This is a genomic window from Cellulophaga sp. BC115SP (assembly GCF_009905545.1).
Classification (GTDB): Bacteria; Bacteroidota; Bacteroidia; order Cytophagales; family Spirosomataceae; genus Flectobacillus; species Flectobacillus rivi.
In genome coordinates, this window is record NZ_JAAALB010000047.1 from 1 (window position 1) to 44,561 (window position 44,561).

Sequence of the window (44,561 nt, forward strand, 5' to 3'; positions counted from 1 at the left end):
TAAAATAAAAAATCCACCCGTATTTGAGTGGATTTTTTGTAGGCCTTCGCAGGAAAAAGTAATTTTCAAGGGAAGCCTATTTAACCCTACTGCAAATAAAAATCCCGCCCTTGTGAGGCGGGATTTTTTGTGTGTTAAGTCGTCAAATATTCTACTATTCGAAGATATAACGAATACCGAATTGTGCTTGCCATACGTTGTTTACGTTGATACTCTTAACAAATGAGTCACGCAACAAAATAGTTTGGTTAGCTCCAGTAGCATCTTGTACTACTTGAGTACCTAATGTATAAGTTACAGAACCGTCTGTAGCAACAGTTGCTCTCAATGGGTTCAAGTTAGTAGCAACCCAACCTACACCCCATTTGTTATCAATTAAGTTACCTACGTTCAAGATATCAGCACGCAAACGGATGATGTTTTTCTTATTTTTACCAGTTTTTACATAGAAATCTTGTTCAACTGTAAAGTCAAAACGAGTCAACCAAGGAGAGTATCCACCGTTACGTTCAGCATACTGACCACGACGAGTTTTCAAGTAGTCGTTACCTTCGATGAATGCATCAAATGCAGCTGCTTGCTCAGCACCAGTATAAACACGACCACTGATTGTTTGGTTAACAAAGTTCAAATCCGAACCTTTGTTTGGAACAAAGATCAAGTCATTGATTTGACCATCGTTGTTGAAGTCGTTACCAAATGTATAAGATTGTCTAAATCCACTGTTAGATACCATACCTAAAGTAAACATTGTAGAACCACCCATTTTACCACCGTAGTTCAAACGGTAGTTTACATAACCTACAATACGGTGACGCAAATCGTTATCAGAGTAAGCAGCAGTTAAGTAGTTTTGACCAGCAACTGTAGGAATGTTAGCTTGAACAGTTGAACCAACTGATTGAAGGTCTTTTGCAACTGCATAAGTATAACCCAACATACCACCGAAACCATCTGTAGTTGGTTTTTCTAATTTAGCAGTAAATGAGTAAGACTCACCTTTGTCTGTATTAGAAAGAACAAAAACGTTAGTAGTAGCACTGTTGATAAATCTTGTACCAGTGAATCTGTCACGAGTATCAACACCTGTGAATTTGGTAGTAGGAGCATTCAAGTTAGCATCGATATAACGCAATGCGTTGATATTCTTGTTATAGATAGCTTCAACTGTACCAATCAAACCTAATGGTAATTTCTGGTCAATCGCGATGTTTGACTTCCAAATCATTGGGTTTTCCAAATCTTCTTTAGAAGCATTTACTACATAAGCAGGCAATTTAGTAATATCTGTAGTAGTCGGCTTGTAAATGCTAGGGTCCAAAGTAAATGGATATTTCAATCTGTCAGCAGCTGTTGTAGGGCTAATCAAAGCAGTGTTTACACCGTTATTACCCAATTGGTTTGAAACCAATACTTGAGGAATACGAGAAACGAAGATACCTGTACCACCACGAATTTGAGTAGTTTTATCACCTTTAACATCGTAGTTAAATCCGATACGTGGAGAAACTAACAATTTTGCAGTTGGGAATGCACCAGTGTTTACTTTCAAGTTAGCACCGTTCTCATCTTTGTAAGTCAAACCAGCAACAACAGGGTTGTAGAATGAAGCTGAAGTTGAGTTATCATAGCTGAAAATATCGAAACGCACACCACCTGTCAATTTCAAACGATCGTTAACTTGGAATTCGTCTTGTACGTATGCAGAATAAGTAGAAATCTTCAAAGTTTGAAGTGGCTCTTCTCCGTTAGGCAACAATGAATATCTGTAGTTGAAACGAGCGATAGGCACAGGAGATGTAGTCAAGTTTGGATTAGCTTTGTAAGCTAAAGCAGCAGTTTTGAAATCATCAATTGAGTTATATACCCAAACACCGTTTGAAGATGGGAAGAATACGTTATTTGATGTGAAGTATTCGTAAGCAAGACCTAATGTCAATGTGTGGTTACCCGCATAATAAGACAAGTTGTTTGTTAAATTCAAAGTAGAATAGTTCAACTTGTTATTTGGCGTAAATGGATCCATACCTAAAGAAGTATAAGTAGAACCATCTTTCAAGATGTCAATTGTTGGAAACAAACTTTGTTGAACACGGTCTTCAGTTTGTTTGTTGTAAGTTGCAATAAAGTTGTTAGCAAACTTGCTATTGAACGTAGAGTTTAATTCAGCAACAATTGAACGAGTGTTATCTTGAATTACATAACCAGTGTTTTGCATCGATAATGCAAGAGCAGAGTTAGTTCTGTTACCATTACCAGCAGTGTTACTTGAGTTTGAGTTACTGATGATAGAACCAGATTGAGAATCATGGTGAGAGTAACGAACAGACAATTTGTGGTTGTTGTTGATGTTATAATCCAAACGAATCAATGCTTTTGCAGAAGTTACATCGTTGTTGAAGTTATCGATGGCACCTCCATCCCAACCGAAGTTGGTTTTCATAAAGCTACTCAAATCTTGCAAATCAGCAGCTGTAACACGTGATACGTTACCAGTAGCTCCAGCACGGTTTGCTGACCAGCTCAATGCAGGCGTTGAACTTTTGAAGTTTTCGTAGTTAGCGAAGAAGAACAATTTATCTTTAATGATTGGACCACCAACTCTGAAACCTGTAGTTTTCTCATCAATATTTACAGTCGGTAAATCTCTACCATCAGCTTTTTTACCTACAAGATTGCTACCTCTAAAAATATGGTATGCAGAACCAGTAAATTCGTTAGTACCTGAGCGAGTTACTGCGTTGATACCAGCACCAGCAAAACCAGATTGACGAACGTCAAATGGAGCGATGTTTACTTGTACTTGCTCGATAGCATCTAAAGATACAGCCGTTGTACCTGTACGACCACCCGCTTGTGAAGAGCTACCTAAACCAAATCCGTTGTTGAATACAGAACCGTCAATAGTAAAGTTGTTGAAGCGGCTATCTTGACCACCAAAAGAACGACCATTACTGTAAGCATTGTATTTAGTAATATCATCGATTGTACGACCAATGGTAGGCAAACTGTTAATAGCACCAGTACCAAAGGTTGCAGCTGCACCTGTACGACCAGAACTAAATACATCTGAACGAGAAGTTTTTACAACTACTTCATCCAATTGCTTTCCACCATCTTCATCCATTGTGAAGCTGGCGTTAGTTGCAGTACCGAGAGTTGTAAATAAGTTTTCTCTTACTTGTTCTTTGTAACCTACAAATGTTACTTTAATTGTAAAAGGACCGCCAACACGTACCCCTGGAAGAGTATAGCGACCTGATGCGTTTGTTGATACACCATAGCGTGTACCAGAAGGGGTGTGTACAGCAATTACACTTGCTCCAGGAAGTGCTTCACCTTTCTTATCAGTAACAATACCAGAAATTGATGAAGATGTAACCTGTGCAAAAACCTGTACACTTGAAATAGTAGCAGCAATCGCAAAAAGCAATGTCAAAACTACGTTAGTGGTAAAGATTCTTTTCAACATAGTGAATTTGGAATTTAGTTAGAAACTGAATGGATGATTTGGCTACAAAATAACAACAAAAAATTAGTAACAACAAAATTCGAAAATTAACTGAATGTAAATTTCCTTACTGTAAGATACTGATTTATAAGTTTCGGCCATCAGACCTCTTAAAATAATACTAATTTTTATACAAACAGTTTAACTAAAGGAATTCTAAAGCAAGTAGATTTTGTTAATCTATAAGATTAGTATTTTTTAAAGATTCTTTAAAATTGATGTATATACCTATATTTCATGATAAAGGTTTTAAATTTGCTACTAGTCAAGTCAATTTTAAAGATGACCTAATCTAAATTTTATTTCATTTTCTACGGCTTCCTAAATCTTTTCAACAAACCCTTTTAAAAATCTTTTGAGGAATGAATACTGCTCGAAATTTTATTTTCCTGATTACTTCCATTATACTACTATTTAGTAGCATAAAAAGTTTTACACAGAATCTCAAAATCTGTGGACATCGTGGAGGATTTTATCAAAATATTCCTGAAAATAGTCCCACACTTTTTAACCATACTTATAAAAATACCAGTTCCTCCCCTATTATTCTTGAGTTAGACATTCGAGAAAGCCTCAATGGTTCTCTATTTATCTTGCACGATACAAGTCTCGAGAGAACAACAACGGCAACAGGACTCCTCAAAACATCTAGTGACTCGTTACTTTCAAAAACTTTTTTAAAAAATAGTCAAGGTGATATTACAAAAATACCTATCCCCACCTTCGATGAGATGTTGGTTTGGCTCAAAAATCATCCAAACGCATGGCTAATGCTCGATGTAAAAGGTGGCTTATGGAAAAAAGTGTACGATGCTGTACACCAATACAAACTCGAGGCGAGAGTACTTTTTCTTACTTTCAAACCCGAAGATACCAAGGAGGTTTTTCAACTTTCACCTACTACACATATATCTGCATTAATTAGAAATGAAGATGATTGGAACAGTATCCAAGCTTTTCAGCCTAATTTCAAACAGCTAATTGCCTATGTCAATCCTCAAACTCCTATATCCCTTATTTCGGCACTAAAAGCTAAAGGTATTCGGCTTATGGCTGATTGTAGCGAAAACGCTAAGAATCACCCTAGTCCTTTTGAGCCTTCATTTTATCTAAATTTAGCTCAAACTATGCAATTAGATATAATGATTACTGATTACCCTGTCGAGGTAAGTCGTATCTTTGCAGAAAAAAACAAATAACATTCCTTCTTAGATTTTAGCAGATAAACGCTTTTTATTTGGAATGTACATTTAGTAGACAGCTCTCATATTCAAAAATGAAACTATATTATAGAAAAGCTGGCGAAACTGGCCAAGCAATTATTATTCTTCATGGTATTTTTGGTTCGTCAGACAACTGGCTTACCATCGGAAAAGTTTTGGCCGATACATATCAGGTATATATGGTCGACCAGCGTAATCATGGTCAGTCACCAAGAAGTGACGAGTTCAATTACGAAGTAATGTCTGCCGACTTAAAAGAATTTATCGACGATCACCAAATCGAGAATCCAGTAATTATCGGTCACTCAATGGGTGGAAAAACTGTTATGCAGTTTGCGCTCAATTATCCAGATTCATTTTCAAAAATGATGGTAGTTGATATTGCACCCAAATTTTATCCAGTTCATCACCACATGATTTTGCAAGGGCTTGCCGCTGTTGATCTCCCGAATCTTACAAGCCGCACCGAAGCCAACGAGATATTAAAACGCTTTGAGGAAAAAGAAGGAGTTCGTCAGTTTTTGATTAAAAACCTTTGGAGAAATCCAGAAAAAGGAAATCAATTTGATTGGCGTATTAATGTCCCTGTTATCACCAAGAATATCGATGTTGTTGGACATGAATTAAATAACGAGCACGTGGTAGACCAGCCTGCATTATTTGTTCGTGGCTCCGAATCACACTATATCCAACCAGAAGATGAACGTCGTATTTGGGAAATTTTCCCCAATTATGAGTTAGTTACGGTAGAGGGTGCTGGTCACTGGATACAGGCCGACAATCCACAAGAATTTATCAGAATCACCAGAGAATTTGTACAATAGCGAGTATATGACCTTATATCTTATTCCAACTACGCTGGCACCCAATACCGCTCAGCAGGTATTGGCACCACAAATATTGGAGGTAGTCAAACAAACAAATTATTATTTTGTAGAAAATATCAGAACAGCTCGTAGATGTATTAGCGAACTCAAACTAAGTAAAGTCATTGATGAGCTAGTATTTTTCGAATTAGATAAAGATACCACTTCTGATAAAGTTCGTTCTTATTTTAAACAAATTCCAGCCGATGCCACAATTGGCGTAATGTCCGAGGCAGGCTGTCCTGGCGTAGCCGACCCTGGCGCTGTAGCAGTACAAATAGCACACGAATTAGGAATAAAAGTATGTCCCTTAGTCGGACCATCCTCTATCCTATTGGGCTTGATGGCATCTGGTTTCTCAGGACAATCTTTTGTCTTTCATGGGTATTTGCCCATTGATAAAATTGAAAGACAAAAGGTTTTGAAAAACTTAGAAAAAAGTGCTCAGAAACTCCAAACACAGATATTTATGGAAACACCATTCCGTAATAATCAATTTTTGGAGGATATTTTACAAACTTGTCAAGGCAATATCAAGCTTTGTATTGCGAGTAATGTAAGTGCTGAGGATGAGTTTATCCAAACCAAAACTATTTCAGAATGGAAAAAACAAAAGCCCGATTTGCACAAAAAACCAACCATGTTTTTGATGAGCGCTTGATGGATAGGTAAGTATGAGTGCAAAATAAGATTTAAGTTATGTGTTTAGGCACTAGGCAACAGGCACTAGGCTAAGAGTGTTAAAATGTTTTTTAATAACCACAGTCATGCTTTTTTCCAAAGCCCACCGCCGAAAGCCGATACCTGAAAGCCTAAAGCACAAAAATTATATTCTATTTTGCGCACTAACTTAGGTGTTTATTCAAATCACTGATATACTGTTAACTAATAACTTCGTTTTACTTAATTTTTATAACTTTGTCGATATAGACTTATTCTTACAAGAAAATGATTCAGATAGAAATATTTACATTTAATCCTTTCCAAGAAAACACCTACATTTTATGGGATGAAACCAAAGAATGTGTCATCATTGATCCGGGTTGTCACGTGTATGAGGAACGTAAGGCATTGACAGATTTTATTTCAGAGAAAAAGTTAAAACCAGTCAAGCTACTCAATACACATGCTCATATTGACCATATTTTGGGTAATGCTTTCATCAAAAGAAACTATAACATTAGCTATTTTTTACACGAAAAAGATCTTCCAGTATTAAACTCAGCACCTGATAGAGCAGCTTTCTGGGGATTTCCTGCCTACGAACATTCTTCAGTAGATGAGTATTTGGAGGAAGGTAAAGACATAAGCTTTGGAAATAGTACCTTACAGGTTTTCTTTACGCCAGGACACGCGCCTGGGCATGTAGTGTTCTATGCCCAAGAGCAAAACTTTGTGATTGGGGGTGATGTATTATTTAAAGGTAGCGTAGGGCGTACTGACTTACCTTTATGTAGCTTCGCAGATTTAGAAAAAAGTATCAAAACAAAACTTTACACCCTTCCCGACCAAACCGTAGTTTACCCTGGCCATGGATCAAGTACGACAATTGGTTTTGAGAAAAAAAATAATCCATTTGTCAGACTTTAAGCACAACATAGCATGTTTTCAATCAAAAATCATATCCCTAATGCTCTCACATGTGGAAATTTACTTTGTGGAATTTTTGGGTTAAATATTGTTCTTTCCACGCCTGATTTTATTGATCAGCCCGATAAATTAATTTTGCCTTCAATCCTTATTGGTGTGGCATTAGTTTGTGACTGGCTCGATGGTTTTATCGCTCGCTTGGTCAATGCACAATCTCCTATCGGTAAAGAGTTAGACTCTTTAGCAGATATGGTAACTTTTGGTGTTTTGCCAGCCTTTATCATGCTCAAATTGATTGAAGGAAGTTGCACAACAGGTACTTGTACAGTAGGATTATTTGGTTTTTATAAACCCTATATTGCTTTTGCTCTAGCAGTGTTCTCGGCATTACGATTGGCCAAATTTAATGTAGATACCCGTCAAAGTCATTCCTTCATTGGAGTGCCTACACCAGCCAATGGTATGGTAGTGGCGTCGTTGCCATTAATTTTGGTGTATCATCCCGAATACCGTGAATATGTGCTCAATTACAATGTTTTGATTATTTATTCAATTGTAATGTCGTACTTATTGGTAGCCGAGCTACCGCTCTTTGCCTTGAAATTCAAGAACTTTGATTGGAAATCCAATCAGGTTAAATATATCTTTTTAATACTTTCTTTAGCCCTAATTTTGGTCTTCAAGTTTGTTGCAATTCCGTTGGTTATCTTTATCTATATTTTGATTTCGATTGCTGATAATTTGATGGGAGAGAAAAAGTAACTATTCCCAAAATCATGAAAAGAGCTTCTTTTAAACAAAAGTTTGAAAGAAGCTCTTTATATTTTAGGTATGATGGATTTCTAATACTTTTTGTTTAAACAAGCACTACCACTGAAAAAGATAATTTTTTCATACTTTTACACAAAATATTAATAAAAATTGAGAAGATAAGATTTTCGAAATAAGAATACGCTCTTGCTATTTTTCATTCATATCAACAACAAACTAATTCACTTGGCAAAAATATGTATTATTCAAAAATTGCTGGACTAGGACATTATGTTCCTGAAAATATCATTTCAAATCAATACCTCGAAAGCATCATGGATACCAACGATGCTTGGATTACCGAGCGAACTGGTATTAAAGAACGTCGCTATTTTACTTATGGAAAGGACACTAATGCCTCAATGGCTACCGAAGCCGCTAAAATTGCGATTGAACGAGCAGGATTGACGCCTCAAGAAATTGATTTTATTGTTTACGCTACAATTACTCCCGACTACTATTTCCCTGGACCAGGCTTTGTATTGCAACGTAATTTGGGTATGCAAAACATTGGAGTCCTAGATATTCGTGATCAATGTTCGGGATTTATATATGCGCTTTCAACTGCCGACCAATTTATTCGTTCGGGGATGTATAAAAACATTTTGGTCATTGGTGCCGAAATACAATCCACTTTTCTCAATCACTCGACAGAAGGTCGAGGCGTTGCTGTAATTTTTGGAGATGGTGCAGGTGCTGCGGTAGTACAAGCCACTACCGACTCATCGCATAGAATTCTTTCAACACACTTACACGCCGATGGAACGTATGCCGAAGATTTGTATGTAAAAGACCCTGGCAGTAGCCGTCCAAAGCGTTTTTATGATGATTTATTCGAAGATAAAAACACTGGAGAAGTGATTATGAATGGAAATATGGTGTTCAAACACGCCGTAGTTCGTTTTCCAGAAGTAATTAAAGAGGCCTTGGAAAAAAATAATTTATCTCCTGAAGATATTGACCTATTAGTACCACATCAAGCTAATCTTCGTATTTCGGAATATGTGCGCCAACAAATGAGCTTGCCAGAAGAAAAAGTGATGAATAATATCCAAAAATATGGTAATACCACCGCAGCATCCATCCCAATTGCTTTAAGTGAAGCTTGGGAAATGGGTAAAATTAAAGACGGGAACTTGGTATGTCTAGCTGCCTTTGGTAGTGGCTTTACATGGGGTTCTGCTTTAATTAGGTGGTAGTTATTTAATTTGAAGATTAGTTAATTTGAAGACTAATCAATTTGAAGATTTGAAAATGTTTCGTAGATAGAGAATAAGGTCGATAAATAGAGCTAAACAACCTCATATTTTTTATCAATCCTTTCAATTATCATTAAATTTCCCAATTAGCACATTTTCAAATCTTCAAATTTTCAAATTAGCACATTTTCAAATTAGTACTGTCCTGTTGAGAGTAATACCAAAGTACAAGCTTCTTCTACGTCTATTCCTTTACTTTGTGCCAAAGTCTCAAACTCAGGGTTTTCTGTACCAGGATTAAATACAATTCGTTTGGGATGCAAGCCCAGAATATAATCATAATATTCTGCCTGATGTTGTGGTCCGATATACATGGTAACTGTATCAATATTTTCCAATGCTGGAAAACCATTTTGGATAGGAATAGAAGCCACCTCTCCTTTTTTTATTCCTAAAAGCGCTACTTCGTGTCCGTGATTCAAAAGCATATTGGTTGCGATGTAGGCATATCTTGCAGTATTGGTCGTTGCGCCAATCACTAATGTTTTTTTTGCCATAAGTATTTATATATCATTTGCTTACTCTACTACTTAAAGTAATATCAAAGGCAAAAAATATGTAATTTTCAAGAATTTGTTTACTTTTAAAACAAATTTAAGAGAACTAATAGTTTCAGTATTGCTGACATTTGTTACGTTCCATTATCCATTTTTATATTAATCTATGAACATCCCAGATACACATGATGGTTTTTGCCAGCTTTGGGCAAACAATCAGCAGCACTTAATTGCGCCCTATCTCAATGGGCAAAGCCAATTCATACCACATCTTTTGCCCGAATTGGCGGTTAAGATTCCAACCGCCCAAATAGCTTATTTGCTAGAACGAAAGCTAGGGCAAGCAACTTTCTATCAAGCCATTAACCCCAACAATACCGTAGATAGCCCAGTTAAATCATTACCCGATGGACAATGGCTCAAAACGGTAAATATGGTCGGTATCAATGTTCGAACGATTCAGAGTTTTTGGAATGTAGTAAAGTATTCTCTCACGCTGCCTGCTTCGCAATCTTCAATTCACTTGTTGCCAATTTGGGAATGCGGCGTGGTAGCAAGTTTGTATGGTATGGCTGGGTGGAATATCAATCCAGAGTTTTATGATGCCGAGTTGGCAAGCTATTATCCTCATTTGGATACTGTCGAAAAGCAATTAAAAGTGGTAGTCAACATACTTCATGCCTTAGGAAAAACAGTGGGTATGGATGTGATTCCGCATACCGACCGTTATTCGGAAATTGCGCTTGCCAATCCTCAGTATTTTGAATGGTTGCAACGAAAAGAATTTGAGATTTTAAACCATGAAGAAAATCTACATCTAAAAGTTCAAGAGCGTATTTTTGAGTTCTTACAACATGTAGGAGCTTCGGTAGAAATGCCTTATCCAGACAATGTGGAGGCTTTTTTTGATAATTCTCAAATCAGTGAATCAGATAGAATTTTAGTATTATTTGGTCAGAAAAAAGACCTTTGGGGACGAAACGGACGCCGTAATCAGTTTATAAGCTATTTGTTTGAAGAAGGTTATGAGCCTGTGCCTGCCACTATGGCTCCACCCTATCGTGGTTTGGTAGTAGACCCACACGACGATGCAAAGACTGTTGATGAAGATGGTAGAGTATGGCGTGACTATGTGATTGCGAAACCACAAAATATGTCTCGTGTCTTTGGTCCGTTAGGTAGATTTAAACTTCATGAGGCTAAAAACAATAATGCTGACTGGGAAATTGATTTTGAAAAACCACGTATAGAAGTTTGGGAGTATGTAGCTAATCGTTACTTATCTTTTGCACTCGATTTCAATTTTGATTTTATGAGAGGCGATATGTCACACGTGCAGATGCGTCCAGAAGGTACGCCTAGTAACCCTGATTTGTATTACGATATTCATAAATATATCAAACACTTTATTCGTCAACATAAACCTTCGTTTGGATATTTTGCTGAAAGTTTCTTGGCTCCACCTAACGAAATGGCTTATGGCATCGAAGAAGAGCATTTGGAAGGCTCAGATACTGACTCTACCCTTGGCGACTTGCAGTCGATGGTCGTAGGCTCAGCACGATTTATTGCAGAATTTGCACGTTATCATGAATTGGCACAAACTCGCAGTTTTGCGCCTAATTTTACCATCATGACCGCAGACAAAGACGATCCGCGTTTTGATGAATTTTATCTTAAAGGAAACGAGTTGCGTCTTTTTCTGGCATTCTTTTTAACAGATATGCCATCGTACATGAGCTTAGGTTATGAACAGCGCGACCCGCATCCTATACCTGCTCCAAACGAAAATTATACCAAACTATATGTTTTCCAGCTCGATGAAGGACCAAAAGCGACCCATGGTCCATACATTTGGGGTAAAAATGGAGAATTATTCCATAATTTAGAGCAAATAAAAACAATCGCTGATCAACTAATGCCAGGTATTCTTCATCAAAAAATACAGTGGTTGATTAGCCCATCAGTAGAAAATCAACATAAGGTAATTGCTTGGAAAATTAAGGGAGATACCGACTACGTATTTCTTGCAAATCTAGATATTGAGCAAGATATTACAGCTATTGAGCTAAAAGGAGCATTAAACGGTACAGAACTCAAAAATATTTTTTCAACTTTTGCATCACCATTGCAAAATATTATGCAATCAAATGATGTGTTTATCGTTAATAGTCTATTGGCAGGAGAATGTAAGATTTTTAAATTATAAGTAATTTTTAATTCTCTTTTTAATATATTTACTCAAGCAGTTCGTTATATTTATGACGAATTGCTTGAAACAAAATCACTGATTTTATAGTTATCCTAAAGTGCTATATTTGATTAGACCTAACCCGATAAAATGACAAACTCTCGTAATCTTATTGTTGGATTGCTCGCTACAATAAATCAATTATCATTGACAATGCTTGATTTAAGGTTATTACATGAGGTTTACTAGTTGCACTAGATGAGTAGCATACACCCTAAGCTTCAAGACGTTACCCTATAAATCATATTAATTACGTTACTTACTTTATAAAATTTAATTGATTAGAAACAAACCAATTACACAATAGGTTTAGTCCATGTTATTTGTATAATCCTTAATCTTTACACCCATGACAGAAAAGAAAACAGCGTTGAAAATCAACAAAATCAGTAGTTTCTGGAACGAGAAATGGGTGGATATTCCGTTCACTGAAGTAGAAAATCCTCCTCGTTATCAGGTATCCAACTATGGAAGACTTAAAAGTTTCCAAAATGACCCTGTAAATGGCGAAATTATTGCTGGCTCCAAAATACAAGGATATAAGTCTTTGAATATCAGAGCAAAAGGCAATAAGTCTTTAAATCGCTATGTACATAAACTTGTAGCTGAGTTCTTCTTGAAAAAAGACTCAGATGAAAAGAAATTTGTCGTCCACCTTGATCACGACAAGCTTAACAACCACTGGGAAAATTTGAAATGGGTAACACGTGATGAAATGACCATTCATAATCGTGACAATCCAGCCGTGAGAGACAAAGTAATTCCAAGAAGAACTAAAAACTATAAGCTCACAGAAAGTAAGGTTTTGATGATTAAAAAGATGCTTCGCTCAGACAAAAACCGTCTGAAAATGATTGCAAAGCAATTTGGCATCACTCACACTCAACTCAATCGCATTCGTTCTGGTGAAAACTGGGGCCATGTAAAGTTGGATGATGAAAAATAAAAAGCGGTCGGAGATTAACTCCGACCGCTTTTTATTTTTATAGATCGTATTATTGATTCAAAGGCAAGGTAAAGTAGAATGTTGAACCTGAGCTAGTTTGCGTCTCGAACCAAATGCTACCTTTGGCATTATCAACAACCCATTTTGCTAAGGCAAGTCCTACACCAGAGCCTTGTTCCTTCGTACTAAAATCAAGCATAAAAATTTTACTACGGTCTTCTTCAGGGATACCTATACCGTTATCGGTTACACTAAACGTTATAGCCTCGATTCCTCTTATGAGACGTACCGTAATAATCGGACTACGATGTGAAGGCACTGATTGAATCGCATTTACAATCAAATTTTTGATAATATTCCCCGTAAGATGTCTATCGCCTACCACGTAAATCGAATTGGCAGGAATATCCTTAATCAAGCGAATAGTTTTATCCTCTAAGAATAAATTAATCACCATAGTTGCTTCTGCCACTATGTCAAAGACTTCCTTCTTAGGAATAGGCATTCGAGCAAAATCTGAGAAAGAGTTGGCAATGTATGATAGATTATCTATCTGACCTGTTAATGAATCTATTTGGTCTTTTATTTGAACAGCATCAATCGTTACCCCACGTGAAAGCTTATGTTGCAATAATTGCAAAGATAACTTCATTGGCGTCAAAGGGTTCTTGATTTCGTGCGCTACCTGTTTTGCCATTTGTTGCCACGCCGACTGCTTATTTGAATCTGCCAAAGCAATTTTTGACTCCTCCAACTTGATAAGCATTTGATTATACGCTTTTATCAAAACGCCTATTTCATCGTCCGAACGCCAACTCAATGCTTCATTGGTTTTACTCAAATCTATTTTCCGTAGTTTATTCGTAATAATCCGTAATGGAACAGTAAGAGCATTCGAAGCAAAGAATGACAAGAGTAACAAGATTACAAAAATGGTAGTAAAGGCATTTAATAACGAACCGATTACAGCACTTACTTCTTTCTCATACCACACTTTTGCGTCATAAAAAGGAATACTGATAATACCTAATAAGCGACCTTCGTTGGAGCGCATACCTAGAAATGAATTGGTAAATGTTAGATTACCCAATTGTTCACTCAAACTTACTTTTAGTTCTTTTTCTTCTATCAACTTGGTATAAGCCAATGGATTCAAGTATTTTGAAACCATGTTAGTTTGATAGATTAAGTTTTTATTGGTTGCTAATAACTTTCCTGTTGTATCAAAAATGCTGACGAACTTCTTACTATTCGAAACAATTTTTGTCAAGGTATCAGATAGGAACTCTTCACTCATTTTGCCTTGAGCATATTTTTCCACCGCTGGCCAAACGCTAATACTGACATTTTCGGTCTGACTCAAATATGACTGCGATTGACTTTCGGCCAATTTTGTTCCAATAATACTCAGGGTTATCCCTACCACTAATATCAGCGGAAGCAAAAACGCAACATTCAAATAAATTTGTATTTTAGTTGCCAAACTTACATTCATGCGGGTAAAACCATATCTAACCGAATACAGTAGCATCACACAAATAATAGTGACAACTAACACTAAAAACAAGAATGAAAAGTTAGAATATAACCCAGAAGGAGTCATTTCTTCGGAAGAAACAATAATCTTTCGATTGTTTTTACCTGTTACACCTAAGTGTTTGTAGCCGCTGTTGGTAAGTCCTTCGGTAAATAAGAGAGGGTTATTCAGGATAGACAAAGGCATTTTACGCTCATAATTATACCCCTTTCCACCAGAATTGACGATATGTCCATTTTCATATACGGCAAAACTAAAGTTACCAAGTTCCAACTGAGAACCATCCGACGTTGTCAAATCAGAAAAGGCATCTTTTGTGATACCATCTCTTTCTCGAAGATCCAAAACGATATACCCTACTTTTTCATCAAAATTGGTTGCCAAAGGAATAAACTCAACATATTGCTTTACAAACCCATTGCGCGGTTCGTTGATAAAAAACAAGTCAGGATAATTGGTTTTATATTTAGGCTTGTTATACTCTTTTTCATACATAGCATAACTTGAAGAGCCATCTACGTTAGATAGTGAATTGCCTGATGGGTCAAATACGGATATTTCCACATCATAGTAATCAAAATAGTTGTCTAACAGAGATTTTTTGAAGTAATTCTGTACTTCTTCTCGTGGCAAAACAGCTTTTCGTGCAATTTTCAATAGGGCTGTATCTTCTTTAACTTGGGTAATAAGTTTGCTCAATAGAAACTCCCCTATCTCATCGTTTTCGGCCAAGTACTTTTTCCCTAATTGTTGTTTCATGACCAAGTCTCTCCGAATGGCCTGCTTATAGACTACATTGGTAGCCATAGCCGCACAAATAATCGATGCCGAAAAGAAATAAATCGTAGTTTGGTATCTAAAAGTATAGAGATAACGAGGAAACTGCATCCAACAAATCAGCCCAATATACAACCCATGCAAGCTCAATACACCTATTCCGATGTCCAACAGCAAAGCCCAAAACACCATACAAAGCAAGGATACCACAAACAATAAGCCCATGTAAATCAGTGGTTTTGTCAAACGCAAAAGCTTGATAAACAAATTTATGAGCACATGCGTTGCCAGGAAATACACTAAGCTCACCAGCAAAAAGATACCAATACAAGAAGTTTTGAGGGGTCTGTCCCAAAAATCAATACTTAAGGATAGGTCTAGTCGGTACTGAGAAAAGATATATATATTGACTAAAACAAAATAGAGGCTTTTGTAAATATAGAAACTCAAAAAGACAAGAATGCTAGCAATGGTTATTTTTAGACTTTGCGAAACGTGCATTACCCAAAGATAAAATTTCATTTTGTAGTAATAATTCACCAAGTATAACAATAAGAAAAACACTACAATCAAATTGAGCATTAAATCACCTAGAGAAGGTACAACAGCAGATGACGCATAAAATTTGGGATTGAACAAGTTACTTTCATAGAAAATAAACGGCAAGGAATAAAACAACATTACCCCTCTCAAACCCAATAAAAAAACACCCAAAAGCACAAAGGCTTTTTCATATTGATGCTCGTGATTGAATACCCAAATCACACTCAACACAAATACTGTCAATAAAAACAGCCCTAATACACCAAGCACAATCACATTGACAGGAATGGATTGATTTTTTAAGCTATCCGCCTTAGGCGGTGTAACAACAAATAAGAATATCTGATCTTCGGTATGGATATTTAAGTGTGGATTATTAGACTTTTCTACACTTAAATTTTGTGGGTCAATCGAAAAAATAGCAGGGTTATAGGTAGACTTCAGATGATTGGTCTCTGATTCGTATAAGCGAAATAGTTCTATTAGTGAAAATATTTCATACTCGCCTGTTTGCCCATGATTTACCACAAATTTATTCCTGTCTATTTCAAAAGAACGAGCCGTATAAGTTCCTCTTACTTTTTCATATTCAGGGACAAATCTTGAGTCTGACCAATAAATCAGTTCGTGGTTCTTGAAAATAAAATATGGATGTGACGCCTGAAAAGCAAATTGAGAGAATTGTGGCTTAGGTCCTAATGTTTGTAGCGTAGCGATTATTTTTCGTAAATCTTCCTGCGAAACATTTACCTCTTCCTGTACCTTTTGCTGAACGTCATACAAGTACTTATCCTCGGTGGCGCTTACGGGTCCCTTTTCACTTAAAAAATAGACTAAAAAGGCCAAGCCAAAAGTCAGCAAAGCCAGTCCAAGAAATATTTTTCTCTTTTGTACTATAAATCGTATGAAGGATTGTAAATGTATTACCATGTATGACAATTATCTCTTATAGGAATTTTGCAATGAATTTAGATTCTATTGTCTCAAAAATAAGCAAGTAACTTGGATTCTTTGAGTAATTCACGATGAAACTGTTTAAATGGTTTTGAAAACCGCTTTTCTTTTATGAATTAGCATTAAAAAAAAGAGGCAGGCTCCAAGAAGCCTACCTTTCCTTTAGTTTTTATTTGCTATTTTTAAAAAATTGCTTGAGCAATTTTTTGAGTACTTTCTGATTTTGACATGGTGTAAAAATGTAAAATCGGCGCACCAAAATCCATCAACTCTTTACATTGTTGAATACACCATTCGATACCCACTTGTTTGACATCTTTATCCGATTTACAGGCATTTACCGCATTCACTAAATCAATCGGAATATCCAAATGAAATATTCTCGGCAATACTGTCAACTGCTTACGAGTTGCCAAAGGTTTAAGTCCTGGAATAATAGGAACGTTGATTCCTTCTTCACGGCATTTTTTCACAAAATCAAAATACTTTTGATTGTCAAAAAACATTTGAGTGACGATATAATCAGCTCCTAATGCAACTTTTCTTCTCAAATACTCAAAGTCGACTTGGAAATTGGGAGCTTCAAAATGCTTTTCGGGATAACCTGCCACACCAATACAAAAGTTTGTTGGCGCACTTTCGGTTTCCTCATGCAAAAGCTTTCCTTGATTCATACTTACAACTTGCTCAAGTAATTCACTAGCGTAAGCATGACCTCCTTTTTCTGGCACAAAGGCAGCATTGCCTTTCACAGGGTCGCCACGTAGCACCAATACATTATCGATACCGATATAGTGTAAGTCAAACAAAAAGTCTTCGGTTTCTTCCTGCGTAAATCCTCCACAAATCACGTGTGGCACAGCATCTACCTTGAATCTGTTCATAATAGAAGCACAGATTCCGACCGTTCCCGGGCGTTTACGAGTAGGGATTTTCTCGATTCTTCCATTGATGACCTTCTCAATAAATTCTTCTCGGTGATAGGTAACTTCGATAAAAGGAGGCTGAAACTCCATCAAAGGCTCAATATTATTCATCAATGTTTGAATACTTTCACCTTTTACAGGTGGAATAATCTCAATTGAGAAAAGTGTTTTCCCTTTTGCTTCCTCTATATATTTGGTAATTTTCGTCATTTGTAAGTCGTAATTAAAAATTAAATCTATCGTTGTAGTTCAACCACTAAGTTTTCCCATTCTTTTTCTAATGAATAGGACGGCATTTTGGACTTGGCACGTGAGTACCAATAGTTGGCATTCCAATTGTCGCCTTCCTTACGATGCAGATAGGCGTGTAAGCGGTCATAGGGTTGACTTCCTTCGTTTGACTGAGCTATTTCGTGTGCAGATTCCCAATCGCCCTTTGCATCATACCAAAGTGCTTTCAGAAATATATTACAATCTTGCGGAGGAAATTCTTCCGACAAGGTACTTTTCAAATAAGAGGCTGTAATCATTGTTGTGTATAGGATTCCATTTTGAAGCTGGAAAGTTACGCTATATGGTCAATTCAATAAAATATTTTTCAGAAAATCTGATTGCAACTATTAAATTTGGCATAAAAGGAATTCTATCCCTTCCTTGACTTTTGCACACTTTTTTGTACCTTGTTTATGAGACTTTCACACATAAACACGTCATAAGCTTACTAATTGACTTTTAAATTTATTTGAACCTTTAATATTCAATCCGAACCATGAAACACATTTTCCTAGCCTTTATTACACTTTTAGGCTTCGGAGGTTTTGCTCAGACAAATCCTTCTTTTTACGCTAAACAATTACAGTTTCCTCGTGTGCGAGAAGCTGTCAAACTCAAAGGAAAGGCTGTGGAGGATTTATTAAAATCAAAAGGTATCAATACACAAAAGTATGATATGTTTATTCGTGCATTTAAAAAAGAGCGAATCCTTGAAGTTTGGGTTAAAAACCAAGAAAGTGCACAGTACACTTTAGCTAAAACCTATGATTTTTGTGCCACTACAGGCGTATTAGGACCTAAACGCCGTTCTGGTGACAGACAAATGCCAGAAGGTTTTTATACCGTAAATGCGTTCAATCCTCAAAGCGAATATATTTTATCCTTTCGGGTAGGTTATCCTAATGCTTCTGACTTGAAATTTGCTGACCCTGTAAACCCAGGCGACAATATTTTCATTCATGGTTCTTGTTTGACCATTGGTTGTATTCCTGTCGGTGACGAGCTTATCAACGAACTATATTTGTTTGCGATTAAAGCAAAAAATAGCGGTAATGATATTCCTGTGCATATTTTTCCTACAAAATTGAGTGACGACAATTACAATGCTTTAAAACAAGAATTTAGTTCAAACAAAGACTTAATCGAATTTTGGTCTTGGCTAAAACCAGGGTATCAGTACTTCGAAACTACTCATAAACTCCCTAAAGTGACTATTGCCTCAGATGGGAAATACGTAGTAAACTAAATTAAAAAGCCCAGAACTTAATATTTCCATAAACAACAGGAGGCACGATAAAAGCTCGTGCCTCCTGTTGTTTATAAGCGATATATCTCGTAATATTCGCAACTAATACCTTCATTCAAGCTCTGAATCAAATCATTTTATGAAAAATATTATATCTATTGACGCTATCAAAAAATTTGGATTTGAATTTCTATCTATCTTCATTGGTGTTTTTGCAGCCTTTGCACTCGATAGTTGGAACGAAACACGGAAAGATAAGTATGTCGAAATCAAGATTTTATCGGAAATTAATAATGGTTTAAAACAGGATATTCAGGATATGGAGCTCAATATGTTGGGACATAAAGAGGGAATAGAAGCTACTACCTTCTTTCAAAAAGCTATCCTATCACTACCTATCAATCATGACTCGACCAATGTTTACTATTTTAGATTGTTTCGCGACTTCATTTCAACCCAAAACTCTTCTGGTTATCAAACACTTAAGTCGAAAGGATTAGAAATTATCGATAATGATTCTCTTAGGTTTCAAATACTTTCTCTCTATGAAAACGACTATAATTCTATTAGAAAATTAGAAGAGGAATATTCAGAATTACAATTTCATAAAAACTACTATGCTAAATTTAATGACTGTTTTGCTGAAAACTTGATTTTTGATACCAAAGGTGTAGTAAGAGGTATTAATAGCCCGATTGTTCTTACTACCAAACAAAAAAACATTCTACTTCTTGACCTTTACAGAATCAAAAGAAATAGAATGTTTGTCTTGAATTTTTACGAAGATATCATTGTAAAAATCAAAGCTCTTCAACAAAGCATTGAGGAGGAATTACAATAAAGTACTTTGCTTTTTAAAACGTATATCTGAAAGATAAAGCAAACTCATCGCCCCAAAATCCAGAATAGTTGATAATGTTCACTGTAGGTTTCCAGTCTAAACTTATCGCCAGAGGGATTGTTCGTACTTTACCTTCCAAACCCAGAATACCATCTAAACCCAATACCGTACGTTTATCGCCAGTCAACCAGCTTGGTCTGTCGTCGCCCCATGTATAAACGTGGCCACCGCCACCAATAAACCAGTTGAAATCTCTTGAATTGAAGGCTCTTCCATGAACTTCATACAAACCTGTTAGACCAAATCCACGATAGCGGAAAGTACCAATGGCTTCAAAGGCAGCATTTTTGTTTACAAATGTTTTGAAAGTGATACCATTGGCAGCTCCCAAACGCAAGCCCAAAGCTGACTTGTATAATTGTGCACTAGAGCGGTAACTGATTGTAGATACTAAGGCAAATACGAGAGCTAATAATAAGAATTTAGTTTTCATAAAAGTAAGATGTTATAAGCAATAAAATTAAAAATGTACAAAAGCTAATCGAGTGGAACTGTATCTAAGTAAGGACTTCAACAACTCCACTTCTATAAAGGATAAACAATAGATATTAGTATATAAAATTGAGTATTCGGACAAAACTAACGTTTTAAAAGCTGTTGAAATTCTTTTTCTGAAACAGTCAAAAGCCCTACTTTAGGGAGTCTTTTAGTCATTTCTAACCAGTTAGTATCCTTTGCATAAATCTTTTTTAGCATCGCACTTGCTTTCAATGTTTGATGACTATTGGCCAGAGCTATAGCTGTCCAATATTGCATTTCTAAATTATTGGGAAACATTTTCATCGCTGCTCCGTACTCCTCCATCGCTTTTTTCATATCGTTTTTTTCCACTGCCAAATCTCCCTCATTCATGTGCTCATAAGCTCGTTGAACTTTCAACAATCGCGCTAACTCGACAAGTGGTAAAGCGTGGTCATCGACCCGTAAATCCACTTTATGGTTGTCATCCCAAGGTTTTCCTGTGTCTGTTGCGTTTACCACTAATAATGCAGCAGATTGTTTTCCACGGATATCTCCTCCTACAGCTTGAGCGGCTTCCATTGCTTTTAAAACTCTTTCGGCAAGCGGTAAATTAGCACTTGATTCAAAAGCTTTTGCCATGGCAGCAGGTACTTTATCTGTAAGCATCATATTACTTTGTACTGAAAACTGAGTCCCCTTTACATGACCTGCATAATCCACACAATTTTTGCCAGTATGTACAGCCACATTTCCTTTTTGATCAACAATTCCAACCTGACGTACTTCCTTTCCTGCGTCATCAGATAGTAGTATATCCAGTGTTTCTTGAGCTGTTTTTCCAGACTTCAGCAACGATAATCCTCTAATGCCAAAAGATTTGTTTACAAAACTTTGAGTAGCAATAGCTCCAACGCCTGCCTCAGCCCATGACACCGTTGTCCCAACACTAAACCAATGACTTTGAACACCAACCGCCATATCACCCGTTTGAGGGTCGCGTGCTACTATCGAAAATGTATGGGCGAATGCTTCATTCTGTTGTGTTTTTTGAGCTAGACTAGCCCAGCTCGTAAGGCAAAAGGTGATTAAGTAAAATAATTTTTTCATTGTTGTTTGTTATTTGAAGTTGATTTAGAATTTGTACTGCAAAAGAATGGTTAGAATATATCTCTTTGTATAAAAGGAGAACATTGGTGCATAAAAAAGGTTATCAAAACATTATTGATAACCTGAAGTATACTATTTCTTAAGTCTTTCAACGGCCTCTTTTAAATCCGCAGGTACGTCGATTCCAAAGCTATCATACGGGGTAATAGCGACTTTGATTTTATATCCATGCGCTAGCCATCTCAATTGCTCTAAAGATTCGGCTTTTTCGAGAACAGCCATGGGAAGCGAGGTGATTTTATCTAAAATATCTTTTCTATAAGCATAGATACCAATATGTTTATAAAAATCATGAGCATTGAGCCATTCACTTTGCTCAATTCCACGCAAATGCGGAATAGTCTGACGTGAAAAATAGATAGCCTCATTCAACTCATTAAAAATCACCTTCGGAGTATTGATATTAAATAAGGTTATTTCATCTTCGATTTTTTTAATCAAGGTTGCTAATTCTGTGTTCCCATCTAAACAACCCGCCAAAATTTCAATTTGCTTTGGTTGAATAAAGGGTTCATCACCTTGTATATTAATCACATAATCAAACACTTCATTAAACTCTAGTTCTACTTTTTGTAAGGCTTCGAAACAGCGGTCTGTACCACTAGGATGCTCCGTTGAGGTCATGACTACAGCCCCACCAAACGCCTGAACGTGTTCAAAAATACGTTCGTCATCGGTAGCTACAACCACTTTTGACAATACCTCTGCTGAACTTGCTTGCTCATAAACACGTTGAATCATTGATTTCCCTCCAATATCTACCAAAGGTTTAGCAGGGAATCGAGTAGAAGCATATCGCGCAGGAATTATTCCAAGAATTTTCATATCATTAGTTTTCAATAAAATGAGCTTAATTTTACATTTCTCTCCGTAATTAAACAAGAGTTTGACATATTTGTTGTTACTTAAAAGATACACCTCGAGATGGAAGTATTATTTTAAATAAGATTTATTCAAACTCGAAGGTACTATACGTTTTTGGCATCAGAATTGATTATTAATTGATATTTGAGATGGCCAAAAGCATTTTTCAATCAGGGCGTTAAATTTAAGGAAAGGGTATTGATAAATAAAGTACTTTGTTAGTAAAGTCTTAATTTTGTATGAAGATGATAGTACAACAAATCTTGAGTATTTGTCAAAAAAGCAGAAAAACAAACTGTCTCTCCAAAAATTAGGAGTACATTATTCATACCTAAAACCTTTTTTCTTCGTTAATCAATTACTTGTTTGTGAAAAAACTATTTGCGTTTACATTTCAAGAAAAAATCTGGAATATTCAACTTAGTGAGCACCATTTAGTTGCAGAGCTAAGAAATGAAACACTTCGAAAAGTGGAGCTCATCTGTATAGATTTAGTCAATGCAGCGCTCATCTGGAAGCAAGCTAGCCCTATCAATACATGGTGGCAAAGTCTTGGGAAACTTAATAATGACCTAGTGGAACTCATCGAGTTTTCGGAAGAAACTAAGCCACAAGTTACCCAAAAACATTATTTAAACATACAAACAGGCGAAATATCGGAGTACATACCTCAAATATCAGATAATTTTTCCAGCCAGTCTTATCGTCATTTGCAACCAATTCATTATACGGAGCAAAACGAATATTTTCCAGCGATTCATCGATTCCTTTACCGTTTATTAAATGTTGATATTCAAAAAGGAGTAGATTATTTAGAATATAAAGACAAGATTATTATTTCTTACTATCTTTACCAAGAAAACAAACTCTGGAATTACCTTCTAGTGGTGAACAATCGTAAAAAAGTATTGCTCAACGAATTACTTACTGAATCAGAGGGATTGGGTCTAGGCACCTTCACTGTTAAACCAGAAATTTTACTATATGTTAAGAACAAAAGCCAATTACACGGTTATGAGCTCAATTAAAAAATCCATTAGTGAATTAACATTTACCTGCTTGGTTTTGACAGGTTCAGCCGTTGTTGCTGAAGCCAAAGAGGTAGTAAAAGATTCTTTGGGTTTGATTAGAGAAGGAGACAAAACTTTTGTTAAATATAAAGTGGATCCTAAGCAAACTTTGTTCTCAATCGTAAAGAGATTTGGTAGTAATGTGCCAGAATACAAGGCTGCAAACCCAGGGGCACCAGATGGTATTAAGGTAGGAGATATTCTGAAAATTCCATACAATAGAACTTTGCGTACTATGGGAAGCTCATCTACTGCATCGACACCTCCTGCACGTAAGCCTGATCCTGCACCACAGTATCCAACTACGCCACCTCAACAGCAAGTTCCTTCTAATACAAATGCTCCTAAAATGGTTACGCACCTTGTAGAACCAGGACAGGGTTTGTATGGAATTGCAGCAAAATATCATATTGCGGTAGCTGATATTCGTAAATGGAATAGTCTTTCTTCTGACAATTTGGAAGTGGGTCAAGTATTGATTATTGATCCCGCTGAAGCCAATAAAAGAAACAATACAGAAGCACGAAATTTTATTCAAAAGGTAGATGTTCAGCCCAATTATCCAACAACCCCGGCTAACACTCAACCTACCTCTAGCACGCCAGTGAATACCTCAGAGCCAGAAGTAAAACTTTCTTCTGAAGTAAGTCGCTCTCAATCAGGATTTAAGAAAACCATAGAAACAGGCTTGGCTGAGCTTATAGATGTAGAAGATAAATCAGGAAAATATCTAGCGTTACATCGTTCTGCTCCAGTGGGAACTTTAGTGAACGTCAAAAACGTTGCTAATGGACAAAGTATTTGGGTAAAAGTTATTGGTCGATTGCCAGACCTTGGTGCCGACAAAGTGGTGATTAAATTATCGCCTCGGGCTTTTGAAAAACTCAATCCCGTTGACAAACGAATCAAAGCAGAAATTAATTATATGACTCCTTAATTCGAGCAAGGGATATTTACGGAAGTAACTATCCCTTGTTTGTTTTTATATTATGCCAAGACAAAAAAGACCACTGACAACTGGAGGAATCATTTTTAATATCCTCTACACATTAGCTTTTCCAGCTATTGCTACTTTTGCATTTTTATACACGGTATTGGTGTGGATTTTATCTATTCCATCTAAAATTATTGCCTTTGTGGCATCAAAAATCAAAAAATAGCAAGCCTTTTATTCCTATCGCCCTTATAATGAACTCATTTGTGATAGAACTCTTGGAAGAAAAATTCCAAGAGTTTAACCAACCTAATTTTATACCCAACGACCCTATCTGTATTCCTCACTCTTTTAGTCAAAAACAAGATATTGAAATTATGGGATTTTGGGCCTCAATACTTGCTTGGGGACAACGTAAAACCATTATCAATAAATGTAATGAACTTATTACTTTGATGGATGGAGCACCACATCAATTTATTACCCAACATCAATCTTCTGACCTAAAACGCTTCCTCAATTTTAAGCATCGAACCTTCAATGCTACCGATACCCTTTATTTTATCGAATGGTTTAAAGAATATTATGCAAAATATGACTCCCTAGAGGATGCTTTTGCACGATTTTTGCGTAGTACTGATCATACAACAGAAAATGCACTGATTGGCTTTCATCAACTATTTTTTAGCTTGGAAGACTATCCTCAAAGAACCCAAAAGCATATTGCAACGCCATTGCGAAAATCTACTTGTAAGAGAATTAATATGTTTTTGAGATGGATGGTTCGCCAAGATAACAAAGGTGTTGACTTTGGTATTTGGACTCGTATCAAACCTGCCCAACTGATTTGTCCTTGTGACGTTCATGTGGATCGTGTTGCACGAAAATTAGGCTTGATACAACGTCAAAAAACAGATTGGCTAACGGCATTAGAGCTTACCGAAAATTTAAGAACTCTTGACAAAAACGACCCTGTCAAGTACGACTTTGCTTTGTTTGGTCTCGGCGTGGAAAAAGAAATGTAGATTTCCGCCACAAAATCTGCACTACTTTTATCTTTTCATTGACTTTTTAACAACATTCCTAGTCTAAAGTTGTACTAATTTCACAAATGCAACTTTTTCTAAACTAGGGCTGTACATTTTTATATTTCTATAGTGTATGCTATAGAAGCTTACTTCCTATTTTCAAGTAGTTTAACCATTAATTTTTATGACTGTAAATCCGAACTTATTAACTCCTCTGCTCCTCTATTTTGATACAACAGTAATGTATTCAGGCACATAGCGCCTATCCGTATTGATTAAAATAGCTTAAACCACACTTGTAGCATCTAACTTTAATACATGAAACTGATTACAGCGCTATTACTGTTTGGTTCGATGTATGCCAGTGCCCAAAGTATCCAACATGTTGATTATAAAATCGATAACGACCAAGTAGTTGTGGATTATGACCTTATGGATGGTGGTGCACAAAATATATCTCTCCAATATAGTATCAATAACTCCATCTGGAAAAGTGTTCCATTGCATGCATGTAATGGCGACCTTGGAGTTGTAGAAACTGGTAAAGGCAAACGCATTGTTTGGTTACCACTTACACACCTAGAAAATCTTTCGGGTCAATTAAAAGTAAGAGTCTACGGCACCAATCTCCCTCAAAGTATCAATACCTCCATGCTATTAGTCAAAGGAGGGTTATTTCTCATGGGTAACCTTCAAGGGAAAGAAGATGAAAAACCTATTCGATATGTAAAAATCAATAACTTCTACATTAGCAAATTTGAGGTAACCGTTAGCGATTTCCGTGCGTTTATCAATTCTACTGGCTATAAAACAGACGCTGAAAAAAAAGGCGGTAGCTATATTTTTAATGGAGAAAGATGGGAATTAAAAAAAGGAGTCAACTGGAAATTTGACCCATCAGGAAGTCCAAGAACTGACATGGAAGACAACCACCCAGTGGTTCACGTTAGTTGGAACGATGCCCAAGCCTATTGTAATTGGTTGAAGAATTCTACAGGCAAAGCCTACCGACTACCCACCGAAGCTGAGTGGGAATATGCGGCAGGAAATGCCGATAAACATACCAAATTTAGCTGGGGTAATTACCAGCCTTTTAATATTCGGGTGAGTAACCTTGCTGACGAAAATACCGCCAGCGTTTTGAAATGGACTAAAAGTAGTGATAGAATTTTTTGGGGTTATCAAGACGGTTTTGTGTTTACAGCACCAGTTGGTTCATATACACCCAATGACCTAGGGATTCACGACCTAACAGGTAATGTCGCCGAGTGGTGTTCAGATTGGTATTTACCAAACTATTATAATCAGAACCAAAAAGACAATCCACTAGGACCGCCAAAAGGACATGCCAAAATAGTGAGAGGAGGTAGCTGGGAATCCTCCCCAAAAGAGACCCTGACCTCAAGTCGAAGCTATCAACAGCCTGAATTTAGGTCATGTTTTATTGGATTTCGCATCTGTTATTCGGACTACTAATAGGTAAATCAGCAAGTAAAACAAAGGCCTTAATAATCGTATTTATCTGACAATAAACATAATAGCCTTAAAGATATTGCTCCAACACTATTACCTATTTCCTTGCTTTCAGTTTATTTTAGTATTATTCTAAATCATCCTTATCTCATGAGAATACTGATATGTTTACAAGTTTTATTCCTGCTCATACTAGGAAAATTTGACTCAGAGGCACAATATATCTCGATTCAGGGCATAAGTCCTGTTCATGCGGTTAATATTACAAAGAAAACCACTACCAATAAGCAAACTACACCTGCCAATGCAGCTCCAGTAACGCTATTGCCTACTCCTGCTAGCCAAGTTGTAAGCTCAAATCCATATCTCAACAACACCCCTATGCCGAGCAGAGGGCGACGTATTGCGCTATTGATTGGTAATGGCACCTACAATTATGGAGGTAGTTTGGGCGAAAACCCCAAAAACGATGTTCAGGATTTGGGTAAAGCATTAACCGCTTTAGGTTTTGAAGTAAAAATTTTAGTTGATGCAAATTTGCTAAATGTCAAACAAGCCATTAAAACTTTTCAAGAAAAAATTACTGGTGCAGAAATGGCCACTTTTTTCTACGCAGGTCACGGAATGGAAATTGCGGGCAAGAAATATATTATTCCTGTAGATGCCCAACTTAAGCGCCCTGAAGATTTAGACGATTTTGCCTACAATATTGACTTTTTATTTAGAAGACTTAAAACAGGCGGTGCCAAACATAACCTGATTGTATTAGACGCTTGTAGAAATGACCCATTTCAGATTCAAGCCAGAGCCAATATTGAAACAGAAAGAGCGTGGAAAGATGCTAATGTCTTTAGTCCTATCCAACTCAACAGATTTAATGCAGGTAACGTATATTTGGCTATGGCAACCGACTGGGGCAATAAAGCGAAAAACGGATACGGTCGAAACGGGGTTTACACAACACAACTATTGAAGTTTCTAAAATCCGGAGAGCGCCTTGAAAGAGTTTTTGACTTGACAGGTATTCAAGTAAAAAGAGAAACGCAAATGGAACAAAACCCTCAATTCTTCAAAGAAGTATCTATTGCGGATGAGTTCATTTTCTAGATTTTTTGATTATTTAAACGTTGTATTCTAGCCGTAGAGACGCAATACTTTGTGTCATAAGCCAAGTCAGACATAGCATAGTAGTATCAAAAAAGCGGTCGAAAAATATTTTTCGACCGCTTTTTTGATGAATAATTGGGCTATAAACCTAATACTAAAATTCGAGATGAGACAAGCCTATTTGGTTTACTTATTTCGAATTTCTTTAAAATAATCTTTCTTTTTGATTCCCTGTTGCATGAGTTTTAGGTCTACATTTGTGCGTAACGATTGCTACTATCGCCTTAAAATCAGTGGATTTATCTGCATCGTTATTGCATAATTTTATTTTCACAAATTCTAAATCTCATGACTCAACATACACATACGTCACATGGTCACACCTGTTGCCATGACGACGAACAGGCTGAACATATCCATCATAATCACGAACATAACGAGCATGACCATGCAGGTCATTCGCATGATGGAGAAGTATCTTTTCTGCCTGCCATTATTTCTTTCATTTTATTGGGTATTGGTCTTACGCTCGACAATTGGATACAACCTACATGGTTTACGGGTTGGATACGAATGGCTTTATACTTGGTTGCCTATATCCCTGTGGGCTTACCTGTTATGAAAGAAGCTTGGGAAAGTATATTGAAAAAAGATATTTTCTCTGAATTTCTCTTGATGAGTATTGCCACTGTTGGAGCTTTTGGCATTGGCGAATATCCTGAAGGGGTGGCAGTAATGCTGTTTTATGCTGTGGGAGAAAGTTTTCAGTCTTTGGCGGTAAAAAGAGCTAAATCAAATATTAAAAGCCTCCTCGACCAGCGCCCAGACACCGTAACAGTGGTGGAAAATAACCAGCCTATTGTAAAAAAAGCTATGACTGTTTCGGTTGGGGAAATTATCCAATTAAAAGCAGGCGAAAAATTAGCCCTAGACGGCGAACTCGTTTCCGAAACTTCTACCTTCAATACCTCCGCCTTGACTGGCGAAAGTAAGCCAGATACCAAGAGAAAAGGTGAACCCGTATTGGCTGGAATGCTCAATCTAAACTCGATTGCTTTAGTAAAAGTTACTACAGCGTATCAGGACAGTAAATTGAGTAAGATTTTGGATTTAGTACAAAATGCCACTAAGCAAAAAGCGCCTACGGAGCTTTTTATTCGAAAATTCGCTAATATTTATACTCCAATTGTAGTTGGTTTAGCAGTAGCGATTACGCTTCTACCCTATCTATTGGTGTCAGAATATCATTTTCAAGAATGGCTATATCGAGCATTGATTTTCTTGGTTATTTCTTGTCCTTGTGCCTTGGTCATTTCTATTCCTCTAGGGTATTTTGGCGGTATTGGTGCAGCCTCAAAAAATGGTATTTTGTTTAAAGGAAGTAATTTCTTGGATGTAATAGCCACTATTCAACATGTTGTAATGGACAAAACGGGAACACTCACTGAAGGAGTTTTCAAAGTACAAGAAGTAGTCATTAAAGATAATTTTGACAAAAATCATCTACTACAAATTGTAAATGCGTTGGAAAGTAAAAGTACACATCCTGTCGCTACAGCTATTCATGAATATGTTGGCAACATTGATTACAATATCGATTTACAAGATATAGAGGAAATTGCAGGATATGGGCTCAGCGCAACGGTGGAGGACAAAGAGATTCTTATTGGTAATTTTAAATTATTAGAAAAAAAGGGGATTACTTATGATATTGACCCATCTCAAATAGTTTATACCGTACTCGCAATTGCGTATTCAGGTCAATTTGTGGGATACATTACTATTGCAGATAGTATCAAATCTGATGCCTCTTTGGCCATTCAACAACTTCATAAGTTAGGGGTAAAAACAACCATGTTGAGTGGCGACAAAAATTCGGTTGTACAATACGTAGCTAAACAAATAGGCATTTCGGCTGCCTTTGGAGATTTGTTACCAGAAGATAAAGTCAATCAGGTAAAAGCCATCAAGGCGCAACAGGAAACGGTAGCATTTGTCGGTGATGGTGTCAACGACGCTCCGGTAATTGCCTTGAGCGATGCAGGTATTGCGATGGGTGGTTTGGGTAGCGATGCCACCATAGAAACTGCCGATATTGTCATTCAAGATGATCAACCTTCAAAAATAGCAACAGCTATTATCATCGGAAAAGAAACAAAACGTATCGTATGGCAAAATATCACGATGGCCTTTGTGGTAAAAGCCTTTGTACTTGTACTTGGTGCAGGAGGTTTAGCAACTATGTGGGAAGCGGTTTTTGCTGATGTAGGTGTGGCATTGTTGGCTATTTTGAACGCTATTAGGATTCAACGTATGAAGTTTTAATAGATTTGGTGCTTTAGAGTGACTATCTTAAATTTGCTTTCTGGTCTTGCACTTGACCAGAAAGCAAATTTTTACTTACCTTAAAGTAGGAACAGTATTCATGAAGGATATAATCCATCGCCCCTGCTTACTAACTATTTCAAAAACTCTCATGAAAATCACCCAAAGTACCTTTGGACTATTCAATGAATATGTTCTTCAAAATCCTTCTACTAATGAAGCCGTACATATCTTACCTGAATTAGGAGGAATTATTCATCAATTAGTCTTAAAAACAGAGACTGGTTTACACAAAATCATTAACTGTGGCAATACCCCTGAAGAGCTACTTTCGAGCCTGTTATCCTATCCTTCTACACATTTGTTTCCTTGGGGAAATCGTGTAAAAAGTGGTCAATATGAATTTGAAGGTGCTAGTTATCAATTGCCACTCAATGAAGTAGGTTTACAAAATGCCCTTCATGGATTTGTGTACACGTCTCCTTTTAAAGTGTATGAAACTACCGAATCTGAAACTGAAGCAGTCTTAACGTTAGAATATCTATACAAGGGTGGTTATGTAGGTTATCCTTTTCCTTTTCAATTATTGATCAAGCATACCTTAAATGCAAAAGGATTAACACTTAGTTATACAATTAATAATATTGGTTCTGGAAATCTCCCAGTTAGCCTTGGCTGGCATCCGTACTTTAGTATTGAAGGCGAAACCAAAAATGATTGGACTGTTAGTTTCCCATCGACACACCAATACTTACTCGACGACCAAATGTGTCCAGTAGATAGAACGCCAAAGCATTATGCAGAAGGTTTTAATTTGGATGGGCAGATTTTAGATGCGGTTTTTGCCGTAGAAAAACAAGAAATTGTAGAGGTTATTCTCAAATCTAACAAACAAGATTTGTCGATAATAGTATGGCAACAAGCAGGAGAGCAACAATTTAATTATAGCGTTGTGTACACGCCACCAACAGGAGACCGCATTGCTATCGAGCCAATGACAGCCCCTACCAATGCACTTAACTCAAAAGAAAATTTGTTGATAATCAGTGCAGGAGAATCTTACACTGTAGAATGTGGAGTAACGGTATTTTAAATAATTGTGAGTTATGAATTGTGAATTAGGGGTGTACGAAGGATTTCCAATAATTGCGGATTTGGGATTTCTGATTTCGGAAATAAAGAAAAATACCTCTATTTTTTACAAAACATAAATGATTACACTTCCGAAATCCAACATCCGATATCCGAAATAGACAGTTTTAGAATCATTCGTACAGTTATGAATTGTGAGTGATTCACAATTCATAACTCACAATTACCTTATTTGTCTCTCTTTCGATTCTGGATTTTTTCGTAGACCATCTGGATAATTCCATCTTTCAATCCTAAATCTGGTACGATAATACTTTTAGCTCCAGCCCATTTCATGGCGTTGAGATATATTTCGGCAGCTGGCACAATTACATCGGCACGGTCAGCATTCAAACGAAGTTTATTAATTCGCTCTTCGTAAGTAAAACCAGCCACATATTCTTTAATCTTTGTCAACTCCTTCAAACTCATCGATGTTTCGGTATCATGGTTCGAAGCAATATTAAAGAGTTTATTTATATTACCTCCTGTACCCACAGCAGTTACCTGAGATTTAGACGGGTCTACGTGCATCTCAATCCACTTACGCATTTTTTCCCAATCACCTTCACGCTCTTTGTGTTCAAGCAAACGTACAGAGCCAATTTTGAATGAACGAGAAGCTACTTTCTGACGATTCATGTAGATATTCAACTCTGTCGAACCACCACCTACATCGATATGCAAATAATTGCTATCATCTAAAGCCTGAACCACCACATCATTAATCAATTCAGCTTCTTTCGAACCATCGATGATATTGATTTTCATATCCAAAATTTTATGGATACGCGTGATAATAGCCTCAGCATTTCCAGCTTCACGCATGGCAGAAGTAGCACAAATCATGTAATCTTTTACTTCGTGCAAGTCCATCAATAATTTGTAGGCATTCAATAATTTGAAAATACGCACCTCTGATTCAGGGCTAATTTCTCCTTCATTAAATACATCGTGTCCAAGTCGAAGCGCAAAACGAACGTATTCTACCTTCTTAAAACTAATTTTTCCGTCATTCTCTAATACCTTCGAGATTTGCATTCGGGCGGCATTAGAGCCTATGTCAATCGCTGCAATTTTCATGCTTTCTTCTTTCTATGCAGTAGCTTTTTGCTTATTTATTAAACGTAAATCCATTTCCATCTTCCTCAAAATCAAGCTCTACGCCGATTAGGTACATAAGGTGATGTTTGTTGATAATGAGTTGAATACCATCTATTTCGTATAACTCATCGTGATCCTCTTTTTTATCAAATCCAATCAGATAACTTGCACTACAGGCGCTTCCTCTCAAACCTACTCTCAAGTAATAATCCTCAGGAATTCCTTTGATGGTAAGTGCTTTTAGAATTTCTTGTTGAGCAATTTCAGTAATCGTAATTGGAATTATTGCTGGACTATTCATTATTCGTGTCTAAAAACAATTCGGTTGATATGACTGACTTTGTACACAATTTGCTTCTTCTCAAACGAAGCTATACAGTTCAGGGCGAAAATACTTATTTTTGAAAGATTTTCCACAAAACAACGTTAATAACCCTACATTACAAAATGTATTTAATCATTTGTAAAACTGATAAAGCTCTTGGCAGAAAGTATTACAGATAAACCCCAACTTTATGGAAATAGTTGCCGATTTAATTAAAGTATTAGTACCTGCTAGTTTAGTCCTTTGGGCTATGTACTTGACATTGAGTTCTTTTTTGAGAAAAGAATTTGCACAAAAAAATCTTGAACAGCGTTTTGAAGCTCAAAAAACGGTATTACCCATTCGCCTAGAGGCTTATGAGCGTATCTGTTTATTACTAGAACGAATGTTACCCAACAATCTCCTCATTCGCTTGTCTAATCCCGAGTTCAATGTTGTAAGCTTTCAGCAAGTATTAGTTGCTGAAATTCGTGCAGAGCTAGCTCATAATTTTTCACAACAATTATACGTCAGTGACGACGCATGGTTAAGTGTAAAAAATGCCTTGAACGAAACCATTTCAATGATTAATCTCTCGGCTCAAGAACTAGACCCGAATGCCCCATCAATTGAATTATCTAAAAAAGTAATCGAAAAGGTCTTACAAAATCAACATTTCAGTACTGAGTCTGCTTTGGCATTTGTAAAAGACGAAGCTCGAAAATTATTTTAGCATATTGTGCACCCATTCTTCCTTTGTAACTAGAAAAGGAATCACTAAATTACTGTAGTAAAAAGAGTAGTATTCAACTCGAGTTTCTCTTTATGAAAAACAACATATAATCAAGTCCCTAAACTATGCAACAAAATCTTTCTCAGAAAACCAACTTACAGCATCTTTTCAGTATTCCTGTGATTGTAGCCGCCTTAGGTTACTTTGTCGATATTTATGATCTATTGCTTTTTGGCATTGTACGTGTACCAAGCTTACAAGATATGGGGCTTAGTAAGGACGAAATCGGTGTTATTGGCAAAAATATTCTTAACTGGCAAATGGGCGGTTTATTATTGGGAGGTATCTTATGGGGTATCTTAGGTGATAAAAAAGGTCGTTTGTCGGTATTGTTTGGTTCCATTCTTACCTACTCTTTGGCCAATATTGGTTGTGGTTTTGTCAAAGACCCTACCACTTATGCGCTACTACGTTTTGTGGCGGGCATTGGTTTGGCTGGCGAACTTGGCGCAGGTATCACCTTGGTGTCAGAAGTATTACCCAAAGAACTTCGTGCTATTGGAACCTCTATTGTAGCTGGTGTGGGTTTGTTTGGCGCCGTGGCGGGGTATTTCACCGTAGAATTATTTGGTGGCTGGCGTACAGCTTACTTTGTAGGCGGGGGCTTAGGAGTGATTTTGCTATTACTTCGTATTAGTGTTTTCGAATCAGGTATGTTCGAAAATATTAAGCATCAAACGGGGGTTAAAAAAGGGAATTTCTTTGCACTTTTCACCAATGCCGACCGCTTGTCACGTTACTTAAAGTGTATTGCGATTGGTATGCCAACGTGGTTTGTGATTGGTATTTTGGCAACATTTGCGAATGAGTTTGGGGAAAAATTAGGCATTGCTGAAGAAATCAAACCTGGGAAAGCTATCATGTTTTGTTATATAGGTCTGGCGATTGGTGACTTGGCAAGTGGTTTTATTTCTCAGTTTTTAAGCTCTCGTAAAAAGGCCGTTTCCTTATTACTTGTACTTACCTTGATTTGTAGCATTTATTACCTTTATGCAGGTATGAACTCTGCACAGGAATTATATACCGTTTGTGTATTTGCAGGCTTTTCTGTTGGTTACTGGGCCATGTTTGTGACCATAGGAGCAGAACAATTTGGTACCAACCTCAGAGCCACAGCCGCTACAACGGTACCTAACATGGTTCGCGGAACGGTGATTGGTATGACTTCGCTTTATTCTGGTCTTAAACCAAGTTTGGATGTATTTAACGCAGCTGCTATTGTGGGCATTATTTGTTTTGTACTAGCCTTCTATTCTATACTAACTATTCCAGAAACACATAACAAAGATTTGGATTATCTGGAAGAGTAAAATAAGTGTAGAGTTTTGAATGCGGAGTAAATGATTTAGTGAATGGTGGTTGAGTGAATGAGTGATTAATCTTTAAGTCCACATTTCAGCAGTAGAGACGCAATGCTTTACCTCTAAAAAAAAGGCGTTCGAAATGAGTTTTTCGAACGCCTTTTTGATTGAATGTCAGGATATTTCTATGAAGGTAAACACCTGTTTGATGAATACACACTATTTAGACGCAAAGCATTGCGTCTCTACAAGCGAAAATCATGTAAAACAATCACTAAATCACTCAACCACCATTCACTAAATTCAAAAGGACTCATGGATAGAATAGCCGTGAATAATAAAACTCTGCATTCAACACTCAAAACTCCGCACTCCCTAGATTTCTAATGCTGTTTTGGATTTTATTTCGCTCATCACGAAAGTACTATGCGTACTGCCAATATTATCGAGAGAGGCGAGTCGATTCATCAAAAAACTCTGATATTCACGCATATCTTTTACCACAATTTTCAGCATAAAATCGTATTCGCCTGAAATATTGTAACATTCCATAACCTCCTCTAATTGAACCACATCACGCACAAATCTAGCGCCAGCCTCTTGGGCATGTTCTTTTAAACGAATATTACAGAATACCATCAAGTCTTTCTCCACTTTTTCTCTGTCTACCAACGCCACATATCCTTTAATGACTCCCTCTTTTTCAAGTCTTCTTACCCTTTCGTACACAGGTGTAGGCGACAAGTTGAGCCGATTCGAAAGTTCTTTGGTGGTAAGATGAGCATCTTCTTGTAGATTTCTAAGAATCGCTTTGTCAATTGAATCGAGTTTCATAGCCGTTATTTTTTCATTTTTCTAGTGAAAACACTTCAATATTTAGATAAACTCTCTAAAATATTTTTATTTAAAGATAATACATCTAATTTAAAAGAAGCAATAAACAAATATTATCTTTTGATGTAACTTTGTAGAAGTAGATTCGAGTTGTAGGCTTTTAGCTAGAAAAATGAAGTAATACAAGGATACTATTTCAGTATGGTATAAACTAAAATAGTTATTCTTTTGGCTACTAGTCTATTTGAAAACACATTACCGATAAAATTATAATTAACCAGAAAACTGATGCGTCCGAACATCCGTGAAATCTTAAAAGATAGAATCCTTGTACTAGATGGTGCAATGGGTTCTTTGATCCAACAATATAAATTGACTGATGCTGATTACCGTGGTGAAAAATTCAAAGATTTTCCGCACGAAGTAAAAGGCAACAACGATATGCTTTCGATTACTCGTCCTGACGTAATCAAAGAAATTCATGCCATGTACTTTGAGGCTGGGGCTGATATTGCTGAAACAAACACGTTTTCGGCAACGTCTATTGCCATGGCTGATTATCACATGGAAGAATATGTGTATGAACTTAATTACTGCTCGGCCAAAATTGCTCGTGAAGTAGCAGATGAGTTTACGGCAAAAAATCCTGCTAAACCTCGTTTTGTAACAGGTTCTATCGGACCAACTAACCGTACTTTATCCCTTTCACCTGATGTAAATGACCCTGGTTTTCGCGCAGTAACATTCGACGAATTAGTAGAAGCTTATACGGAACAAATTCGTGGTTTGGTAGATGGCGGTGCAGATGCATTATTGGTAGAAACAATTTTCGATACCTTAAATGCCAAAGCTGCCCTATTCGCAATTGATTTATTCTTCAAAAATCACCCCGAAAAAGAATATCTTCCTGTAATGGTTTCAGGAACAATTACGGATGCTTCGGGTCGTACGTTGTCGGGACAAACAACTGAGGCATTTTTGACTTCTGTTTCGCACATGCCATTGTTATCTATTGGCTTAAACTGTGCCCTCGGTGCCGATTTGATGCGTCCTTACGTGCAGACACTTGCAGTAAATGCTCCTTTCATGGTTTCGGCTCACCCAAATGCAGGTTTGCCAAACGAAATGGGAGAATATGACCAGTCGCCTGAGCAAATGAGCGAGATTGTGGAAGACTTCTTACAACATAGCTTTATTAATATTATCGGAGGTTGTTGCGGAACAACTCCAGCACATATTAAAGCTATTGCAGATGTTGCGGCAAAATATCCTCCTCGTCAGCTTCCAGCGCTTGAGCCTGTTCAAAAGCTTTCAGGTTTGGAACCTTTGAAAATTACGAAAGAAACCAATTTTGTGAACGTTGGAGAGCGTTGTAATGTAACTGGTTCGAAAAAATTTGCTCGTTTAATCCGTGACAATAAATACGATGAAGCGATTGCCGTTGCACGTGAGCAAGTAGACGGAGGAGCACAGGTAATAGATGTGAACATGGATGAAGGGATGATTGATGGTGTGCAGGCTATGACCAAGTTCATGAATCTCTTGATGGCTGAACCTGATATTGCTCGTTTGCCAATTATGATTGACTCTTCGAAATGGGAAGTGATTGAAGCTGGGTTGAAATGCGTACAAGGAAAGTCTATTGTAAACTCGATTTCATTAAAAGAAGGCGTTGAGAAATTCATAGAATCTGCCGAAAAAGTAAAACGTTACGGTGCCGCTGCGGTAGTAATGGCATTTGACGAGCAAGGACAAGCTGACTCTTACGAGCGTCGTATCGAAATCTGCGAGCGTGCCTATCGTATTTTGGTGGATGAGGTACATTTCCCTCCTGAAGACATTATTTTTGACCCTAATATTTTGACTGTTGCAACAGGTATCGACGACCACAACAATTATGCGGTAGACTTTATCAATGCAACTCGTTGGATTAAAGAAAACCTACCTTATGCTAAGGTATCAGGAGGTGTTTCGAATATCTCATTCTCTTTCAGAGGAAATGAACCTGTAAGAGAGGCAATGCACACCGTATTTTTGTACTATGCCATCAAAGCAGGTATGGATATGGGTATCGTAAATGCTGGTCAACTAGGCGTATATGACGATATTCCAAAAGATATGTTGGAGCTTTGCGAAGATGTTTTATTAAACCGTCGTCCAGACTCAACAGAGCGCTTGGTAACATTTGCAGAAACGGTAAAATCAAAAGGTAAAGAACAAGTTGTAGACAATAGCTGGCGTCAATTGCCCGTAGGAAAACGCTTGGAACACGCTCTTATCAAAGGACTTACCGAATTTATTGACCAAGATGTAGAAGAAGCTCGTCAGCAAGTAGAAAGACCTTTACAAGTAATTGAAGGGCCACTGATGGACGGTATGAACGTAGTAGGTGACTTGTTTGGTGAAGGAAAAATGTTCTTGCCACAAGTAGTAAAATCGGCACGTGTAATGAAAAAGGCAGTGGCTTATCTCCTTCCATTTATTGAAGAAGAAAAAGCAGGCGGTGGAAGTACTAGTGCAGGTAAAATTTTGTTAGCAACGGTAAAAGGCGATGTTCATGACATCGGTAAAAATATCGTTTCGGTGGTATTGGGTTGTAACAACTACGAAGTGATTGACTTAGGTGTAATGGTGCCAACTGACAAAATCTTGGCAGCAGCCAAAGAACATAATGTCGATATCATTGGGCTATCGGGTTTGATCACTCCTTCATTGGACGAAATGGTTGGAGTTGCCAAAGAAATGGAGCGTCAAGGTTTCACCATGCCATTATTGATTGGTGGTGCTACTACGTCTCGTATCCATACAGCAGTAAAAATCGACCCACATTATCACGGTCCAGTAATTCACGTATTGGATGCCTCTCGTTCGGTTCCTGTGGCGGGTCGCTTGATGCAAAATGAAAAAACGCACCAAGAAATTTACGACGAAATCAAGACAGAATACGCTCGTCTTCGTGACGAACATGCAGGTCGTAAACGTGATAAAAATTATATTTCTATCGATGCCGCTCGTGCAAATAAAACGGCGATAGATTGGAGTAATTTCCAAGGTACAAAACCAAAATTCTTGGGTACGAAGGTATTTGAAGACTATGATATTGCCGAAATCGCCAAATATATCGACTGGACTCCATTCTTCTCGACTTGGCAATTATCTGGAAAATATCCAAAAATATTTGAAAACGAAGTAGTAGGCGCGGAAGCCAAAAAACTCTATGAAGATGCACAAAAAATGCTTCAGAAAGTGATTTCGGAAAAAAGCCTCAAAGCACGTGCAGTAATTGGTTTTTATCCTGCCAACTCTATCGAAGATGATATTATTCTTCATCCTTTCGAGGAGTACGAATATGATGCCGCAGGACAAGGTGCATTGAAAGGGAAAGGCTACAGAGTGTTGAGTAATACAGCTGTAAATAGCAATGGAGAATTGGTATCTCCACAAGCACAAACGGTATTACATCATTTGCGTCAACAAGGACAAAAAGCTTCTAAGTTGCCAAATATCTGTTTGTCTGACTTTATTGCTCCCGAATCAAGTGGTAAAGAAGATTATATTGGTGCATTTGCTGTTACCGCAGGTTTGGGTATCGAAACTTTGTTGGAACAATACGAAAAAGACCATGACGACTACAACTCTATCATGCTCAAAGCTATTGCCGACCGTTTGGCAGAAGCATTGGCAGAATTGATGCACGAACGAGTTCGTAAAGAGTTTTGGGGATATGCCAACGAAGAAACATTCTCGAATGAAGAACTGATTTCGGAAGAATATCAAGGTATTCGCCCTGCGCCAGGCTATCCAGCTTGTCCAGACCATACTGAAAAACGTACGTTATTTGATTTGTTACAAGCAGAACGAATCGGCATTACGTTAACAGAAAGTTTTGCCATGTATCCTGCTAGTTCAGTTTCAGGATGGTATTTCTCTCATCCAGATGCTAAATATTTTGGTTTGGGCAAAATCGCTAAAGATCAAGTAGAAGACTATGCCAAACGTAAAGGTATGGATTTGGAAACTGTAGAAAGATGGCTTGCTCCAGTGCTGAACTATGAATAATTAGATTTATTGATTGAATAGAGATTGAGTGAATGAGTGATTATTCCTTACATCTACGTTTTATTAGTATAACGATATATTACCATCAAAAGCGGTCGGAAAGTAATTTCTGACCGCTTTTTTGATATTTCTACAGTATGTTTGACTTGGCTTAAGACGTAAAATATTACGTCTCTACGGCTAGAATACCAATTCTTTCATAATCATTAGATAAAATTGAGGAACGAAATCCCCCCTGAATACTTTTTGGTGTTTTGTCCAGTAATCTCAACTATGGCACACGTTCCTTATGATTCGTTAATGCCATTAACTGATATGCTATTAACAAATAACTTTTTTTTATTCAAAAAAATAAAATGAATTTTTATTCATTATTCTTGAACTCAAATTCACTTTATTTTGTCTGTACTAAAGCGAAGTAATAATTCGTCTATAGCAATGCTTAAAATCAAGTAGTTAAAACTTTTATTACTGAGATTTCGAACTCTTTCTCTATGTTACAAAAACTTAAAAAAATGATTATTTACGTATTGGTATTTCTAGTTGTTGTTGCGCTAGGAATTTATATATTTATGCAACAAGCACAATTTGGACAAGAACCACAAGGAAAAAGACTTGAACGTATTCAAAAATCGCCTTATTACAAAGATGGTGCTTTTCAAAATCTGAGCCCCACTCCTGCTTTGGCTGAAGATGCCTCTTACTGGGACATCATCAAAGCTCAACTCCAAACCATCCCCAATAAAGAACCCAAACAAACAATTCCATCTGTAAAAACAGACTTGAAAAATCTATCGAACGATAGCACGAAAATTATTTGGTTTGGACATTCTTCTTATTTGATTCACACCAATGGAAAAAATATTTTAGTTGACCCTGTCTTTAGTGGTAATGCCTCGCCTGTTTCTTTTTTTGGAAAAAACTACGAGGGGAGTAATGTCTACAGCGTAGAAGATATGCCTGAAATTGATATTTTACTCATTACCCACGATCACTACGACCATTTGGATTATCCAACTGTGACAGCCTTGAAATCAAAAGTTAAGAAAGTCGTAACATCTTTGGGTACTGGTCAACACTTTGAATATTGGGGCTTTAACCCTGACAATATTATAGAATTAGAATGGTGGCAAAATGCTCAACCTATCGAAGGATTTGAAATTACGTCAACGCCTGCCAGACATTTCTCTGGACGTAAGTTTACTCGTAATTTGGCGCTTTGGTCGTCGTATGTTTTAAAAACGCCAACAGAACAATTATACTTGGGTGGAGACTCAGGATATGATTCGCACTTCAAACAAATCGGAGAAAAATTCGGAAGCTTTGATTTGGCTATTTTAGAATGTGGTCAGTATAATTATTACTGGAAATATATTCACATGATGCCAGAAGAAGTAACTCAAGCTGCAAAAGATTTGAATACCAAAGTACTTATGCCTGTTCACTGGAGTAAATTTACGTTGGCTTTGCACCCTTGGAAAGAGCCTATCGAACGTGTAACCAAATCCGCAAAAGAACTAGGTCTACCATTTACCAACCCAAAAATTGGCGAACCTGTTGTCATAAACGGTTCATTATTACAAAATCCTTGGTGGAAAAATGTAGAGTAAACCATTAAGTGATTTAGTGTTTGAGTGAATGTGTGATTATTTTTAATTGTAGAGTCGCAATGCTTTGCGTCTGAAAGATGGGAACACATTAATATCAAAAAAGGCGTTCGAAATATGTTTTCGAACGCCTTTTTTAATGAAAGTTTTTCTGCCTAATGCCTACGGCTTACAGCCTAAAGCTTACCTAACTTACTTTTCAGTAAAAATACTACATACGTACCTGTACAAATCCATAAACCGCACGCTTCACGAGCTAATTCTTGGTTCATGGTTTTCATAGAAATACCTTCACCTTCTGAGAAAAAGCCTTCCCATGCTGTCATCTGCAACCAAGTATTGAGTCCTGCTACAAAAGACATAATCGTTAGCACTACCAACAACTCGGTATTATATTTTCCTTTAAACGCTTGTACACATACATAAACAGGTACCAAATACACTGGAATCCATAACACAGGATCTGGGTCATTATATTGCCACCCAGCAAATAGCAGAAAAATCAAGGCAAAAAGCAACGCAAAATATTTCATTGTGATTGAATAAAGGGATATTTGTGAAAATCAGACTGTTTACAATAAAGTCGCATTTATCGACACTTATTGTTAATGATTGTTAAGGACTTTAAAATTAAAAAGATTCCCTTCATATTTCCGAAGAAAAACGAACACAATTTCGTTATAAGAGTAAATTATCATTTTTTATAATGACACAGCCCATGGAAGTTCAATCTCATTCAGCAACTTTAGCTTTATCCATAGAAAAACCAAACTATGGCTACTATCGCTTTATACTTTCGGCTTTACTGATTTTAGTAACGAAAACACTTATTTTTTCCCAAAATAATCAACTCGAAACAGATAAAGGGCTTTTGCAATCTATTGCTCCTTACAGCTCGGATGTTCGTCAGTCGATATTGATGGCTAGTCAAAATCAAAACGTTTTAGACAGAGCACAACAAATTCGTACTCGTAGCCAAAAGTCTTTTCAAGATTTAATTAAAGGTTTTGGTCAAAAAGAGCAAGGATACTTCTATGAAGTAACTCGTTATCCAAACGTTTTGAACACATTTGCCACAAACACTAATCTTCGTCGTAATGATGTAGATGATTTAGTAGCCAATACAAGTTCGATTCTGAAAGATAATGCTTGGTCTTTATATCGTAGTAATCGTGATGTGATTGTTCAAATCTATCAACTTAATCAAAATGCTGACCAAGAATATCAGCAAATGATTCAAAGCCTTGACCCTAGTACACAGTCTGCCTTTCGTCAATTGGCCAATTATCCTGATGTCATGACATTAATGTCTGATAATAGAGATTTGACTGCTCGTTTGGGTGAACGCTATACCAACGACCGTGAAGGTTTGAACAAAGAATTGTCTGAGTTACATGACTCTATGGTGGCACAACGTCAGTATGACGTAGCCGAGTACAAGAAAAAACTTAACGACAATCCAGATGCAGCCAAAGAATTAGATCAAGCTGCTGAAGAGTACGCTCAAAGTAATAATTACGTTTTGCCCAATCGCGACCAAGACGTCTATATCACCAATAACTACTATAATAACAACCCAAGTCGTGCCTACTACTCAAACCCATATTCATATTGGTGTGGTTATCCTTACTGGTACACTACACCACTTTGGTACCCAAGCTCCTATTGGTATGATTTCAGATTCTCATTTGGTATAGGTAGCGTGGGTCTTTATGGCTATGCCTCGTATGGTTTTGCAGATTGGTTCTATTATGGTGGTTATTATCGTCGTTATCCTGTGCTTTATGGCTCGTTTGGTAATTATTACCGCAACTATGTAAACTATTATTACGGCCGTCCTAGTAGTTATTACTATGCTGGTCGCCCAATGCCATATCGTAATTATGACCGTGATAGATATTATAGCAATAATGGTCGTTCGAATAATGGTTATTATCGCAATTCTAACCCAAATTATGGAGGAAGTAACCGTGGCAATGATTATAGTTATGGAAATCGTGGCAACTACGGAAACAATAGCCGCTCTAATAGAGATTATAACAATGGTAGAGGCAATGGATATAGCCCACGCAGTGGAAACGCCGAACGCCCTTCTGATGGAAATGTAAATAGCTGGAGAGACTACAGTAACAATGGCGGCAGTCGCGGAGGAAACAACGCTGACAGAGGAGGAAGTTCTTACGGAGGAAGTAATAGTGCCAACAACGGAGCCTATAATGGCAATGGAGGGAATCCTTACAACGGAAACGGTGGCGGACGTTCAGGCGCAGAAGCTGGTCGTAGCGGTGGCGCATACAACAGTGGTGGGTCGTTTGGTGGTGGAAATGCAGGAGGACGCTCAGGCTCAGAAGCTGGTCGTAGCGGTGGCGCATACAACGGCGGTGGGTCGTTTGGTGGTGGAAATGCAGGAGGCCGCTCAGGCTCAGAAGCTGGACGTGGCGGTAGCTCATACAACGGCGGTGGATCATTTGGTGGTGGTGGAAATGCAGGCGGACGTAGCAGTGGTGGCGCAGGAAACGGCGGAGGACAAAGTTCGAATGGTGGAGGCGGCGGTCGCTCACGTGGACCGAGATAGATAAGCAATTAATTTAGAAAAGGCATTGAGGTTCAGGATTGAAGCATTATTTCTTACTTCAAAATTGAATTTCTGTGCCTTTTGCTTTTCTCATTTTTATAATTGCTGTTACTTTACTAGTTCAAGACTTTGTCTTGGACGCATTTTTTTAACAGTTTGAAACTATTTTATATAAAATTTAGTAAAAAAGCCCTATCATACTTTCTCATTTTGTCCAGTAATCAGATAGCATTAACCTACTATACCCAGCTTTTTTAAGTAGGCATATTTTTTTGATAATGAGACATTTGCATTTTTATCCATCTTAAAAAGC

At 37.2% G+C, this 44,561-nt stretch carries 35 protein-coding genes; 23 read left to right on the forward strand and 12 right to left on the reverse strand.

The genetic code is table 11. The features are described 5' to 3' along the window. Positions 1 to 154: 154 nt before the first annotated feature. A complete protein-coding gene (locus GVN22_RS22670; protein WP_166553296.1) occupies positions 155 to 3,472 on the reverse strand; it encodes a TonB-dependent receptor domain-containing protein in 3,318 nt (1,105 codons plus the stop codon). A 401-nt stretch (positions 3,473 to 3,873) separates the two neighbouring features. Here GVN22_RS22670 and GVN22_RS22675 point away from each other — a divergent pair, with 401 nt between their 5' ends. The 6 genes from GVN22_RS22675 (at position 3,874) to GVN22_RS22700 (ending at position 9,199) form a co-directional block, all read left to right on the forward strand. Then, positions 3,874 to 4,710, forward strand: a complete 837-nt coding sequence (locus tag GVN22_RS22675; protein WP_166553297.1) for a glycerophosphodiester phosphodiesterase family protein — start codon at positions 3,874 to 3,876, stop codon at positions 4,708 to 4,710. 77 nt (positions 4,711 to 4,787) lie between these two features. Beyond that, positions 4,788 to 5,558, forward strand: a complete 771-nt coding sequence (locus tag GVN22_RS22680; protein WP_166553298.1) for an alpha/beta fold hydrolase — start codon at positions 4,788 to 4,790, stop codon at positions 5,556 to 5,558. 7 nt (positions 5,559 to 5,565) lie between these two features. Beyond that, positions 5,566 to 6,261, forward strand: a complete 696-nt coding sequence (locus tag GVN22_RS22685; protein ID WP_166553299.1) for an SAM-dependent methyltransferase — start codon at positions 5,566 to 5,568, stop codon at positions 6,259 to 6,261. A 287-nt stretch (positions 6,262 to 6,548) separates the two neighbouring features. After that, positions 6,549 to 7,190 carry an MBL fold metallo-hydrolase gene (locus GVN22_RS22690; RefSeq protein ID WP_166553300.1) on the forward strand — a complete coding sequence of 214 codons (642 nt, stop codon included), beginning with the start codon at positions 6,549 to 6,551 and terminating at the stop codon, positions 7,188 to 7,190. 12 nt (positions 7,191 to 7,202) lie between these two features. Further along, a complete protein-coding gene (locus tag GVN22_RS22695; RefSeq protein WP_166553301.1) occupies positions 7,203 to 7,952 on the forward strand; it encodes a phosphatidylcholine/phosphatidylserine synthase in 750 nt (249 codons plus the stop codon). Positions 7,953 to 8,197: 245 nt separating this feature from the next. Then, positions 8,198 to 9,199, forward strand: a complete 1,002-nt coding sequence (locus GVN22_RS22700; protein WP_166553302.1) for a beta-ketoacyl-ACP synthase III — start codon at positions 8,198 to 8,200, stop codon at positions 9,197 to 9,199. A 194-nt stretch (positions 9,200 to 9,393) separates the two neighbouring features. Here the strand turns inward: GVN22_RS22700 and GVN22_RS22705 are convergent, their stop codons facing one another. Then, positions 9,394 to 9,756: a CoA-binding protein gene (locus GVN22_RS22705; protein ID WP_166553303.1), complete on the reverse strand. Its 363-nt coding sequence runs from the start codon at positions 9,754 to 9,756 to the stop codon at positions 9,394 to 9,396. A gap of 166 nt (positions 9,757 to 9,922) precedes the next feature. On the opposite strand from GVN22_RS22705, the gene GVN22_RS22710 reads away from it, so the two are divergent. Next, the gene (locus tag GVN22_RS22710; RefSeq protein ID WP_166553304.1) at positions 9,923 to 11,965 is read left to right on the forward strand and encodes a hypothetical protein; all 2,043 of its coding nucleotides are present in this window, start codon (positions 9,923 to 9,925) and stop codon (positions 11,963 to 11,965) included. Positions 11,966 to 12,356: 391 nt separating this feature from the next. Then, positions 12,357 to 12,953 (forward strand): NUMOD4 domain-containing protein, encoded by a 597-nt coding sequence (locus GVN22_RS22715; RefSeq protein ID WP_166553305.1) that lies wholly within the window; start codon positions 12,357 to 12,359, stop codon positions 12,951 to 12,953. Positions 12,954 to 13,002: 49 nt separating this feature from the next. Here the strand turns inward: GVN22_RS22715 and GVN22_RS22720 are convergent, their stop codons facing one another. The 3 genes from GVN22_RS22720 to GVN22_RS22730 form a co-directional block, all read right to left on the reverse strand. Next, on the reverse strand, positions 13,003 to 16,740 hold the full coding sequence (locus GVN22_RS22720; protein ID WP_166553306.1) for a HAMP domain-containing sensor histidine kinase: 3,738 nt from the start codon (positions 16,738 to 16,740) through the stop codon (positions 13,003 to 13,005). Positions 16,741 to 16,946: 206 nt separating this feature from the next. Further along, positions 16,947 to 17,900 (reverse strand): methylenetetrahydrofolate reductase [NAD(P)H], encoded by a 954-nt coding sequence (gene metF / locus GVN22_RS22725; RefSeq protein WP_166553307.1) that lies wholly within the window; start codon positions 17,898 to 17,900, stop codon positions 16,947 to 16,949. Positions 17,901 to 17,926: 26 nt separating this feature from the next. Next, positions 17,927 to 18,220: a hypothetical protein gene (locus GVN22_RS22730; RefSeq protein ID WP_095160318.1), complete on the reverse strand. Its 294-nt coding sequence runs from the start codon at positions 18,218 to 18,220 to the stop codon at positions 17,927 to 17,929. Positions 18,221 to 18,459: 239 nt separating this feature from the next. Between GVN22_RS22730 and GVN22_RS22735 the strand changes: the two genes are divergently transcribed. Both GVN22_RS22735 and GVN22_RS22740 read left to right on the forward strand, forming a co-directional pair. Continuing rightward, the gene (locus GVN22_RS22735) at positions 18,460 to 19,209 is read left to right on the forward strand and encodes a murein L,D-transpeptidase family protein (RefSeq protein WP_166553308.1); all 750 of its coding nucleotides are present in this window, start codon (positions 18,460 to 18,462) and stop codon (positions 19,207 to 19,209) included. 139 nt (positions 19,210 to 19,348) lie between these two features. Then, positions 19,349 to 20,050 carry a DUF6090 family protein gene (locus GVN22_RS22740; RefSeq protein WP_166553309.1) on the forward strand — a complete coding sequence of 234 codons (702 nt, stop codon included), beginning with the start codon at positions 19,349 to 19,351 and terminating at the stop codon, positions 20,048 to 20,050. A 13-nt stretch (positions 20,051 to 20,063) separates the two neighbouring features. On the opposite strand, the gene GVN22_RS22745 is transcribed toward GVN22_RS22740, so the two are convergent. The 3 genes from GVN22_RS22745 to kdsB form a co-directional block, all read right to left on the reverse strand. Then, positions 20,064 to 20,543 carry a hypothetical protein gene (locus GVN22_RS22745; protein ID WP_166553310.1) on the reverse strand — a complete coding sequence of 160 codons (480 nt, stop codon included), beginning with the start codon at positions 20,541 to 20,543 and terminating at the stop codon, positions 20,064 to 20,066. Positions 20,544 to 20,689: 146 nt separating this feature from the next. Next, positions 20,690 to 21,679 (reverse strand): DUF1028 domain-containing protein, encoded by a 990-nt coding sequence (locus GVN22_RS22750; RefSeq protein ID WP_166553311.1) that lies wholly within the window; start codon positions 21,677 to 21,679, stop codon positions 20,690 to 20,692. Between the two features lie 132 nt (positions 21,680 to 21,811). Continuing rightward, a complete protein-coding gene (gene kdsB, locus GVN22_RS22755; protein ID WP_166553312.1) occupies positions 21,812 to 22,564 on the reverse strand; it encodes a 3-deoxy-manno-octulosonate cytidylyltransferase in 753 nt (250 codons plus the stop codon). A gap of 407 nt (positions 22,565 to 22,971) precedes the next feature. On the opposite strand from kdsB, the gene GVN22_RS22760 reads away from it, so the two are divergent. The 8 genes from GVN22_RS22760 to GVN22_RS22795 all read left to right on the forward strand — a co-directional run bounded on the left by GVN22_RS22760 (position 22,972) and on the right by GVN22_RS22795 (position 31,633). After that, complete coding sequence (locus GVN22_RS22760) at positions 22,972 to 23,631, forward strand: DUF4905 domain-containing protein (RefSeq protein ID WP_166553313.1); 660 nt, start codon at positions 22,972 to 22,974, stop codon at positions 23,629 to 23,631. After that, positions 23,588 to 24,610 carry a LysM peptidoglycan-binding domain-containing protein gene (locus GVN22_RS22765; RefSeq protein ID WP_166553314.1) on the forward strand — a complete coding sequence of 341 codons (1,023 nt, stop codon included), beginning with the start codon at positions 23,588 to 23,590 and terminating at the stop codon, positions 24,608 to 24,610. The genes GVN22_RS22760 and GVN22_RS22765 overlap by 44 nt, the downstream gene beginning before the upstream one ends. Positions 24,611 to 24,662: 52 nt before the next feature. Continuing rightward, positions 24,663 to 24,833 carry a hypothetical protein gene (locus GVN22_RS22770; RefSeq protein WP_166553315.1) on the forward strand — a complete coding sequence of 57 codons (171 nt, stop codon included), beginning with the start codon at positions 24,663 to 24,665 and terminating at the stop codon, positions 24,831 to 24,833. Positions 24,834 to 24,861: 28 nt separating this feature from the next. Then, positions 24,862 to 25,632, forward strand: coding sequence for a TIGR02757 family protein (locus GVN22_RS22775; protein WP_166553316.1), 771 nt, complete (start codon positions 24,862 to 24,864; stop codon positions 25,630 to 25,632). A gap of 321 nt (positions 25,633 to 25,953) precedes the next feature. Beyond that, on the forward strand, positions 25,954 to 27,111 hold the full coding sequence (locus GVN22_RS22780) for a formylglycine-generating enzyme family protein (RefSeq protein ID WP_166553317.1): 1,158 nt from the start codon (positions 25,954 to 25,956) through the stop codon (positions 27,109 to 27,111). A 147-nt stretch (positions 27,112 to 27,258) separates the two neighbouring features. Next, entirely contained in the window at positions 27,259 to 28,215 is a 957-nt protein-coding gene (locus tag GVN22_RS22785; RefSeq protein ID WP_166553318.1) for a caspase family protein, read from the forward strand. 348 nt (positions 28,216 to 28,563) lie between these two features. After that, on the forward strand, positions 28,564 to 30,540 hold the full coding sequence (locus tag GVN22_RS22790; protein WP_166553319.1) for a heavy metal translocating P-type ATPase: 1,977 nt from the start codon (positions 28,564 to 28,566) through the stop codon (positions 30,538 to 30,540). 151 nt (positions 30,541 to 30,691) lie between these two features. After that, positions 30,692 to 31,633, forward strand: a complete 942-nt coding sequence (locus tag GVN22_RS22795; RefSeq protein ID WP_166553320.1) for an aldose 1-epimerase — start codon at positions 30,692 to 30,694, stop codon at positions 31,631 to 31,633. A gap of 227 nt (positions 31,634 to 31,860) precedes the next feature. On the opposite strand, the gene GVN22_RS22800 is transcribed toward GVN22_RS22795, so the two are convergent. Together GVN22_RS22800 and GVN22_RS22805 are read right to left on the reverse strand one after the other, a co-directional pair. Next, positions 31,861 to 32,754: a Ppx/GppA phosphatase family protein gene (locus tag GVN22_RS22800; RefSeq protein WP_166553321.1), complete on the reverse strand. Its 894-nt coding sequence runs from the start codon at positions 32,752 to 32,754 to the stop codon at positions 31,861 to 31,863. 31 nt (positions 32,755 to 32,785) lie between these two features. Beyond that, positions 32,786 to 33,076 (reverse strand): iron-sulfur cluster assembly accessory protein, encoded by a 291-nt coding sequence (locus GVN22_RS22805; protein ID WP_166553322.1) that lies wholly within the window; start codon positions 33,074 to 33,076, stop codon positions 32,786 to 32,788. A gap of 214 nt (positions 33,077 to 33,290) precedes the next feature. On the opposite strand from GVN22_RS22805, the gene GVN22_RS22810 reads away from it, so the two are divergent. Together GVN22_RS22810 and GVN22_RS22815 are read left to right on the forward strand one after the other, a co-directional pair. Continuing rightward, complete coding sequence (locus tag GVN22_RS22810; RefSeq protein ID WP_166553323.1) at positions 33,291 to 33,812, forward strand: hypothetical protein; 522 nt, start codon at positions 33,291 to 33,293, stop codon at positions 33,810 to 33,812. Between the two features lie 125 nt (positions 33,813 to 33,937). Next, the gene (locus tag GVN22_RS22815; protein WP_166553324.1) at positions 33,938 to 35,182 is read left to right on the forward strand and encodes an MFS transporter; all 1,245 of its coding nucleotides are present in this window, start codon (positions 33,938 to 33,940) and stop codon (positions 35,180 to 35,182) included. A gap of 366 nt (positions 35,183 to 35,548) precedes the next feature. On the opposite strand, the gene GVN22_RS22820 is transcribed toward GVN22_RS22815, so the two are convergent. Further along, a complete protein-coding gene (locus GVN22_RS22820; RefSeq protein ID WP_095160303.1) occupies positions 35,549 to 36,007 on the reverse strand; it encodes an Lrp/AsnC family transcriptional regulator in 459 nt (152 codons plus the stop codon). A 288-nt stretch (positions 36,008 to 36,295) separates the two neighbouring features. On the opposite strand from GVN22_RS22820, the gene metH reads away from it, so the two are divergent. Then, on the forward strand, positions 36,296 to 40,066 hold the full coding sequence (gene metH / locus GVN22_RS22825; RefSeq protein ID WP_166553325.1) for a methionine synthase: 3,771 nt from the start codon (positions 36,296 to 36,298) through the stop codon (positions 40,064 to 40,066). A gap of 494 nt (positions 40,067 to 40,560) precedes the next feature. Next, positions 40,561 to 41,676, forward strand: coding sequence for an MBL fold metallo-hydrolase (locus GVN22_RS22830; protein ID WP_240915748.1), 1,116 nt, complete (start codon positions 40,561 to 40,563; stop codon positions 41,674 to 41,676). 173 nt (positions 41,677 to 41,849) lie between these two features. Here GVN22_RS22830 and GVN22_RS22835 read toward each other — a convergent pair whose 3' ends face one another. Further along, a complete protein-coding gene (locus tag GVN22_RS22835) occupies positions 41,850 to 42,206 on the reverse strand; it encodes a transmembrane 220 family protein (protein ID WP_166553326.1) in 357 nt (118 codons plus the stop codon). Between the two features lie 185 nt (positions 42,207 to 42,391). Between GVN22_RS22835 and GVN22_RS22840 the strand changes: the two genes are divergently transcribed. After that, positions 42,392 to 44,248, forward strand: coding sequence for a hypothetical protein (locus GVN22_RS22840; RefSeq protein WP_166553327.1), 1,857 nt, complete (start codon positions 42,392 to 42,394; stop codon positions 44,246 to 44,248). Positions 44,249 to 44,561: the final 313 nt, after the last annotated feature.

Excerpts from the sequence above, each read along its gene's own strand:
- GVN22_RS22670 (WP_166553296.1), bottom strand. The coding sequence starts at position 3,472 with ATGTTGAAAAGAATCTTTACCACTAACGTAGTTTTGACATTGCTTTTT.
- GVN22_RS22675 (WP_166553297.1), top strand. The coding sequence starts at position 3,874 with ATGAATACTGCTCGAAATTTTATTTTCCTGATTACTTCCATTATACTA.
- GVN22_RS22680 (WP_166553298.1), top strand. The coding sequence starts at position 4,788 with ATGAAACTATATTATAGAAAAGCTGGCGAAACTGGCCAAGCAATTATT.
- GVN22_RS22685 (WP_166553299.1), top strand. The coding sequence starts at position 5,566 with ATGACCTTATATCTTATTCCAACTACGCTGGCACCCAATACCGCTCAG.
- GVN22_RS22690 (WP_166553300.1), top strand. The coding sequence starts at position 6,549 with ATGATTCAGATAGAAATATTTACATTTAATCCTTTCCAAGAAAACACC.
- GVN22_RS22695 (WP_166553301.1), top strand. The coding sequence starts at position 7,203 with ATGTTTTCAATCAAAAATCATATCCCTAATGCTCTCACATGTGGAAAT.
- GVN22_RS22700 (WP_166553302.1), top strand. The coding sequence starts at position 8,198 with ATGTATTATTCAAAAATTGCTGGACTAGGACATTATGTTCCTGAAAAT.
- GVN22_RS22705 (WP_166553303.1), bottom strand. The coding sequence starts at position 9,756 with ATGGCAAAAAAAACATTAGTGATTGGCGCAACGACCAATACTGCAAGA.
- GVN22_RS22710 (WP_166553304.1), top strand. The coding sequence starts at position 9,923 with ATGAACATCCCAGATACACATGATGGTTTTTGCCAGCTTTGGGCAAAC.
- GVN22_RS22715 (WP_166553305.1), top strand. The coding sequence starts at position 12,357 with ATGACAGAAAAGAAAACAGCGTTGAAAATCAACAAAATCAGTAGTTTC.
- GVN22_RS22720 (WP_166553306.1), bottom strand. The coding sequence starts at position 16,740 with ATGGTAATACATTTACAATCCTTCATACGATTTATAGTACAAAAGAGA.
- metF (WP_166553307.1), bottom strand. The coding sequence starts at position 17,900 with ATGACGAAAATTACCAAATATATAGAGGAAGCAAAAGGGAAAACACTT.
- GVN22_RS22730 (WP_095160318.1), bottom strand. The coding sequence starts at position 18,220 with ATGATTACAGCCTCTTATTTGAAAAGTACCTTGTCGGAAGAATTTCCT.
- GVN22_RS22735 (WP_166553308.1), top strand. The coding sequence starts at position 18,460 with ATGAAACACATTTTCCTAGCCTTTATTACACTTTTAGGCTTCGGAGGT.
- GVN22_RS22740 (WP_166553309.1), top strand. The coding sequence starts at position 19,349 with ATGAAAAATATTATATCTATTGACGCTATCAAAAAATTTGGATTTGAA.
- GVN22_RS22745 (WP_166553310.1), bottom strand. The coding sequence starts at position 20,543 with ATGAAAACTAAATTCTTATTATTAGCTCTCGTATTTGCCTTAGTATCT.
- GVN22_RS22750 (WP_166553311.1), bottom strand. The coding sequence starts at position 21,679 with ATGAAAAAATTATTTTACTTAATCACCTTTTGCCTTACGAGCTGGGCT.
- kdsB (WP_166553312.1), bottom strand. The coding sequence starts at position 22,564 with ATGAAAATTCTTGGAATAATTCCTGCGCGATATGCTTCTACTCGATTC.
- GVN22_RS22765 (WP_166553314.1), top strand. The coding sequence starts at position 23,588 with ATGTTAAGAACAAAAGCCAATTACACGGTTATGAGCTCAATTAAAAAA.
- GVN22_RS22770 (WP_166553315.1), top strand. The coding sequence starts at position 24,663 with ATGCCAAGACAAAAAAGACCACTGACAACTGGAGGAATCATTTTTAAT.
- GVN22_RS22775 (WP_166553316.1), top strand. The coding sequence starts at position 24,862 with ATGAACTCATTTGTGATAGAACTCTTGGAAGAAAAATTCCAAGAGTTT.
- GVN22_RS22780 (WP_166553317.1), top strand. The coding sequence starts at position 25,954 with ATGAAACTGATTACAGCGCTATTACTGTTTGGTTCGATGTATGCCAGT.
- GVN22_RS22785 (WP_166553318.1), top strand. The coding sequence starts at position 27,259 with ATGAGAATACTGATATGTTTACAAGTTTTATTCCTGCTCATACTAGGA.
- GVN22_RS22790 (WP_166553319.1), top strand. The coding sequence starts at position 28,564 with ATGACTCAACATACACATACGTCACATGGTCACACCTGTTGCCATGAC.
- GVN22_RS22795 (WP_166553320.1), top strand. The coding sequence starts at position 30,692 with ATGAAAATCACCCAAAGTACCTTTGGACTATTCAATGAATATGTTCTT.
- GVN22_RS22800 (WP_166553321.1), bottom strand. The coding sequence starts at position 32,754 with ATGAAAATTGCAGCGATTGACATAGGCTCTAATGCCGCCCGAATGCAA.
- GVN22_RS22805 (WP_166553322.1), bottom strand. The coding sequence starts at position 33,076 with ATGAATAGTCCAGCAATAATTCCAATTACGATTACTGAAATTGCTCAA.
- GVN22_RS22810 (WP_166553323.1), top strand. The coding sequence starts at position 33,291 with ATGGAAATAGTTGCCGATTTAATTAAAGTATTAGTACCTGCTAGTTTA.
- GVN22_RS22815 (WP_166553324.1), top strand. The coding sequence starts at position 33,938 with ATGCAACAAAATCTTTCTCAGAAAACCAACTTACAGCATCTTTTCAGT.
- GVN22_RS22820 (WP_095160303.1), bottom strand. The coding sequence starts at position 36,007 with ATGAAACTCGATTCAATTGACAAAGCGATTCTTAGAAATCTACAAGAA.
- metH (WP_166553325.1), top strand. The coding sequence starts at position 36,296 with ATGCGTCCGAACATCCGTGAAATCTTAAAAGATAGAATCCTTGTACTA.
- GVN22_RS22830 (WP_240915748.1), top strand. The coding sequence starts at position 40,561 with ATGTTACAAAAACTTAAAAAAATGATTATTTACGTATTGGTATTTCTA.
- GVN22_RS22835 (WP_166553326.1), bottom strand. The coding sequence starts at position 42,206 with ATGAAATATTTTGCGTTGCTTTTTGCCTTGATTTTTCTGCTATTTGCT.
- GVN22_RS22840 (WP_166553327.1), top strand. The coding sequence starts at position 42,392 with ATGGAAGTTCAATCTCATTCAGCAACTTTAGCTTTATCCATAGAAAAA.